This is a genomic window from Curtobacterium sp. Csp2 (assembly GCF_013347165.1).
The window spans coordinates 1,932,922-1,979,612 of record NZ_CP054593.1; the positions used below are offsets into that span (position 1 = coordinate 1,932,922).

General features: G+C 72.4%; 38 protein-coding genes and 3 pseudogenes. 33 read left to right on the plus strand and 8 right to left on the minus strand.

The window, feature by feature from the left end; all coding sequences use genetic code 11:
* A partial coding sequence (locus tag HUN59_RS09440) for a hypothetical protein (protein WP_174779446.1) occupies positions 1 to 329 on the plus strand: 329 nt, incomplete at its 5' end.
* A 323-nt stretch (positions 330 to 652) separates the two neighbouring features.
* On the opposite strand, the pseudogene carB (HUN59_RS09445) reads toward HUN59_RS09440, so the two are convergent.
* Both carB (HUN59_RS09445) and HUN59_RS09450 read right to left on the minus strand, forming a co-directional pair.
* Positions 653 to 3,919 (minus strand): annotated as a pseudogene (gene carB, locus HUN59_RS09445) (carbamoyl-phosphate synthase large subunit); the annotation flags it as partial.
* Positions 3,919 to 4,188, minus strand: coding sequence for a glutamine amidotransferase-related protein (locus HUN59_RS09450; RefSeq protein WP_254630051.1), 270 nt, complete (start codon positions 4,186 to 4,188; stop codon positions 3,919 to 3,921). The pseudogene carB (HUN59_RS09445) and the gene HUN59_RS09450, both read right to left, overlap by 1 nt.
* On the opposite strand from HUN59_RS09450, the pseudogene HUN59_RS09455 reads away from it, so the two are divergent.
* A pseudogene (locus HUN59_RS09455) lies at positions 4,141 to 4,617 on the plus strand (carbamoyl-phosphate synthase domain-containing protein); the annotation flags it as partial. The gene HUN59_RS09450 and the pseudogene HUN59_RS09455 overlap by 48 nt on opposite strands.
* Positions 4,618 to 4,983: 366 nt before the next feature.
* On the opposite strand, the pseudogene HUN59_RS19660 reads toward HUN59_RS09455, so the two are convergent.
* From HUN59_RS19660 to pyrR (HUN59_RS09480), 5 genes and pseudogenes are all read right to left on the minus strand, one after another.
* Positions 4,984 to 5,319, minus strand: a pseudogene (locus tag HUN59_RS19660) (carbamoyl-phosphate synthase domain-containing protein); the annotation flags it as partial.
* Positions 5,319 to 5,861 (minus strand): PH-like domain-containing protein, encoded by a 543-nt coding sequence (locus HUN59_RS09465; RefSeq protein ID WP_174778188.1) that lies wholly within the window; start codon positions 5,859 to 5,861, stop codon positions 5,319 to 5,321. The pseudogene HUN59_RS19660 and the gene HUN59_RS09465, both read right to left, overlap by 1 nt.
* On the minus strand, positions 5,858 to 7,216 hold the full coding sequence (locus HUN59_RS09470) for a dihydroorotase (protein ID WP_174778187.1): 1,359 nt from the start codon (positions 7,214 to 7,216) through the stop codon (positions 5,858 to 5,860). The genes HUN59_RS09465 and HUN59_RS09470 overlap by 4 nt, the downstream gene beginning before the upstream one ends.
* Positions 7,213 to 8,175, minus strand: coding sequence for an aspartate carbamoyltransferase catalytic subunit (locus HUN59_RS09475; RefSeq protein WP_058742128.1), 963 nt, complete (start codon positions 8,173 to 8,175; stop codon positions 7,213 to 7,215). The genes HUN59_RS09470 and HUN59_RS09475 overlap by 4 nt, the downstream gene beginning before the upstream one ends.
* The gene (gene pyrR, locus HUN59_RS09480; RefSeq protein ID WP_254630050.1) at positions 8,175 to 8,699 is read right to left on the minus strand and encodes a bifunctional pyr operon transcriptional regulator/uracil phosphoribosyltransferase PyrR; all 525 of its coding nucleotides are present in this window, start codon (positions 8,697 to 8,699) and stop codon (positions 8,175 to 8,177) included. The genes HUN59_RS09475 and pyrR (HUN59_RS09480) overlap by 1 nt, the downstream gene beginning before the upstream one ends.
* Positions 8,700 to 8,953: 254 nt before the next feature.
* Between pyrR (HUN59_RS09480) and pyrR (HUN59_RS09485) the strand changes: the two genes are divergently transcribed.
* From pyrR (HUN59_RS09485) to HUN59_RS09545, 13 genes are all read left to right on the plus strand, one after another.
* Positions 8,954 to 9,478 carry a bifunctional pyr operon transcriptional regulator/uracil phosphoribosyltransferase PyrR gene (gene pyrR / locus HUN59_RS09485; protein WP_254630050.1) on the plus strand — a complete coding sequence of 175 codons (525 nt, stop codon included), beginning with the start codon at positions 8,954 to 8,956 and terminating at the stop codon, positions 9,476 to 9,478.
* The gene (locus HUN59_RS09490) at positions 9,478 to 10,440 is read left to right on the plus strand and encodes an aspartate carbamoyltransferase catalytic subunit (protein ID WP_058742128.1); all 963 of its coding nucleotides are present in this window, start codon (positions 9,478 to 9,480) and stop codon (positions 10,438 to 10,440) included. The genes pyrR (HUN59_RS09485) and HUN59_RS09490 overlap by 1 nt, the downstream gene beginning before the upstream one ends.
* Positions 10,437 to 11,795: a dihydroorotase gene (locus HUN59_RS09495; RefSeq protein WP_174778187.1), complete on the plus strand. Its 1,359-nt coding sequence runs from the start codon at positions 10,437 to 10,439 to the stop codon at positions 11,793 to 11,795. Before HUN59_RS09490 ends, HUN59_RS09495 begins: the two co-directional genes overlap by 4 nt.
* The gene (locus HUN59_RS09500; RefSeq protein WP_174778188.1) at positions 11,792 to 12,334 is read left to right on the plus strand and encodes a PH-like domain-containing protein; all 543 of its coding nucleotides are present in this window, start codon (positions 11,792 to 11,794) and stop codon (positions 12,332 to 12,334) included. Before HUN59_RS09495 ends, HUN59_RS09500 begins: the two co-directional genes overlap by 4 nt.
* A complete protein-coding gene (gene carA / locus HUN59_RS09505; protein WP_174778196.1) occupies positions 12,334 to 13,533 on the plus strand; it encodes a glutamine-hydrolyzing carbamoyl-phosphate synthase small subunit in 1,200 nt (399 codons plus the stop codon). Before HUN59_RS09500 ends, carA begins: the two co-directional genes overlap by 1 nt.
* Positions 13,533 to 16,811: a carbamoyl-phosphate synthase large subunit gene (gene carB, locus HUN59_RS09510; protein ID WP_174778189.1), complete on the plus strand. Its 3,279-nt coding sequence runs from the start codon at positions 13,533 to 13,535 to the stop codon at positions 16,809 to 16,811. Before carA ends, carB (HUN59_RS09510) begins: the two co-directional genes overlap by 1 nt.
* An 80-nt stretch (positions 16,812 to 16,891) precedes the next feature.
* Positions 16,892 to 17,770: an orotidine-5'-phosphate decarboxylase gene (gene pyrF / locus HUN59_RS09515; protein WP_174778190.1), complete on the plus strand. Its 879-nt coding sequence runs from the start codon at positions 16,892 to 16,894 to the stop codon at positions 17,768 to 17,770.
* Positions 17,767 to 18,702 (plus strand): guanylate kinase, encoded by a 936-nt coding sequence (gene gmk, locus HUN59_RS09520; RefSeq protein ID WP_058742133.1) that lies wholly within the window; start codon positions 17,767 to 17,769, stop codon positions 18,700 to 18,702. Before pyrF ends, gmk begins: the two co-directional genes overlap by 4 nt.
* A gap of 56 nt (positions 18,703 to 18,758) precedes the next feature.
* Positions 18,759 to 19,019 carry a DNA-directed RNA polymerase subunit omega gene (gene rpoZ, locus HUN59_RS09525; RefSeq protein ID WP_058742134.1) on the plus strand — a complete coding sequence of 87 codons (261 nt, stop codon included), beginning with the start codon at positions 18,759 to 18,761 and terminating at the stop codon, positions 19,017 to 19,019.
* A gap of 5 nt (positions 19,020 to 19,024) precedes the next feature.
* A complete protein-coding gene (metK, locus tag HUN59_RS09530) occupies positions 19,025 to 20,239 on the plus strand; it encodes a methionine adenosyltransferase (RefSeq protein ID WP_058742135.1) in 1,215 nt (404 codons plus the stop codon).
* 8 nt (positions 20,240 to 20,247) lie between these two features.
* Positions 20,248 to 22,311 (plus strand): primosomal protein N', encoded by a 2,064-nt coding sequence (locus HUN59_RS09535; RefSeq protein WP_174778191.1) that lies wholly within the window; start codon positions 20,248 to 20,250, stop codon positions 22,309 to 22,311.
* Between the two features lie 102 nt (positions 22,312 to 22,413).
* Entirely contained in the window at positions 22,414 to 23,505 is a 1,092-nt protein-coding gene (gene tdh / locus HUN59_RS09540) for an L-threonine 3-dehydrogenase (RefSeq protein WP_174779444.1), read from the plus strand.
* Positions 23,505 to 24,686, plus strand: a complete 1,182-nt coding sequence (locus HUN59_RS09545; RefSeq protein ID WP_174778192.1) for a glycine C-acetyltransferase — start codon at positions 23,505 to 23,507, stop codon at positions 24,684 to 24,686. The genes tdh and HUN59_RS09545 overlap by 1 nt, the downstream gene beginning before the upstream one ends.
* A 123-nt stretch (positions 24,687 to 24,809) precedes the next feature.
* Here the strand turns inward: HUN59_RS09545 and HUN59_RS09550 are convergent, their stop codons facing one another.
* Positions 24,810 to 25,265 (minus strand): DUF4383 domain-containing protein, encoded by a 456-nt coding sequence (locus HUN59_RS09550; RefSeq protein ID WP_174778193.1) that lies wholly within the window; start codon positions 25,263 to 25,265, stop codon positions 24,810 to 24,812.
* 93 nt (positions 25,266 to 25,358) lie between these two features.
* Here HUN59_RS09550 and HUN59_RS09555 point away from each other — a divergent pair, with 93 nt between their 5' ends.
* The 18 genes from HUN59_RS09555 to HUN59_RS09640 all read left to right on the plus strand — a co-directional run.
* On the plus strand, positions 25,359 to 26,291 hold the full coding sequence (locus HUN59_RS09555) for a methionyl-tRNA formyltransferase (protein ID WP_174778194.1): 933 nt from the start codon (positions 25,359 to 25,361) through the stop codon (positions 26,289 to 26,291).
* On the plus strand, positions 26,288 to 27,790 hold the full coding sequence (locus HUN59_RS09560) for an RsmB/NOP family class I SAM-dependent RNA methyltransferase (RefSeq protein WP_254630033.1): 1,503 nt from the start codon (positions 26,288 to 26,290) through the stop codon (positions 27,788 to 27,790). Before HUN59_RS09555 ends, HUN59_RS09560 begins: the two co-directional genes overlap by 4 nt.
* A gap of 59 nt (positions 27,791 to 27,849) precedes the next feature.
* Positions 27,850 to 28,509 (plus strand): ribulose-phosphate 3-epimerase, encoded by a 660-nt coding sequence (gene rpe, locus HUN59_RS09565; protein WP_174778197.1) that lies wholly within the window; start codon positions 27,850 to 27,852, stop codon positions 28,507 to 28,509.
* Positions 28,510 to 28,616: 107 nt separating this feature from the next.
* Positions 28,617 to 28,880 (plus strand): phosphoribosyl-ATP diphosphatase, encoded by a 264-nt coding sequence (locus tag HUN59_RS09570; RefSeq protein WP_058742152.1) that lies wholly within the window; start codon positions 28,617 to 28,619, stop codon positions 28,878 to 28,880.
* A gap of 72 nt (positions 28,881 to 28,952) precedes the next feature.
* Complete coding sequence (gene hisG, locus HUN59_RS09575) at positions 28,953 to 29,792, plus strand: ATP phosphoribosyltransferase (protein ID WP_174778195.1); 840 nt, start codon at positions 28,953 to 28,955, stop codon at positions 29,790 to 29,792.
* Positions 29,789 to 30,637, plus strand: coding sequence for an imidazole glycerol phosphate synthase subunit HisF (gene hisF / locus HUN59_RS09580; RefSeq protein WP_302691046.1), 849 nt, complete (start codon positions 29,789 to 29,791; stop codon positions 30,635 to 30,637). Before hisG ends, hisF begins: the two co-directional genes overlap by 4 nt.
* Positions 30,638 to 30,788: 151 nt before the next feature.
* Positions 30,789 to 31,172, plus strand: a complete 384-nt coding sequence (hisI, locus tag HUN59_RS09585) for a phosphoribosyl-AMP cyclohydrolase (RefSeq protein WP_174778198.1) — start codon at positions 30,789 to 30,791, stop codon at positions 31,170 to 31,172.
* Positions 31,169 to 32,695 (plus strand): anthranilate synthase component I, encoded by a 1,527-nt coding sequence (locus HUN59_RS09590; protein ID WP_174778199.1) that lies wholly within the window; start codon positions 31,169 to 31,171, stop codon positions 32,693 to 32,695. Before hisI ends, HUN59_RS09590 begins: the two co-directional genes overlap by 4 nt.
* Positions 32,692 to 33,378, plus strand: coding sequence for a Trp biosynthesis-associated membrane protein (locus HUN59_RS09595; protein ID WP_114849963.1), 687 nt, complete (start codon positions 32,692 to 32,694; stop codon positions 33,376 to 33,378). The genes HUN59_RS09590 and HUN59_RS09595 overlap by 4 nt, the downstream gene beginning before the upstream one ends.
* Positions 33,375 to 33,614, plus strand: a complete 240-nt coding sequence (locus HUN59_RS09600; RefSeq protein ID WP_058741461.1) for a DUF6704 family protein — start codon at positions 33,375 to 33,377, stop codon at positions 33,612 to 33,614. Before HUN59_RS09595 ends, HUN59_RS09600 begins: the two co-directional genes overlap by 4 nt.
* Positions 33,615 to 33,625: 11 nt before the next feature.
* Positions 33,626 to 34,426 carry an indole-3-glycerol phosphate synthase TrpC gene (gene trpC, locus HUN59_RS09605; RefSeq protein WP_058741464.1) on the plus strand — a complete coding sequence of 267 codons (801 nt, stop codon included), beginning with the start codon at positions 33,626 to 33,628 and terminating at the stop codon, positions 34,424 to 34,426.
* A 67-nt stretch (positions 34,427 to 34,493) separates the two neighbouring features.
* Complete coding sequence (gene trpB / locus HUN59_RS09610; RefSeq protein WP_058741462.1) at positions 34,494 to 35,708, plus strand: tryptophan synthase subunit beta; 1,215 nt, start codon at positions 34,494 to 34,496, stop codon at positions 35,706 to 35,708.
* Complete coding sequence (trpA, locus tag HUN59_RS09615) at positions 35,705 to 36,508, plus strand: tryptophan synthase subunit alpha (RefSeq protein WP_114849960.1); 804 nt, start codon at positions 35,705 to 35,707, stop codon at positions 36,506 to 36,508. The genes trpB and trpA overlap by 4 nt, the downstream gene beginning before the upstream one ends.
* Positions 36,509 to 36,725: 217 nt before the next feature.
* Entirely contained in the window at positions 36,726 to 37,721 is a 996-nt protein-coding gene (gene lgt / locus HUN59_RS09620; protein ID WP_174778200.1) for a prolipoprotein diacylglyceryl transferase, read from the plus strand.
* A 240-nt stretch (positions 37,722 to 37,961) separates the two neighbouring features.
* The gene (gltB, locus tag HUN59_RS09625) at positions 37,962 to 42,599 is read left to right on the plus strand and encodes a glutamate synthase large subunit (RefSeq protein ID WP_302690925.1); all 4,638 of its coding nucleotides are present in this window, start codon (positions 37,962 to 37,964) and stop codon (positions 42,597 to 42,599) included.
* On the plus strand, positions 42,592 to 44,049 hold the full coding sequence (locus HUN59_RS09630) for a glutamate synthase subunit beta (RefSeq protein WP_141861799.1): 1,458 nt from the start codon (positions 42,592 to 42,594) through the stop codon (positions 44,047 to 44,049). Before gltB ends, HUN59_RS09630 begins: the two co-directional genes overlap by 8 nt.
* A 150-nt stretch (positions 44,050 to 44,199) precedes the next feature.
* Positions 44,200 to 45,645 carry a pyruvate kinase gene (gene pyk / locus HUN59_RS09635; protein WP_058742554.1) on the plus strand — a complete coding sequence of 482 codons (1,446 nt, stop codon included), beginning with the start codon at positions 44,200 to 44,202 and terminating at the stop codon, positions 45,643 to 45,645.
* Between the two features lie 190 nt (positions 45,646 to 45,835).
* On the plus strand, positions 45,836 to 46,691 hold an 856-nt coding region (locus HUN59_RS09640), incomplete at its 3' end, for a VIT1/CCC1 transporter family protein (RefSeq protein ID WP_174779448.1).

Consider the following 46,691-nt stretch of genomic DNA (forward strand, 5'->3'; position numbering starts at 1 on the left):
GCTTCACGATCACCGCGACCGAGGGCACCGCCGAGGTGCTCCGCCGCAACGGCATCGAGGTCACGCTGGTCGGCAAGTACAGCGAGGGCGGTGAGAGCGTCGTCGACCTGCTCGCCCGCGACGAGGTCGACATCGTCATCAACACGCCGTCCGGTGCCGCCGGTCGCGCGGACGGGTACGAGATCCGCGCGGCGACGGTCGCGGCGGACAAGCCGCTCTTCACGACCATCGCGCAGCTGGGTGCAGCGGTCGCGGCGATCGAGACGATCGGCACGCCGCACAGCGTCCGCAGCCTGCAGGACTACGCGCTCGAGCGCGCGACCTGGTGACGGCCGGTCCCGTGGCAGCTGACACCCGGACAGGGCCCACGCCGCCGGTTCCGGACCGACGCGCCAGCGGCGGGCCGGCCGTGCCGGTGGGGAGAGGCACGGCCCCCTTCGGCGTGCGGCTCGCCGCCGCCATCGCGTCGCGTTCCGCACTGTGCGTCGGCATCGACCCCCACGCCGCCACCCTGGCGGCGTGGGGGCTCGGCCGCGACGAGCAGGGGCTGACGGCGTTCGGCGCCGCCCTGGTCGACGCGGCCGCCGGCCGCGCGGCGATCGTCAAGCCGCAGGTCGCCTTCTTCGAGGCGGCGGGGGTCGCCGGCTACCGCGCGCTCGAGCGCGTAGTCCTGCAGGCTGCGGACGCTGTGCGGCGTGCCGATCGTCTCGATCGCCGCGACCGCTGCACCCAGCTGCGCGATGGTCGTGAAGAGCGGCTTGTCCGCCGCGACCGTCGCCGCGCGGATCTCGTACCCGTCCGCGCGACCGGCGGCACCGGACGGCGTGTTGATGACGATGTCGACCTCGTCGCGGGCGAGCAGGTCGACGACGCTCTCACCGCCCTCGCTGTACTTGCCGACCAGCGTGACCTCGATGCCGTTGCGGCGGAGCACCTCGGCGGTGCCCTCGGTCGCGGTGATCGTGAAGCCGAGCTGCTGCAGGCGGTGCACCGGCAGGACCACCTGGCGCTTGTCGGTGTCCGCGACGCTCACGAACACCGTGCCGCTCGTCGGCAGGCCGCCGTACGCGGCGTCCTGCGACTTGAGGAAGGCGCGGGGGAAGTCGCGGTCGATGCCCATGACCTCGCCCGTGGAGCGCATCTCCGGGCTGAGCACCGAGTCGACGACCTGGCCGTCGTGGGTGCGGAAGCGGCGGAAGGGCAGCACGGCCTCCTTGACGGCGACCGGTGCCTGCGCGGGCACGGACGAGCCGTCACGCTCGGGCAGCAGGCCCTCGGCGACGAGCGCGTCGATCGAGGTGCCGGTCATGATGCGGCTCGCGGCCTTCGCGAGCGGGATGCCGAGCGCCTTCGAGACGAACGGGACCGTGCGGCTCGCGCGGGGGTTCGCCTCGAGCACGTAGAGCACGCCGGCGCCGATGGCGAACTGGACGTTGAGCAGGCCCTGCACGCCGATGCCGCGTGCGATCCGCTCGGTGGCCTCGACCACGCCGCGGATCTCCGCCTTGCCGAGTCCGACCGGGGGCAGGGTGCACGCCGAGTCGCCGGAGTGGATGCCGGCCTCCTCGATGTGCTCCATGATGCCGCCGATGTACAGGCGCTCCCCGTCGAACAGCGCGTCGACGTCGATCTCCACCGCGTCGTCCAGGAACCGGTCGACGAGCAGCGGGAGCTCCGGTCCGATGATCGCCTGGTCGGCCATCCGGTCGAAGTAGTCCGCCAGGGCGGCCGGGTCGTAGACGATCTCCATGCCGCGGCCGCCGAGCACGAACGACGGGCGGACGAGGACCGGGTAGCCGATCTCCTCGGCGACCGCGGTCGCGCTCGCCAGGTCGTGCGCGGTGCCGTTGCGCGGCGCGAGCAGGCCGGCCTGCTCGAGGATCGCGGAGAACTGCCCGCGCTCCTCGGCAGAGTCGATCGCTGCGGGGCTCGTGCCGAGGATGGGGATCCCGGCCGCCTCGAGCGGCTTCGCCAGGCCCAGGGCGGTCTGGCCGCCGAGCTGCACGACGACGCCGACGAGCTCGCCGGAAGCGGCCTCGGCCTCGATGACCTCGAGGACGTCCTCTGTGGTGAGCGGCTCGAAGTAGAGCCGGTCCGAGGTGTCGTAGTCGGTCGACACCGTCTCCGGGTTGCAGTTGATCATGATCGTCTCGAACCCGGCCTCGCTGAGCGCGAAGGAGGCGTGGACGCACGAGTAGTCGAACTCGACGCCCTGGCCGATGCGGTTCGGGCCGGAGCCGAGGATGACGACCTTCTTGCGGTCGCTCGGGGCGACCTCGGTCTCGGTGTCGTACGACGAGTAGTGGTACGGCGTGAGGGCGGGGAACTCGCCGGCGCAGGTGTCGACCGTCTTGAAGACGGGGCGGATGCCAAGGGCGTGCCGCGCGGTGCGGGCCTCCTGCTCGGAGATCCCCCGCAGGCCCGCGATCTGGGCGTCGCTGAAGCCGTGCTCCTTGGCCCACCGCAGGGTGTCCGCGTCGAGCGTCTCGGCTGCTGCGATCTCGGCCGCGACCTCGTTGATGAGGACGATCTGGTCGATGAACCACGGGTCGATCTTCGTGGCCTCGAAGACCTCGTCCGCGGTGGCGCCGGCGACGAGCGCCTGCTGCACCGTGACGATGCGGCCGTCGGTCGGAGTCTGCGCCTTCTCGAGCAGCGCGTCCTTGTCGAGCTCGGCCGCCGGCGTGTCCCAGTGGAAGCTCGAGCCGCGCTTCTCGAGGCTGCGCAGCGACTTCTGCAGCGCGGTGGCGTAGTTCCGGCCGATGGCCATCGCCTCGCCGACGCTCTTCATCGTGGTGGTGAGCGTGGCGTCGGCCGCCGGGAACTTCTCGAACGCGAACCGCGGGGTCTTCACGACGACGTAGTCGAGCGTCGGCTCGAAGCTCGCCGGCGTGACGCGCGTGATGTCGTTCTCGATCTCGTCCAGCCGGTAGCCGATCGCGAGCTTCGCGGCGATCTTGGCGATCGGGAAGCCCGTGGCCTTCGACGCGAGCGCCGACGAGCGGGAGACGCGCGGGTTCATCTCGATGACGATGAGCCGGCCGTTCGACGGGTCGACGGCGAACTGGATGTTGCAGCCACCGGTGTCGACACCGACGCGACGGATGATGTCGATGCCGATGTTCCGCATGTTCTGGTACTCGCGGTCGGTCAGCGTCAGCGCGGGGGCGACCGTGATCGAGTCGCCCGTGTGGACGCCCACCGGGTCGACGTTCTCGATCGAGCAGATCACGACCGTGTTGTCGAAGTTGTCCCGCATGAGCTCGAGCTCGTACTCCTTCCATCCGAGGATCGACTCCTCGAGGAGCACCTCGGTGGTCGGGCTGGACTGCAGGCCGTCGCCGACGAAGCGGACGAGCTCCTCCTCGTTGTAGGCGAAGCCCGAACCGAGGCCACCCATCGTGAAGGACGGCCGGACGACGAGCGGGTATCCGAGGTCGGCCGCGAACGCCTTCGCTTCCTCGAGGGTGTGCGCGATGTGGCTGCGGGCCACGTCGGCGCCGGACTCGAGGACGAGCTCCTTGAAGAGCTGGCGGTCCTCGCCGCGCTGGATCGCGTCGACCTTGGCGCCGATGAGCTCGACGCCGTACTTCTCGAGGATGCCCTCGGCGTCGAGCTTGATCGCCGCGTTGAGGGCCGTCTGACCGCCGAGGGTCGGCAGGACCGCGTCGGGCTGCTCGATCTTGATGATCTCCTCGAGCGACGCGCTCGTGATCGGCTCGATGTAGGTCGCGTCGGCGAAGTCCGGGTCGGTCATGATCGTCGCCGGGTTCGGGTTGACGAGGATGACGCGGACGCCCTCGGCGCGGAGGACGCGGCACGCCTGGGTGCCGGAGTAGTCGAACTCGGCGGCCTGCCCGATGACGATCGGGCCGGAGCCGATGACGAGGACGGAGTTGATGTCTGCGCGCTTCGGCATCAGTTGACTTCCTTCGTGACGTCGGCTGCGGGGGTCGTGGCGGTGGCGGTGGCCGCGTCGAGCGGCTCCCCCGCACGGCGCGCGCGGACCAGGTCGGCGAACCGGTCGAACAGGTACATGGAGTCGTGCGGGCCGGCCGCCGCCTCCGGGTGGTACTGCACGCTGAAGGCGGGCACGTCGAGGGCGCGGAGCCCCTCGACCACCTGGTCGTTCAGGGAGTAGTGCGAGACCTCGACCCGACCGAACCCGGCGGGCGACTCGACGACCACCTGGAGCGCGACGGCATCGTCGGCATCTCCGGGATCGACACCCGCGCGCTGACGCGTCGGATCCGCGATGCGGGCGCCATGAAGGGCGGCGTCTTCAGCGGTGCGGACGCGGACCTGTCCGCCGACGAGCAGCTGGCCGCCGTCCGCGACCAGGCCGCGATGCAGGGTGCGAGCTTCTCGTCGATCGTCTCCACGCCGGAGACCTACGTGGTCCCGGCCGTCGGGGAGCAGATCGGCCGGCTCGCCGTGCTCGACCTGGGCGTGAAGGCGTCGACCACCCGCTACCTCGCCGAGCGCGGGTTCGAGGTGCACGTCGTGCCGCAGGACATCACCGCGGCCGAGCTGTCGGCGCTGGATCCCGATGCCCTCTTCTACTCGAACGGCCCCGGCGACCCCGCCGCGAGCGACGCGCAGGTCGAACTCCTGCAGCAGTCGCTGCGGACCGGCCGCCCGTTCTTCGGCATCTGCTTCGGCAACCAGCTCCTCGGCCGCGGTGATGTCCTGCGGCACGACGTGCACCTCGAACCCGCGCTCGGCGAGGTAGCGGGTGGTCGACGCCTTCACGCCCAGGTCGAGCACGGCGAGCCGGCCGATCTGCTCCCCGACGGCCGGGACCACGTAGGTCTCCGGCGTGGAGACGATCGACGAGAAGCTCGCACCCTGCATCGCGGCCTGGTCGCGGACGGCGGCCAGCTGCTCGTCGGCGGACAGGTCCGCGTCCGCACCGCTGAAGACGCCGCCCTTCATGGCGCCCGCATCGCGGATCCGACGCGTCAGCGCGCGGGTGTCGATCCCGGAGATGCCGACGATGCCGTCGCGCTCCAGGTGGTCGTCGAGCGTGGCGTTCGCGCGGTGGTTCGACACGACGCGGCTGGGGTCGCGGACGACGTAGCCCGCCACCCAGATGCGACGGGACTCGGGGTCCTCGTCGTTGACGCCGGTGTTGCCGATGTGCGGTGCCGTCTGCACCACGATCTGTCCGGCGTAGGACGGGTCGGTCAGCGTCTCCTGGTAGCCGGTCATGCCCGTGGCGAAGACCACCTCACCGAGGGATCGGCCTCGGGCGCCGTACGCCCATCCGTCGTACCGGGTGCCGTCCTCGAGGACCAGCACGGCCCGTTCGCGTGTCATCAGTTCGTCCCTTCGCCCGCGGGGTGCGGGTGTTCGTGCGTCGTCGTCAGTCCCTGCAGGGCGGCGAGTGCTGCTGCGCCGCCCTCCGGGAACCGGAAGTAGGTGTCGAGGTCCGTCGCACCTGCGGCGCCGGTCGCCGTCCATCGCAGACGGACCAGTCCCCCGGGCTCGACCACACGGTCGATGGCCCACGTGGCGCGGTCGGCGCCGCGCACGGCGTCCACCGCGATCCAGCGGTCCACGGCGCCGGCGTGGTGCAGGACCACCCCGGTGTCGTGGACGGTCACCCCGCCGCGGCCCCGGAACCCGAGACCGCCGGCGGTGATGCGTTCGAGTGGCTCGTCGGCGCGGGTCGTCGCGACGGTGAACCCGTCCCAGGACCCGGCTGCCGGTCCGACGTCGGTCGGGACCGGGACGGGAGGCACGGCTGCCGTCTGGTGCCTGGCCCGCGTCCGCCAGGTGCGCGCCATGGCGACGAACAGCAGGGCGACGAGGGCCAGGACGATCCCGCCGACGAGCCAGCGCAGCGCGTCACCACTCATGCCGTCGCCTCCGCCCGCACGCTGCGCGCGTGCGCCGCGACGGTCTCGGCGTCGACGAGCCGGCCGTCGAGCACCGTCGGGGCGCCGTGGTGGAAGGTCGCGACGACCCGTCCGGGCAGGCGCATCCCGAGGTACGGGGAGTTCTGCGACTGGCCGGCAAGATCCGCCACGGAGAACTCGCGGACGGCCGCCGGGTCGTAGAGGGCGAGCTCGGCTGGAGCGCCCTCGACGATGCGCTGTCCGTGGCCCTCGACCTGCCCGATGCGCGCCGGCGCCTCGGACAGGACGCGCGCGACGTCCGCCCAGTCGAGCTGTCCGGACTCGACCACGGCCGCGTGCACGACGCTGAGCGCCGACTCGAGTCCGACCATGCCGTTCGCGGCGGCCGGCCACTCGCAGCACTTCGCCTCGGCGGTGTGCGGCGCGTGGTCGGTGGCGACGATGTCGATGGTGCCGTCGGCGAGTGCGGCGCGGAGCGCGTCCACGTCCTCGCGCGAGCGGAGCGGCGGGTTCACCTTGTACTTGGCGTCGTACCCGGGCGCGCCGTCGACCCCGGCGATGAGGTCCTCGGTGAGCACGAGGTGGTGCGGCGTGACCTCGGCGGTGACGTCGATGCCGCGGGACTTGGCCCAGCGGATGACCTCGACGCTGCCCGCGGTCGAGACGTGGCACACGTGCAGGCGCGCTCCGACGTGGTCGGCGAGCAGCACGTCGCGGGCGATGATCGCCTCCTCCGCCACCGCGGGCCAGCCGGCGAGCCCGAGCTCCGACGACAGCCGGCCCTCGTTCATCTGCGCGCCGATGGTGAGCCGCGGTTCCTGCGCGTGCTGCGCGAGGACCCCGCCGAAGCCCTTGATGTACTCGAGCGCCCGGCGCATGAGCAGCGGGTCGGCGACGCAGGACCCGTCGTCCGAGAACACCCGGACCTTCGCCCTGCTCGTCGCCATGGCCCCGATCTCGGACAGGTGGGTTCCCTGCAGCCCCTGCGACACCGCACCGATCGGGCGGACCGTGACGTACCCGGCGTCGTCGCCGAGCGCCTGCACCTGCTCGACGACCCCCGCCGTGTCGGCGACCGGCGAGGAGTTCGCCATCGCGTTCACCGCGGTGAAGCCGCCGGCGGCCGCCGCTCGCGACCCGGTGAGCACCGTCTCGGACTCCTCGAAACCGGGCTCGCGGAGGTGCGTGTGGAGGTCCACGAGGCCGGGCAGCGCGATCAGCCCGTCAGCGTCGACGACCGTGGCCCCGGCCGCGTCGAGACCGGACCCGACCGCGGTGATGCGCCGCGCCTCCAGGCGGATGTCGGCACGCGTGCCGTCGACCAGCTGCGCGCCACGGATGAGGTGAGCGGTCATGCGACGGACTCCTTCGGTTCGTGCTCGCCCGTCAGGGCGAGGTAGAGGACGGCCATCCGGACCGACACGCCGTTCGCGACCTGCTCGACGACGGTCGAGCGGGGGTCGTCGGCGGCGACGCCGGCGATCTCGAGTCCGCGGTTCATCGGCCCCGGGTGCATGATCAGCGTGCGCTCGGACAGGGCCGCCGCGCGGGCCGCCGTCAGGCCGAAGTGCCGCGTGTACTCGCGGGGGTTCGGGAAGAACGCGTCGTTCATGCGCTCCTGTTGGATGCGGAGGAGCATCACGACGTCCGGGTCCTCGGCGAGGGCCGCGTCGAGGTCGTGGTGCACTGCTCCGCCGAACGGGCGGTCGACCGCCGGCAGGAGCGTCGGCGGAGCGGCGAACGTGACCTGGGCGCCGAGCGTGCGGAGGAGCCAGGCGTTCGACCGGGCGACGCGGCTGTGCAGGACGTCGCCGACGATCGTCACGCGGACACCGTCCAGGGCCGCGCCCCGGCTGGCGTCACCGTGCAGCCGACGGCGCATCGTGAAGGCGTCGAGGAGCGCCTGGGTCGGGTGCTCGTGCGTCCCGTCGCCGGCGTTCACCACCGGGACGTCGATCCAGTCGGCCTCGGCGAGGACCCGCGGAGCGCCGGACGCGGGGTGCCGCATCACGATGCCGTCGATGCCCATCGCGCCGAGGGTCTGCACGGTGTCCTTGAGCGACTCGCCCTTCGAGACGCTCGAGCCCTTCGCAGCGAAGTTGATGACGTCGGCGGAGAGCCGCTTCGCCGCCGCCTCGAAGGAGATGCGGGTGCGGGTGGAGTCCTCGAAGAACAGGTTGACGACGGTCTTGCCGCGGAGGGCCGGGAGCTTCCGGACCTCGCGCGTGTTGACCTCGGCCATCTCCTCGGCGACGTCGAGGATCCGGACGGCCTCGTCGCGCGACAGGTCGGCGGTGGAGAGCAGGTGGCGCATCAGGCGTCGTCCCCCCGCTGCTCGATCACGACTTCGTCGGTGCCGTCGGTCTCGGTGAGGCGCAGCGTCACCCGCTCGTCGGACGCCGTCGGCAGGTTCTTGCCGACGTGGTCCGCCCGGATGGGGAGCTGCCGGTGCCCGCGGTCGACGAGCACGGCGAGCCGCACCGCACGGGGCCGCCCGATGCCCTGCAGGGCGTCGAGGGCGGCCCGCACGGTGCGGCCGGAGTACAGCACGTCGTCGACGAGCACGACGACCTTGCCGTCGATGCCGCTCGTCGGGATCGTGGTGCGGTGCGGTGCACGACCGATGCCGTGCCCCAGGTCGTCCCGGTGCATCGTCACGTCGAGCGTGCCGAGGCGCTGGTCGCGCTCGGCGGCCCACTCGGGCTCGATGTCCGCGAGCAGCGACGCGAGCCGCTCGGCCAGGACGGCACCCCGCGTCGGGATACCCAGGAGCACGAGGTCCGAGGCACCGTGGTTGGCCTCGAGGATCTCGTGCGCGATGCGTGTCAGGGCACGCATGATGTCGGGCTGTTGCAGGACCGTTCTGGTGCCCACGCCGACCTCCTTCCCCGCCTCACCGGACGGACTTAAAGGACGCTGACGTGGTCAACCCTACCGGGACTCCTGGTCCCCTGCGACCGTCCGGCCGGACGGTCGCAGGGGACCAGGAGTCCCGGTAGGGTTGACCACGTCAGCGTCCTTTAAGTCCGTCCGGTGAGGCGGGGAAGGAGGTCGGCGTGGGCACCAGAACGGTCCTGCAACAGCCCGACATCATGCGTGCCCTGACACGCATCGCGCACGAGATCCTCGAGGCCAACCACGGTGCCTCGGACCTCGTGCTCCTGGGTATCCCGACGCGGGGTGCCGTCCTGGCCGAGCGGCTCGCGTCGCTGCTCGCGGACATCGAGCCCGAGTGGGCCGCCGAGCGCGACCAGCGCCTCGGCACGCTCGACGTGACGATGCACCGGGACGACCTGGGGCACGGCATCGGTCGTGCACCGCACCGCACCACGATCCCGACGAGCGGCATCGACGGCAAGGTCGTCGTGCTCGTCGACGACGTGCTGTACTCCGGCCGCACCGTGCGGGCCGCCCTCGACGCCCTGCAGGGCATCGGGCGGCCCCGTGCGGTGCGGCTCGCCGTGCTCGTCGACCGCGGGCACCGGCAGCTCCCCATCCGGGCGGACCACGTCGGCAAGAACCTGCCGACGGCGTCCGACGAGCGGGTGACGCTGCGCCTCACCGAGACCGACGGCACCGACGAAGTCGTGATCGAGCAGCGGGGGGACGACGCCTGATGCGCCACCTGCTCTCCACCGCCGACCTGTCGCGCGACGAGGCCGTCCGGATCCTCGACGTCGCCGAGGAGATGGCCGAGGTCAACACGCGCGAGGTCCGGAAGCTCCCGGCCCTCCGCGGCAAGACCGTCGTCAACCTGTTCTTCGAGGACTCCACCCGCACCCGCATCTCCTTCGAGGCGGCGGCGAAGCGGCTCTCCGCCGACGTCATCAACTTCGCTGCGAAGGGCTCGAGCGTCTCGAAGGGCGAGTCGCTCAAGGACACCGTGCAGACCCTCGGCGCGATGGGCATCGACGGCATCGTGATGCGGCACCCCGCGTCCGGCGCTCCGCGGGTCCTCGCCGAGGCCGACTGGATCGACGTCCCGGTGGTGAACGCCGGCGACGGGACGCACGAGCACCCGACCCAGGCGCTCCTCGACGCCTTCACGATGCGCCGTCGGCTGCACGGTGACGCCAGCCGGGGCGCGGCCCTGGACGGTGTCCGCGTGACGATCGTCGGCGACGTCCTGCACAGCCGCGTCGCCCGGTCGAACGCCTGGCTCCTCCGCACGCTCGGCGCCCAGGTCACGTTCGCCGCTCCGCCGACGCTCCTGCCGGCGGTCGACCGCCCGTTCGGCGGAGCAGTGCACCACGACCTCGACGCGGCCCTCGCCGAGGACCCGGACGTCGTGATGCTCCTCCGCATCCAACAGGAGCGCATGAACGACGCGTTCTTCCCGAACCCCCGCGAGTACACGCGGCACTTCGGCCTGACGGCGGCCCGCGCGGCGGCCCTGTCCGAGCGCACGCTGATCATGCACCCGGGGCCGATGAACCGCGGACTCGAGATCGCCGGCGTCGCCGCCGACGACCCCCGCTCGACCGTCGTCGAGCAGGTCGCGAACGGCGTGTCGGTCCGGATGGCCGTCCTCTACCTCGCCCTGACGGGCGAGCACGAACCGAAGGAGTCCGTCGCATGACCGCTCACCTCATCCGTGGCGCGCAGCTGGTCGACGGCACGCGTGCCGACATCCGCCTGGAGGCGCGGCGCATCACCGCGGTCGGGTCCGGTCTCGACGCGGCCGGGGCCACGGTCGTCGACGCTGACGGGCTGATCGCGCTGCCCGGCCTCGTGGACCTCCACACGCACCTCCGCGAGCCCGGTTTCGAGGAGTCCGAGACGGTGCTCACCGGGTCGCGAGCGGCGGCCGCCGGCGGCTTCACCGCGGTGAACGCGATGGCGAACTCCTCGCCGGTCGCCGACACGGCGGGGGTCGTCGAGCAGGTGCAGGCGCTCGGCGACGACGCCGGGTACGTCACGGTCCGCCCGATCGGTGCGGTGTCGCAGGGGCTGCAGGGAACCCACCTGTCCGAGATCGGGGCCATGGCGACGAGCAGGGCGAAGGTCCGGGTGTTCTCGGACGACGGGTCCTGCGTCGCCGACCCGCTGCTCATGCGCCGGGCGCTCGAGTACATCAAGGGCTTCGGCGGGGTCCTCGCGCAGCACGCGCAGGAACCGCGGCTCACCATCGGCGCGCAGATGAACGAGGGCCGGCTGTCGTCGGAGCTCGGGCTCGCCGGCTGGCCCGCGGTGGCGGAGGAGGCGATCATCGCCCGCGACGTGCTGCTCGCCGACCACGTCGGAGCGCGCCTGCACGTGTGCCACGTCTCGACCGCGGGCAGCGTCGAGGTCATCCGCTGGGCCAAGTCCCGCGGCATCGACGTCACCGCCGAGGTCACGCCGCACCACCTCGTGCTCACCGAGGACCTCATCGCCGGGGTCGACGGCGCGCCCGGGTACGACGCCAAGTACAAGGTGAACCCGCCGCTCCGCTCGCGCGAGGACGTGGACGCGCTCCGCGCCGCACTCGCCGACGGCACCATCGACATCGTCGCCACCGACCACGCGCCGCACACCGCCGAGGCGAAGTGCTGCGAGTGGCCGGCCGCCGCGAACGGCATGGTCGGACTCGAGTCGGCGCTCAGCGTCGTGCACGCGGCCGTGGTCGAGTCCGGACAGCTCGACTGGGCGGACGTCGCGCGCGTCCTGTCCGAGGCGCCGGCGCGCATCGGGCAGGTCGAGGGCCACGGACAGCGCATCGTCGAGGGCGCTCCAGCCGAGCTCGCCCTCTACGACCCGGCGGCCGTCCGCGAGTTCTCCGTGGCGGATCTTGCCGGCCAGTCGCAGAACTCCCCGTACCTCGGGATGCGCCTGCCCGGACGGGTCGTCGCGACCTTCCACCACGGCGCCCCGACGGTGCTCGACGGCCGGCTCGTCGACGCCGAGACCGTCGCGGCGCACGCGCGCAGCGTGCGGGCGGAGGCGACGGCATGAGTGGTGACGCGCTGCGCTGGCTCGTCGGCGGGATCGTCCTGGCCCTCGTCGCCCTGCTGTTCGTCGCCATGGCGCGCACCTGGCGGACGCGGGCCAGGCACCAGACGGCAGCCGTGCCTCCCGTCCCGGTCCCGACCGACGTCGGACCGGCAGCCGGGTCCTGGGACGGGTTCACCGTCGCGACGACCCGCGCCGACGAGCCACTCGAACGCATCACCGCCGGCGGTCTCGGGTTCCGGGGCCGCGGCGGGGTGACCGTCCACGACACCGGGGTGGTCCTGCACCACGCCGGCGCCGTGGACCGCTGGATCGCGGTGGACGCCGTGCGCGGCGCCGACCGCGCCACGTGGGCCATCGACCGTGTGGTCGAGCCCGGGGGACTGGTCCGTCTGCGATGGACGGCGACCGGCGCCGCAGGTGCGACGGACCTCGACACCTACTTCCGGTTCCCGGAGGGCGGCGCAGCAGCACTCGCCGCCCTGCAGGGACTGACGACGACGCACGAACACCCGCACCCCGCGGGCGAAGGGACGAACTGATGACACGCGAACGGGCCGTGCTGGTCCTCGAGGACGGCACCCGGTACGACGGATGGGCGTACGGCGCCCGAGGCCGATCCCTCGGTGAGGTGGTCTTCGCCACGGGCATGACCGGCTACCAGGAGACGCTGACCGACCCGTCCTACGCCGGACAGATCGTGGTGCAGACGGCACCGCACATCGGCAACACCGGCGTCAACGACGAGGACCCCGAGTCCCGTCGCATCTGGGTGGCGGGCTACGTCGTCCGCGACCCCAGCCGCGTCGTGTCGAACCACCGCGCGAACGCCACGCTCGACGACCACCTGGAGCGCGACGGCATCGTCGGCATCTCCGGGATCGACACCCGCGCGCTGACGCGTCGGATCCGCGATGCGGGCGCCATGAAGGGCGGCGTCTTCAGCGGTGCGGACGCGGACCTGTCCGCCGACGAGCAGCTGGCCGCCGTCCGCGACCAGGCCGCGATGCAGGGTGCGAGCTTCTCGTCGATCGTCTCCACGCCGGAGACCTACGTGGTCCCGGCCGTCGGGGAGCAGATCGGCCGGCTCGCCGTGCTCGACCTGGGCGTGAAGGCGTCGACCACCCGCTACCTCGCCGAGCGCGGGTTCGAGGTGCACGTCGTGCCGCAGGACATCACCGCGGCCGAGCTGTCGGCGCTGGATCCCGATGCCCTCTTCTACTCGAACGGCCCCGGCGACCCCGCCGCGAGCGACGCGCAGGTCGAACTCCTGCAGCAGTCGCTGCGGACCGGCCGCCCGTTCTTCGGCATCTGCTTCGGCAACCAGCTCCTCGGCCGCGCGCTGGGCTTCGGTACCTACAAGCTCCCGTTCGGCCACCGCGGGATCAACCAGCCGGTGCTCGACACCGCCACGGGCAAGGTCGAGATCACGAGCCAGAACCACGGCTTCGCGGTCGACGCGCCCCTGGACCAGGTCGTCGAGTCGCCCGCCGGGTTCGGTCGGGTCGAGGTCTCGCACTACTCCCTGAACGACCAGGTGGTCGAGGGGCTCCGCGCCCTCGACGTGCCCGCCTTCAGCGTGCAGTACCACCCGGAGGCGGCGGCCGGCCCGCACGACTCCATGTACCTGTTCGACCGGTTCGCCGACCTGGTCCGCGCGCGCCGTGCGGGGGAGCCGCTCGACGCGGCCACCGCCACCGCCACGACCCCCGCAGCCGACGTCACGAAGGAAGTCAACTGATGCCGAAGCGCGCAGACATCAACTCCGTCCTCGTCATCGGCTCCGGCCCGATCGTCATCGGGCAGGCCGCCGAGTTCGACTACTCCGGCACCCAGGCGTGCCGCGTCCTCCGCGCCGAGGGCGTCCGCGTCATCCTCGTCAACCCGAACCCGGCGACGATCATGACCGACCCGGACTTCGCCGACGCGACCTACATCGAGCCGATCACGAGCGCGTCGCTCGAGGAGATCATCAAGATCGAGCAGCCCGACGCGGTCCTGCCGACCCTCGGCGGTCAGACGGCCCTCAACGCGGCGATCAAGCTCGACGCCGAGGGCATCCTCGAGAAGTACGGCGTCGAGCTCATCGGCGCCAAGGTCGACGCGATCCAGCGCGGCGAGGACCGCCAGCTCTTCAAGGAGCTCGTCCTCGAGTCCGGCGCCGACGTGGCCCGCAGCCACATCGCGCACACCCTCGAGGAAGCGAAGGCGTTCGCGGCCGACCTCGGATACCCGCTCGTCGTCCGGCCGTCCTTCACGATGGGTGGCCTCGGTTCGGGCTTCGCCTACAACGAGGAGGAGCTCGTCCGCTTCGTCGGCGACGGCCTGCAGTCCAGCCCGACCACCGAGGTGCTCCTCGAGGAGTCGATCCTCGGATGGAAGGAGTACGAGCTCGAGCTCATGCGGGACAACTTCGACAACACGGTCGTGATCTGCTCGATCGAGAACGTCGACCCGGTGGGCGTCCACACGGGCGACTCGATCACGGTCGCCCCCGCGCTGACGCTGACCGACCGCGAGTACCAGAACATGCGGAACATCGGCATCGACATCATCCGTCGCGTCGGTGTCGACACCGGTGGCTGCAACATCCAGTTCGCCGTCGACCCGTCGAACGGCCGGCTCATCGTCATCGAGATGAACCCGCGCGTCTCCCGCTCGTCGGCGCTCGCGTCGAAGGCCACGGGCTTCCCGATCGCCAAGATCGCCGCGAAGCTCGCGATCGGCTACCGGCTGGACGAGATCGAGAACGACATCACGCGCGTCACGCCGGCGAGCTTCGAGCCGACGCTCGACTACGTCGTCGTGAAGACCCCGCGGTTCGCGTTCGAGAAGTTCCCGGCGGCCGACGCCACGCTCACCACCACGATGAAGAGCGTCGGCGAGGCGATGGCCATCGGCCGGAACTACGCCACCGCGCTGCAGAAGTCGCTGCGCAGCCTCGAGAAGCGCGGCTCGAGCTTCCACTGGGACACGCCGGCGGCCGAGCTCGACAAGGACGCGCTGCTCGAGAAGGCGCAGACTCCGACCGACGGCCGCATCGTCACGGTGCAGCAGGCGCTCGTCGCCGGCGCCACCGCGGACGAGGTCTTCGAGGCCACGAAGATCGACCCGTGGTTCATCGACCAGATCGTCCTCATCAACGAGGTCGCGGCCGAGATCGCAGCAGCCGAGACGCTCGACGCGGACACCCTGCGGTGGGCCAAGGAGCACGGCTTCAGCGACGCCCAGATCGCGGGCCTGCGGGGGATCTCCGAGCAGGAGGCCCGCACCGCGCGGCACGCCCTTGGCATCCGCCCCGTCTTCAAGACGGTCGACACCTGCGCCGGCGAGTTCCCCGCCCTCACGCCGTACCACTACTCGTCGTACGACACCGAGACCGAGGTCGCCCCGAGCGACCGCAAGAAGGTCGTCATCCTCGGCTCCGGCCCGAACCGCATCGGCCAGGGCGTCGAGTTCGACTACTCGTGCGTCCACGCCTCCTTCGCGCTCAGCGAGGCCGGGTTCGAGACGATCATGATCAACTGCAACCCGGAGACGGTGTCGACCGACTACGACACCTCGGACCGGCTCTACTTCGAGCCGCTCACCACAGAGGACGTCCTCGAGGTCATCGAGGCCGAGGCCGCTTCCGGCGAGCTCGTCGGCGTCGTCGTGCAGCTCGGCGGCCAGACCGCCCTGGGCCTGGCGAAGCCGCTCGAGGCGGCCGGGATCCCCATCCTCGGCACGAGCCCCGCAGCGATCGACTCTGCCGAGGAGCGCGGGCAGTTCTCCGCGATCCTCGAGCAGGCCGGCCTGCTCGCGCCGCGCAACGGCACCGCGCACGACCTGGCGAGCGCGACCGCGGTCGCCGAGGAGATCGGCTACCCGGTCCTCGTCCGCCCGTCGTTCGTGCTCGGCGGCCGCGGCATGGAGATCGTCTACGACCCGGCCGCCCTGGCGGACTACTTCGACCGGATGGCCGACCAGGCGATCATCGGACCGGAGCTCCCGCTGCTCGTCGACCGGTTCCTGGACGACGCGGTGGAGATCGACGTCGACGCGCTGTTCGACGGGGAGCGCCTGTACATCGGCGGCATCATGGAGCACATCGAGGAGGCCGGCATCCACTCCGGCGACTCGGCGTGCACCCTGCCCCCGGTCGGACTCGGCAAGGCGGAGATCCGCGGCGTGGTCGAGGCCACCGAGCGGATCGCACGCGGCATCGGCGTGCAGGGCCTGCTCAACGTCCAGTTCGCCATCGGCGCCGGCGTGCTCTACGTGCTCGAGGCGAACCCCCGCGCGAGCCGCACGGTCCCGTTCGTCTCGAAGGCGCTCGGCATCCCGCTCGCGAAGGCCGCGAGCCGCATCATGACCGGCACCTCGATCGACGCGCTCGTCGCCGAGGGCCTGCTGCCCGAGCGTGACGGCTCGTCCGTGCCCGCGCAGGCACCGGTCGCCGTCAAGGAGGCCGTGCTGCCCTTCCGCCGCTTCCGCACCCACGACGGCCAGGTCGTCGACTCGGTGCTCAGCCCGGAGATGCGCTCCACGGGCGAGGTCATGGGCATCGACCGCGACTTCCCCCGCGCCTTCCTCAAGTCGCAGGACGCCGCGTACGGCGGCCTGCCGACGAGCGGCACGGTGTTCGTGAGCGTCGCGGACACCGACAAGCGCCAGGTGGTCCTGCCGGTGCACCGCCTGCAGCAGCTCGGCTTCACGATCACCGCGACCGAGGGCACCGCCGAGGTGCTCCGCCGCAACGGCATCGAGGTCACGCTGGTCGGCAAGTACAGCGAGGGCGGTGAGAGCGTCGTCGACCTGCTCGCCCGCGACGAGGTCGACATCGTCATCAACACGCCGTCCGGTGCCGCCGGTCGCGCGGACGGGTACGAGATCCGCGCGGCGACGGTCGCGGCGGACAAGCCGCTCTTCACGACCATCGCGCAGCTGGGTGCAGCGGTCGCGGCGATCGAGACGATCGGCACGCCGCACAGCGTCCGCAGCCTGCAGGACTACGCGCTCGAGCGCGCGACCTGGTGACGGCCGGTCCCGTGGCAGCTGACACCCGGACAGGGCCCACGCCGCCGGTTCCGGACCGACGCGCCAGCGGCGGGCCGGCCGTGCCGGTGGGGAGAGGCACGGCCCCCTTCGGCGTGCGGCTCGCCGCCGCCATCGCGTCGCGTTCCGCACTGTGCGTCGGCATCGACCCCCACGCCGCCACCCTGGCGGCGTGGGGGCTCGGCCGCGACGAGCAGGGGCTGACGGCGTTCGGCGCCGCCCTGGTCGACGCGGCCGCCGGCCGCGCGGCGATCGTCAAGCCGCAGGTCGCCTTCTTCGAGGCGGCGGGGGTCGCCGGCTACCGCGCGCTCGACGCGACCGTCCGTCGGGCACGTGATGCGGGCCTCCTGGTCGTCGCCGACGTCAAGCGGGGCGACATCGGCTCGACCGGAGACGACTACGCGCTGGCCTGGCTGGACCGGGACGGGCCGTTCCGGGCCGACGCGATGACGGTCTCGCCGTACCTCGGCTACGGGTCGCTCGTCGGCACCGTCGACGTGGCGCGCCGGAACGGTGCGGGGGTCTTCGTGCTCGCCGCGACGAGCAACCCCGAGGCACGACTGCTGCAGACGGCGGTCGTCGCCGAGGGCCCGCGTGCCGGCCGGACGGTCGCGGCCGGTATCGTGCTCGATGTGGCAGACGACAACCGGACCGGCGGCGACCAGCCGCTCGGGGACGTCGGGCTCGTGCTCGGCGCCACCCTCGACCTCGACGACTTCGGCATCGACGCGGCGGCCATCGGCTCCGCGCCGGTGCTCGCCCCGGGCTTCGGTGCGCAGGGCGCCCGGATCGAGGACCTCCGGTCGCTGTACGGCTCGCGTGCCGAGCAGGTGCTCGTGAGCGAGTCCCGCGGGCTGCTCTCCGCCGGCCCCGACGGGGTCGCCGGGCTCGTGCAGGAGCGGGCGGACCGCATCCGTGCGGCGCTGGAGGTGGCCGCGTGACGGACGGCACGGACGGCGCACCCGTCGACCGCAGCGGTCTCCCCGCGCACCGGAACCCGCCGGAGGTCGACCGGGTCGCCGCCGCCCGCGCCGCCGTGGCCGCGCGACGCGCCCGGGCAGCGGTCAAGGCGCAGGTCGCGTCGGGGGAGCGCAGCCCCCTCGAGGTAGCCCGCGCGGCCTGGTCCGACGCCGACCTGCCCGCCGAGAAGTCGCTGCGCGTCCGCGACCTCCTGACGAGCATCTCGGGCATCGGTCCCGCCCGGGCCGAGGCCGTCATGAGCGAGCTGCGGATCGCGCCGTCGAAGCGCCTCGGTGGACTCGGCTCGCGGCAGCGTTCGGCCCTGGCCGACTGGCTCGCCGCGCGCGGCCGGAAGCGTGGCACGTCGAAGCTCGTCGTGCTCGCCGGACCCACGGCCGTGGGCAAGGGCACGGTGAGCGCGTACATCCGTGAGCAGTACCCGGACGTGAACCTCAGCGTCTCCGCGACCACCCGGAAACCACGCCCGGGCGAGGTCGACGGCGTGCACTACTACTTCGTCGACGACGCCGAGTTCGACCGGATGATCCGCGACCGCGAGCTCCTGGAGTGGGCGGTCGTGCACAACTCCTACCGCTACGGGACCCCGCGGCCGCCCATCGACCGCGCGCTCGACGCCGGCGACAAGGTGATGCTCGAGATCGACCTGCAGGGCGCGCGGCAGGTGCGCGACGCCATGCCCGAGGCGGTCCTGGTGTTCCTGCTCCCGCCGACCTGGGAGGAACTCGTCCGCCGCCTGATCGGCCGCGGCACCGAGTCCGCCGAGGAACAGGCCCGCCGGCTCGAGACCGCCAAGGTCGAGCTCGCCGCCCAGGACGAGTTCGACGTGCGGATCGTGAACTCCGATGTCGGCACCGCGGCACGAGAAGTCGTAGACTTGTTCACTGCGCCCTAGCCGGGAGCGCCCGTGCCCTCCGGGGCACACACCATCTTCTGCCGACTGGAGACACCATGGCCAACCCCCAGGGCATCATCGACCCGCCCATCGACGACCTGCTGTCCAAGGTGGAGTCGAAGTACGCGCTCGTCATCTTCGCGTCGAAGCGCGCTCGTCAGATCAACGACTACTACGCGGACCTGCACGAGGGGTCGCTCTTCGACAACGTCGGGCCGCTCGTCGACTCGACCATCGACGACAAGCCGCTGTCCGTCGCTCTCCACGAGATCAACGAGGACAAGCTGACCGTCACCAAGCAGCAGCCCACCGACTGACCGCGGTGACGAGCACCAACCTGCGCCTCTTCACGTCCGAGTCGGTGACGGAGGGGCACCCCGACAAGATCTGCGACCAGATCTCGGACACGATCCTCGACGCGCTGCTCACGGTCGACCCGCACGCCCGCGTCGCCGTCGAGACGATGGTGACGACGGGGCTGGTGCACGTCGCCGGCGAGGTCACGACCTCGGGCTACGTCGAGATCCCCAAGCTCGTCCGCGACGTCATCACGGGCATCGGGTACAACTCGTCCGAGGTCTCGTTCGACGGTCGCACCTGCGGTGTCGAGGTCTCGATCGGTGCGCAGTCGCCGGACATCGCGCAGGGCGTCGACGAGTCCCTGGACAGCCGCTCCGGCGCAGGCGTCGACCCGCTCGACCGGCAGGGTGCCGGCGACCAGGGCATCATGTTCGGCTTCGCGACGAACGAGACGCCCGAGTACATGCCCGTCGCGATCTGGCTCGCGCACCGCCTGGCGGAGCGTCTGGCCGAGGTCCGCAAGACCGGTGTGCTCGACTTCCTCCGCCCCGACGGCAAGACGCAGGTCACGGTCGGGTACGACGGCGTCGTCCCGAAGACCGTCGAGACCGTCGTGCTCTCGACGCAGCACTCGCCGGCGGTGACGCTCGCCGAGCTCACGGCGCAGATCACCGAGCACGTGATCCGTCCGGTGCTCGACCTGGTGGACCTGGACTCGTCGCACGTCGACGTGATCGTGAACCCGACCGGTCGGTTCGAGATCGGTGGTCCCCAGGGCGACGCCGGGCTGACCGGCCGCAAGGTGATCGTCGACACGTACGGCGGTGCGTCCCGGCACGGTGGTGGCGCGTTCAGCGGCAAGGACCCGTCGAAGGTCGACCGCTCGGCCGCGTACGCGCTGCGCTGGGTCGCGAAGAACGCCGTCGCGGCGGGGCTCGCGGACCGGCTCGAGGTGCAGGTGGCGTACGCCATCGGCCGCGCGAAGCCCGTCGGGCTGTACGTGGAGTCGTTCGGCACAGGGCACGTCGACGACGCCACGATCGAGGCCGCGATCACGCAGGTGTTCGACCTGCGTCCGGCCGCGATCATCCGCGACCTCGACCTGCTCAAGCCCCGGTACGCACAGACCGCGGCGTACGGCCACTTCGGCCGCGAGCTGCCCGGCTTCACCTGGGAGCAGCTCGACCGCGTCGAGGAACTCCGCGCCGCCGCAGGACTCGTCGCCGCCACCGTCTAGGGCACCGCGTGCCCGTCGTCGCGCGTGTCGTCCTCGACTCGCCGCTCCCGCAGTTGGACCGTCTGTTCGACTACCGGGTGCCGGCCGAGCTCGAGGACGACTGCGTGCCGGGCGTCCGCGTCAAGGTGCCGCTGCGCACCGGGGCGCGGATGTCCGACGCCTGGGTGGTCGAGGTCGTCGCGGCGGACGCCGCCGACGCCGACACGACGTTCGCGGGGGAGCTGAGCCCGGTCGAGCAGGTCGTCTCGCCGGTGCCGGTCCTGGCACCGGAGATCTGGTCGCTCGCCCGGGCCGTCGCCGACCGGGCCGCGGGTGTCGCCTCCGACGTGCTCCGACTCGCCGTCCCGCCCCGGCAGGTGCGCGCCGAGAAGGCCTGGCTCGCGCGGGATCCCGAGTGGTCGCCGCCGTCGGTCACGGCCGGCCCCGTCGCCGGGTACGCCGAGGGCGTCCTGGAGGCGCTGGTCTCTGACCACGGACGCGCTGCGGTGGCCGCCCTGCCGCACCCGGTCGCGCTGCACCCCGTCGCGGTCGCGCCGAGCCCCGTCGCGCTGCGCCCGGACCCGGCTCCCGCTGCTCCCGAGCCGGGACCGGATCCGGTCTGGGTCCCCGGCTGGGCCGCCACGATCGCCCAGGCCGCGGCGCACGCCGTCGCCGCGGAGCAGTCCGTGGTCGTCGCGGTCCCCGACTTCCGTGACGTCACCGACCTCGAGCGGGCACTCCTCGCCGTGCTGCCGGTCGAGCGCGTCGTGCGCTTCGACGCCAAGCAGACGAACGGCGCGCGGGCGAAGGCACTGCTGCAGGCCCGGTCGCACGCCGTCGTGGCGATCGGCAACCGCACCGCGATGTACGCGCCGGCGACCGACCTCGGTCTGATCGTCGTGTGGGACGACGGGGACGCCTCGTTCGTCGAGCCCCGGGCACCGTACGTGCACACCCGTGACGTCGCGCTCGTCCGGGCGGCCCAGTCCGGCGCCGGGCTGCTGTTCGTCTCGCACGCGCGGAGCACCGACGTGCAACGGCTCGTCGAACTGCACTGGCTCGACGAGGTCGCTCCGTACCGGCAGCCAACCCCGAAGGTCATCCCGACGGTGCAGCAGGGCGGTGCCGAGGGGTTCGCGGCCCAGGCACGCATCCCGAGCACCGCCTGGCGTGCTGCGCGCGAGGCGAGTCAGCACGGGCCGGTGCTCGTGCAGGTCGCGAGTCCCGGGTTCGGCACCGGCCTGGTCTGCGCCGAGTGCGGCGAACGGGCGCACTGCCGGGTGTGCGGGGGACCGCTCGGCCAACCCCACCGCGGCGCGACTCCGCAGTGCCGGTTCTGCGGCGCCCTCGCCGTGGGCTTCCGGTGTCCGACGTGCGGCAACGGCACCGTGAAGCCCGTCGGGCAGGGCGCACAGCGCACCGCCGACGAGCTCGGCCGGGCGTTCCCGGGCACCCGCATCGTCGTCGCCGACGGTTCCCGACCGCTCGACGAGGTCCCCGCCCGCCCCTCGGTCGTCGTCGCCACCCGCGGCGCGGAGCCGAACGTGCCGGGCGGCTACGCCTGCGTGCTCCTGCTCGACGGGGAGCGCATGCTCGCCCGCGAGGGCCTCCGCGTGCAGGAAGACGTGCTGCGGTTCTGGACGGGCGCCGCGGCGAAGGGCGCCCCCGGGTCCGAGGTCTACCTGGTGGGCATCGGCGGCCGGCTCGCGACCGCGATGGCCACCTGGCGGCTCGACGGCCCCGCTCACGAGGAGCTCGTCGACCGTCGCGCGCTGCACTTCCCACCGGCGGTGCGGGTCGCGACCCTGACCGGCACGGACGACGCCGTGACGGCCGCGGTCGAGGCCCTCGGGGACACCCTGGTCGGCGACGTGCTCGGTCCGGTGCCGGTCGAGGACGACCCGGCGTCCGGCACCGTCCGGGCCATCGTGCGGTTCCCGTACGCGCACGGCGCCGAGGTCGCGGCGACGCTCAAGGCCGAGGTCATCCGGCGCTCCTCCACCCGGCGGGTGCTCCCCGGCGGCAACCGCCGTCGTGCGGCACCCACGCTCCGCGTCCGGCTCGACGACGCCGAGCCCTTCGCCGAGGTCTGACCGCCCCCGCGCGTCGAGGCCACCTGTGCCAGGCTGAGGGACGGTGGCCACGAGCCACCGCCGAACACACCACACGCACAACGAGGTGACGAGGTGACGCCGATGCGCGCGCTCTGGAAGCCGGACGCCGGTCCGGGACTGATCATGACCGAACGACCGGTGCCGGTCCCCGCCACGGACGAGGTGCTCGTCCGGGTGCTCCGCACCGGGATCTGCGGGACCGACCTGCACATCGAGCGGTGGGACGACTGGGCCGCGTCGGCCGTCTCCGCACCGCTCGTCCCCGGGCACGAGTTCTCCGGCGAGGTGGTCGAGGTCGGGTCCGCCGTCCGCGACGTCGCCGTGGGGGACCGGGTCTCCGGTGAGGGCCACATCGTGTGCGGCACCTGCCGGAACTGCCGGGCCGGCCGCCGCCAGATGTGCATCCGCACGAAGGGCGTCGGCGTGCAGCGGGACGGCGCCTTCGCGGAGTACCTGACGCTTCCCGCCGCGAACGTCTGGGTGCACCACACCGACGTCGACCCCGAGGTCGCCGCGCTCTTCGACCCGCTCGGCAACGCGGTGCACACGGCGCTCGCGTTCCCCCTCGTCGGCGAGGACGTGCTCGTCACCGGCTGCGGTCCGATCGGGCTCATGGCGATCGCCGTCGCACGGCACGCCGGCGCCCGGTTCGTCGTCGGCACCGACGTCAGTGCGAACCGGCTCGCCCTCGCCAGGACGATGGGCGCGGACCTCGCCGTCGACGTGTCGGACGCCGGCGCCGGACGTGGGGCGGCGACCGCCGGCTCGCAGGACGCGGTCGGGGCCCTCCGCGACGCCCAGCAGCGGCTCGGCATGCGCGAGGGCTTCGACGTCGGCTTCGAGATGTCCGGCGCGCCCACGGCCCTGCCGGCGATGGTCGAGACGATGAACCACGGCGGCCGGATCGCGATGCTCGGACTCCCGTCCGGGCCGATCGCGGTCGACTGGGGGAAGGTCGTCACGCACATGCTCACCGTGAAGGGGATCTACGGCCGCGAGATGTTCGAGACGTGGCAGACCATGAGCAGCATGCTGCAGACGAGCGCGGCGCTCCGCGGTCGGATCGGCTCGCTCGTGTCCGGGCGCTTCCCGGCACGGGACTGGCAGCAGGCGTTCGCCGCGGCGGCGAGCGCGGACGGCGGCAAGGTCGTCATCGACTGGACGGAGGCGTGATGTACGGCGCGATCAAGGACCATCTGCAGGCAGAGCTCGCGGGCATCGAGGCGGCGGGGCTGACGAAGCGGGAGCGCGGCATCGCCGGCCCCCAGCGCGCGGCGATCAAGGCCGGCGGAACGGAGCTGCTGAACTTCTGCGCGAACAACTACCTCGGGCTCGCGGACGCCCCGGAGCTCGTGGACGCCGCGAAGGACGCCCTCGATCGCTGGGGGTACGGGATGGCCAGCGTGCGGTTCATCTGCGGCACGCAGGACCTGCACCTCGAGCTCGAGGAACGGGTCTCCGGCTTCCTCGGCACCGAGGCGACGATCCTGTACTCGTCGTGCTTCGACGCGAACGGCGGGCTGTTCGAGGTCCTGCTCGGTCCGGAGGACGCAGTGATCTCCGACGAGCTGAACCACGCGTCGGTCATCGACGGCATCCGGCTCAGCAAGGCGCGCCGGTTCCGGTACCGGAACCGGGACACCGCCGACCTGGAGGCGCAGCTCGCCGCCGCCGCGGACGCCCGGTTCCGCCTCGTGGTCACGGACGGCGTGTTCTCGATGGACGGGTCGATCGCGCCGCTGGCCGAGATCTGCGATCTCGCGGAGCGGTACGACGCCCTCGTGGTCGTGGACGACTCGCACGCCGTCGGGTTCGTCGGCGCGCACGGACGGGGCACGCCCGAGCTGTGCGGGGTCGCGGACCGGGTGGACGTCCTGACCGGGACGTTCGGCAAGGCACTCGGCGGGGCCTCGGGCGGGTACGTCTCCGGCCGCCGGGAGATCGTCGACCTGCTGCGCCAGCGTTCCCGGCCGTACCTGTTCTCGAACTCGCTCGCCCCGGTGATCGCCGCGGGCACGGTGGCGGCGCTCGACCTGATCGAGCGATCGGACGACGCCCGCGCCCGGCTGGCCGCGAACGCCGCGCGCTTCCGGTCGTCGATGACCGACGCCGGGTTCGAGCTGCTGCCCGGGGAACACCCGATCGTCCCGGTGATGTTCCACGACGCGGCGCGCACGGCCCGGATCGCCGACGAGATGCAGGCCCGCGGGGTCTACGTCACGGCGTTCAGCTACCCGGTGGTCCCGGAGGGGCGGGCACGCATCCGGGTGCAGCTCTCCGCCGCGCACACCCCCGAGCAGGTCGACCGCTGCGTCGAGGCCTTCGTGGCCGCGCGCGCCGCCGTCCCCGCCTGACGATCCCCTCGCAACACGCAACGTCGGCGGTTCCTCGCAGCGACATACCGCTGCGAGCAACCGCCGACGTTGCGTTTCGCGGGCCGGCTCCCGGGGGCAGGCCCAGGGGGCAGGCCCCGGGGGTCAGGCGCCGACGGGCGTCCGGCGACCGCGCGGGAACACGACGCCGAGGGCGACCATGCCGATCGCGAGCACGAGGTGCAACCAGTTGTCGGCCCAGTTGAGCGGCACGAAGTTCGCGCCGGACATCGTGCCGGCGGTGAACAGCCCGTACACCCAGAGCACGAAGTAGACGACCCCGCCGATCACGAGGTACATGCGGGAGCCGGTCGCCCGGTTCGCCGCGAGCAGGCCGACGACGCCGAACAGCAGGTGCACGATGTTGTGCAGCACCGAGACCTGGAAGATCCCGAGCAGCATCGCCATCGAGCCGTGTCCGGCACCGCCGAGGTCGCCGGACGTCAGCCCGGGCACGAACCCGGCGATCCCGACGAGCAGGAAGACGATGCCGACGACCAGCGCGACCTTCTGGATCGACGAGCCGGCGTAGCGGTTGGTGGAGGTGGTCACGTCACTCATGACCCGGACGCTACTCAGCGGGCTCGCAGCGTGTTCGGGGATCCGCGATGCCCGCGCGCGTCGGACACCTCGGCCCGTGGGACGATGGAACCCATGCGCCTCGTCGTCGCCGGCAGCCCCGCTGCGGCCGTCCCCTCCCTCCGTCGCCTCGCGGCGTCCGACCACGAGATCGCCGCCGTGCTCACCCGGCCGCCGACACCGCAGGGCCGGAAGCGCGTCCTCACGCCGACCCCGGTCGCGCAGGTCGCGGCGGAACTCGGCCTGCCGGTGATCGAGGCGACGCGGGTGGACGACGACGTCACTGCGCGCCTGGTGGACCTGCGGGCCGACCTCGGGGTCATCGTCGCCTACGGTGCACTGCTCCGCCGCCCGGCCCTCGACGCGCCCCGGCTCGGCTGGGTGAACCTGCACTTCTCCGACCTGCCGGCGTACCGCGGTGCCGCCCCGGTCCAGCGCGCGGTGATGGCCGGCGACACCCGCACCGCCGCGACGGTCTTCCAGCTCGTCGAGGCGCTCGACGCCGGGCCCGTGTACGCGAGCGACCCGTTCGACATCGACCCCGAGGCGACCGCGGGCGAGGTCCTCGCCGCGATGGCCGAGCGCGGTGCCGAGACCGTCCTGCGCGTCGTCGACGCCCTCGCAGCGGGCACCGCCGTCGCCCGCGAGCAGGTCGGCGAGCCGACCCTCGCCCCGAAGACGACGATCGCGGACGGGCGGATCGACTTCACCGCGCCTGCTGCCGTCGTGCACGCCCGCCTCCGCGGCGTGACGCCCGAGCCCGGCGCGTTCGCCCACCTCGGCGAGACCCGCGTGAAGCTGCTGCGCAGCACTCGGGAGGGAGGCGCGACCTCCGCCGTCCCGCGGCTCGCGCCCGGCGCGCTCGGGCTGGTCGACGGTCGCCTGCTCGTCGGCACCGCGGACGAGCCCCTCGCACTGCTCCAGGTGCAGCCGGCCGGCAAGCAGGCGATGGACGGTGCCGCCTGGGCACGCGGCCTCGGCGCGCTGGACGGGAAGGTCCTGTCGTGAGCCCCGCGCAGCAGCGCCGCGGCCCGCGCACGGTCAGCGCCCGTCGGGTGGCGTTCGACGTGCTCCGCGCCGTGCAGGTCGACGACGCCTACGCGAACCTGCTCCTGCCGACCCGGATCCGCCGTGCCGGCCTGTCCGCCCGCGACGCCGCGTTCGCCACCGAGCTGACCTACGGGTCGATCCGGATGCTCGGCCGGTACGACGCGATCATCGGCGTCGCCTCCGGCCGTCGTGTCGACAACGTCGAGTCCGACGTGCTCGACGTGATGCGGCTCGGGGTGCACCAGCTGCTCGGGATGCGCACCCCGACGCACGCCGCCGTCTCCGCGACGGTGGAGCTCACCCGCGAGATCGGTGCCCGCCGTGCCACGGGCTTCGTCAACGCCGTGCTCCGCAAGGTCGCGGCCCGCACCGACGACGAGTGGGACGCGCTGATCACCGAGGGCCGGGGTGGCGACGCCCTGCTCGCGACGCGCTGGTCGCACCCGGCCTGGGTGGTCGCAGCGCTCCGGGACGCCCTCGCCGCCGAACGCTCCCGGGACGAGCTCGCCGCGCTCCTGGCCGCCGACAACGTCGCACCGCGCGTGCAGCTCGTGGCGCTGCCGGGCCTCGCGACGGCCGAGGACGTGCAGGTGGCCGAGGACGTGCAGGCGGCCGAGGCCGTGCCGGACCCGGCCACGTCGGCGACCGAGGACGACCAGGCGACGCAGGACGAGCCTCCCGTCAGTCCGCAGCGGGACGAGACGGACGCGCGACCGGTGTCCCCGGTGGGCATCCGCGGGACGACCGGCGACCCCGCGCGCGTGCCGGGCGTCGCGGCCGGTCGGCTCCGTGTGCAGGACGAGGGCTCGCAGCTCGCCGCACTCGCGCTCAGCCGGTCCTCCGCCGTCCGGGCGGGGGAGCGGTGGCTCGACATGTGCGCCGGGCCGGGCGGCAAGGCCGCGCTCCTCGCCGCCGAGGCAGCGCAGGGCGGTGCGACCCTGGTCGCGAACGAACTCGTGCCGGCGCGTGCCGGACTGGTGCGGAAGGCCCTCGCGACCGTCGCCGGCGACGACGTCGTGACCGTCGTCGAGGGTGACGGGCGTCGCTTCGGCAAGCCGGGCGACGAGCGGTTCGACCGCGTCCTGCTCGACGCGCCGTGCACCGGACTCGGCGCCCTCCGTCGTCGGCCCGAGGCACGGTGGCGGAAGCAACCGGAGGACGTCCCCGAGCTCGCGGCGCTCCAGGCCGAGCTGCTCGACGCGGCCGTCCGGGCCCTGGCCCCCGGCGGAACGCTCGCGTACGTCACGTGCTCGCCGCACCTCGCCGAGACGCGCGGGCAGGTCGACGCGCTCATGGCAAGGCACGGCGACGTGCTCGAACAGCTCGACACCGCCGGGGTCGTGCGCGGCGTCGCCTCCAGGGACCCGCAGGTCGCGGACGGCCGCACCGTGCAGCTCTGGCCGCACCGGATCGGCACCGACGCCATGTTCGTCGCGCTGTTCCGCCGCACCGCCTGACGACGGGCGGCGGCGGGGCAGCGCGGCGGCGGCCGGGCGGGCGTCGGTAGGGTTGTGCGGTGACCATCCGCATCGCGCCGAGCATCCTGTCCGCTGACTTCGCGAACCTCGAGCGGGAGCTGCACCGCATCGAGAGCGCCGACCTCGTGCACGTCGACGTGATGGACAACCACTTCGTGCCGACCCTGACCCTCGGCCTGCCGATCGTGCAGCGCCTGCAGGAGGTCTCGCCGGTCCCGCTCGACGTCCACCTGATGATCACCGACGCCGACACGCAGGCGCCGAAGTACGCCGAGACGGGTGCCTCGAGCGTCACGTTCCACTTCGAGGCCGCCGCTGACCCGGTCGCCACCGCGGCCGCGATCCGCTCGAACGGTGCCCGTGCCGCGGTGGCGATCAAGCCCGGGACGCCCGTCACGCAGGTCCTGCGCCACCTCGACGCCTACGACATGGTGCTGCTCATGACCGTCGAGCCGGGCTTCGGCGGCCAGTCGTTCATGCCGTCCGTGATGCCGAAGCTCGCCGACGCCCGCGCTGCGGTGGACGCGTCCGGGCTCGACGTCTGGCTCGAGGTGGACGGCGGCATCGCCGTCGACACCGTCCCCGAGGCGGTCCGGAGCGGCGCGGACACGCTCGTCGCCGGATCGGCGGTCTACGGCGGCGAGCCGGCGCAGCGCATCGCGGACCTGCGCGAGGCAGCAGCGGCGGCACGCGCGTGACGCGGACCGACCACGTCGACGACGTGACCGGCGAGCCGGCGGCGATCCGTGCCTCCCGTCCGGACGGTGCGTCGGCGGGACCCGCGCAGGACGGTAGCCTGGTCCCCGTGAAGACGTTCGACGACCTGTTCGCGGAGCTGACCGAGAAGGCGCGCACGCGCCCCGAGGGCTCCGGCACCGTCGCCGAACTGGACGCCGGCGTGCACCAGATCGGCAAGAAGATCGTGGAAGAGGCCGCCGAGGTCTGGATGGCGGCCGAGTACGAGGGTGACGAGCGCACCTCGGAGGAGATCTCGCAGCTGGTCTACCACCTGCAGGTCCTCATGGTCGCGAAGGGGCTCACCCCGGCGGACGTCTGGCGACATCTGTAGGCAGGCGCGTCGCGCACGGAGCGCCACCGCCCCCGCAGCCGTCCCGACCTCCAGCAGAAAGCAGACCACCTGATGCTCCGCATCGCCGTGCCCAACAAGGGCTCCCTGTCCGAGACCGCGTCCGAGATGCTCAAGGAGGCCGGGTACGCCGGTCGCCGCGACCCGAAGGCGCTGCACCTGCTCGACGAGCGCAACGGCGTCGAGTTCTTCTTCCTCCGTCCCCGGGACATCGCTACGTACGTCGGTTCCGGCGCACTCGACGTCGGCATCACCGGCCGCGACCTGCTCCTCGACTCCGGGTCGGCGGCGCACGAGGTCGACGCGCTCGGGTTCGCCGACTCGACCTTCCGCTTCGCGGGCACGCCCGGCCGGTTCACCGAGCTGCAGGACCTCGAGGGCGTCCGGGTGGCGACGAGCTACCCGGGCCTGGTCGGCGAGTTCCTCGCCCAGCACGGCGTCACGGCGACCCTGGTGAAGCTCGACGGCGCGGTGGAGAGCGCGGTGCGTCTCGGCGTGGCCGACGCGGTCGCCGACGTCGTCTCGACGGGCAGCACGCTCCGCGCGGCCGGCCTCGAGATCTTCGGCCCGGTCATCCTCGAGTCGACCGCGCTGCTCATCTCGACCGACGAGACCATCCCGGGCATCGACGTCCTCCGCCGCCGGCTGCAGGGCGTGCTCGTCGCCCGCGGCTACGTGATGCTCGACTACGACATCCCGACGGGCCTGCTCGGGCAGGCGACCGCGGTGGCGTCCGGCATCGAGTCGCCCACGGTGTCGCCGCTGCACGACCGTGACTGGTCCGCCGTCCGCGTGATGATCCCGCGCGAGGACGCGAACCTCATCATGGACGCGCTCTACGACCTCGGCGCCCGGGCGATCCTGGTCAGCCCGATCCACGCCGCACGCCTGTGAACGCCGCGACCGAAGGCACGGAGCCGACCGGCAGCCCGGAGCCGACGGCCGCGTCCGGCAGCCCGGAGCCGACGGCCGCGACCGGCGGGGTCGCGGTCCGGGTCATCCCGTGCCTCGACGTCTCCGGCGGCCGAGTCGTCAAGGGCGTCAACTTCCTCGACCTGCAGGACGCCGGCGACCCCGTCGAGCTCGCCGCCCGCTACTACGAGCAGGGCGCGGACGAGCTGACCTTCCTGGACGTCGGCGCCACGGTCGAGAACCGCGCGACGATGTACGAGACGGTCACCCGCACCGCCGAGCAGGTCTTCATCCCGCTCACCGTCGGCGGCGGGGTCCGGAGCGTCGACGACGTCTCCCGCCTGCAGCAGTGCGGCGCGGACAAGATCGGCGTGAACAGCGCCGCGATCGCCCGCCCGGCCCTGGTCGGCGAGATCGCGGACCGCTTCGGCGCACAGGCGGTCGTGCTGTCGCTCGACGTCAAGCGGAGCGACCGGATGCCGTCCGGGTTCGTCGTCACGACGCACGGCGGGCGGACCGAGTCCGACCTCGACGCGATCGCCTGGGCGCGCGAGGGCGTCGAGCGTGGCGCGGGCGAGCTCCTCGTGAACTCGATCGACGCCGACGGCACGAAGAACGGCTTCGACCTCGAACTCGTCGCCGCCGTCCGCGCGGTCTCCGCGGTCCCCGTCATCGCCTCGGGCGGCGCCGGTCACCTCGACCACTTCGCACCGGCGGTCGACGCCGGGGCCGACGCGGTCCTCGCGGCGAGCGTCTTCCACCGGGGTGAGATGACGATCGGCGACGTCAAGTCGGCGCTGCGCGCCGCGGGTCACCTCGTCCGCTGACGCCCCGGTCCCGCAGTCTGCCGCCCCACGGCCGGACGGGAGGCGCGTGGCGGGCCCGCCACGATCCTCCCGTCCGTCCGTCCGTCCCCACCACCGACCGGCGCGGTCCCACCACCGACCGGCCCGGACCACGCCGTAGGCTAGGAGCCTCATGACCGACAGCACCGACACCAGCACGGAAGCGGTCCTCGACCGCGCGCGGTTCGGTGCGGACGGGTTGCTCCCCGCCGTCGTGCAGGAGGAGTCCACGAAGGACGTCCTCATGCTCGGCTGGATGGACCGCGAAGCCCTGCGCCGCACCCTGACCGAGGGGCGGGTGACCTTCTGGTCCCGCTCGCGCCGCGAGTACTGGCGGAAGGGCGACACCTCCGGGCACGCCCAGTACGTGCGCGCCGCGGCCCTGGACTGCGACGACGACACGCTGCTCGTGACCGTGCACCAGGTCGGCGCCGCGTGCCACACCGGCGCGCACCGGTGCTTCGACGTGGACCCCCTCGACCCCGTGACCGCGACCGCACCGGAGGGCATGCGATGAGCACCTCGACCAGCACCACGCGCCCGGACTTCGACGCCCTGCTCGACGGCCACCGGGTCGTGCCCGTCGTCCGCGCGCTGTACGCCGACAGCGAGACCCCGGTCGGGGTCTACCGCAAGCTCGCGGACGGCCGCCCCGGCTCGTTCCTGCTCGAGTCGGCGGGGCAGGGCGGCCTCTGGTCGCGCTGGTCGTTCGTCGGCGTGCGGAGCTTCGGCGTGCTCACGCAGGAGGGTGACCGGGCCGCGTGGATCGACACCGGCATCCCGGCGTCGCGCGCCGTCGGGTCGCTCGACGGCGCCCCGCTCGAGGTGCTCGCGCGGCTGCACGAGCGCTGGGCGACCCCGCGTGTCCCCGGGACGCCGCCGCTCGTCGGCGGGACCGTCGGGTTCATCGGGTGGGAGGCCGTCCGGCAGCTCGAGCACCTGCCGAACGTGCCGGACGCCGACTTCGACGTGCCCGGTCAGGCGCTCGCCTTCGTGTCCGAGCTGGCCGCGCTCGACCACCGCACCGGCCTCGTGCTGCTCGTCGCCAGCGTGCTGAACGACGGCACCGACGACGCCGACACGATGTGGCAGGACGCGCAGTCCCGGCTCGACCGGATGCAGGCCGACCTGGTCACGCCGAGCGTCGCCACCGTGGCCGAGGCGTTCGAGATCGCCGAGCCGACGCCGCGGCACCGCTCGACCCCGGACGAGTACATGGCCGCGGTGGTGCGGTCGAAGGACTTCATCCGCGACGGCGACGTGTTCCAGGTGGTGATCTCGCAGCGGTTCGACCACGACGTGACGGCCGACCCGCTCGACGTCTACCGGGTGCTCCGGACGCTCAACCCGAGCCCGTACATGTACTTCCTGTCCCTCGCGGACACGGCCGACGAGCGGTTCTGGATCGTGGGTGCCTCGCCCGAGGCCCTCGTCAAGGTCCAGGACGGTCGGGCGATCACCCACCCGATCGCCGGGTCGCGGCCCCGAGGCGCGACCCCGGTCGAGGACGTCCGGCTCGGCGACGAACTGCTCGCCGACCCGAAGGAGCGCGCCGAGCACCTGATGCTCGTCGACCTCGCCCGGAACGACCTGCAGAAGGTGTGCGAGCCGGGGTCCGTCGCGGTCACGGAGTTCATGACCGTCGAGCGCTTCAGCCACATCATGCACCTGGTGTCGAGCGTCGAGGGGGCCGTGCGTCCCGGAGCGTCCGCGATCGACGTCTTCCGTGCGACCTTCCCGGCCGGCACGCTCTCCGGGGCACCGAAGCCGCGCGCCCTCGAGATCATCGACGAGCTCGAACCGGCGAAGCGCGGCGCCTACGCGGGCGTCGTCGGGTACTTCGACTTCGCCGGTGACGCCGACCTGGCCATCGCGATCCGAACGGCGCTCATCAAGGACGGGGTCGCCCGGGTGCAGGCCGGCGCCGGGCTCGTGGCGGACTCCGACCCGCACACCGAGCACGTCGAGGCGGTCAACAAGGCCGCGGCCCCGCTGCGCGCCGTCGCGACCGCCAACCGCATGCGCGAGGTCCGGTCGTGAAGCGCTCCCGACCGATCACCGTCGTCGCCGGGCTCGCCGTCGCGGGCATCGTGATGCTCTCGTGGACGCAGACCTGGTTCACGGTGCACCTGCACGCCGGGACGGCCGTCGTGTCCCGGGTCGTCGCCGACGGGGCCGCCGCGGTCCCGCAGTACACCGCGCTGGCCATCGCGAGCCTGGCGCTCTTCCTCGCGCTGACGATCGCGGGGCGGGTGCTCCGCGTCGTGCTCGGCGTGGTCGAGGTCCTGCTCGGCGCGGGTGTCGTCGCGGTCGGCGTGAGCGCCTTGGCCGACCCGGTCGCCGCGGCGAAGGGCGCCGTGGGCGAGGTCGCCGGCGTGAGCGACATCGACGCGGTCCGCCGGGCGGTGTCGAGCGTCGACGTGACGCCGTGGCCGCTCGTCGGGATCGCCGGGGGCGTCCTCGCCGTGCTCCTCGGCGTTGCCGTCCTGGTCCTGCAGCGGTCGTGGCCCGGGCCGAGCCGGAAGTACGGCGCGGCGACCGCGGGTGCGGCGGCCGACGCCCGTGCGGCGGCCCCGACCGTGCGCGACGCCGTCACCGACTGGGACGACCTCAGCGCGGGCGACGACCCGACCGTCCTGGACGAGGCGTCCACGACCGACACGGTAGGATCGGAGCGGCGCCGATCGGATGACGGCGCCGGAGCAGAACGAGGAGCACCGTGAGCAACACTGAGCCCGCAGAACTCGGCGAAGGCCACTCGCCCGCCGCCTGGACCGCCGTCGTGATCATGCTGATCGGGTTCGCGGCCGGGACGCTGTTCTTCTGGTTCGACCTGGCGTGGGGCGTCTGGGCCTCCGCCGCGGTCGTGGTCGTCGGGCTCATCGTCGGTGCCGTCATGAAGCGCGCCGGCTACGGCGTCGACGGCCCGAAGTTCGTCCCCAAGCACCACGCGGAGTAGTCGTGCCGAACGTGCTCGAGACCCTCGTCGCGGGTGCCCTCGAGGACGCCGCCGCCCGTCGCCTCGACCGTCCGTACGCGGACGTCGAACGCGACCTCGACCGGGTGGCATCGCCCCTCGACGCGCTCGACTTCCTCGCCCCGGGTGACCGCGTCAAGATCCTCGCCGAGGTCAAGCGCGCGAGCCCGTCCCGCGGCTCGATGGCCACCATCGAGGACCCGGCCGCCCTGGCCGCCGACTACGAGCGCGGTGGCGCCTCGACGATCAGCGTCCTGACCGAGGGACGGAAGTTCCTCGGCAGCCTCGCCGACCTCGAGGCCGTCAAGGCGCGCGTCGGCGTCCCGGTGCTCCGCAAGGACTTCATCGCGGACCCGTACCAGGTGGTCGAGGCCCGCGCCGCCGGCGCCGATCTCGTGCTGCTCATCGTCGCCGCCCTCGACCAGGCCCGGCTCGTCGAGCTGCACGACCTGGCCGAGCAGCTCGGCATGCGCGTCCTGGTCGAGGCGCACTCCGCGGACGAGGTCTCGCGTGGCCTCGACGCCGGTGCGCGCATCCTCGGCGTGAACGCCCGCGACCTGACCGACTTCTCGCTGGACCGCGACCTGTTCGGGTCGCTCGCCGACCGGATCCCCGACGGGGTCGTCCGCGTCGCCGAGTCCGCCGTCGCCGGTCCTGCCGACGTCGCGCACTACCGCGCCGCAGGTGCCGACGTCGTCCTGGTGGGGGAGGCGCTCGTCACGGGCGCGGACCCCGCCGCCACCCTCGCGTCGTTCATCGACGCCGCGGACGGCCTCGGCCGCCCGCGGGTCTGACCGACACCGTCCCCATCGGCAGCCGTCCACCCGATGGCACACGCCGACCCCATCCGGGAGACCCATCGTGACCTCACTGCGTGACCTGCACGGACCGTACTTCGGCGACTTCGGCGGACGCTTCGTCCCCGAGTCGCTGGTCCTCGCCCTCGACGAGCTCGAGACGGCCTTCCGCGAGGCCTGGGCCGACCCGGCCTTCCGCGAGGAGCTCGACACGCTCCAGCGCGAGTACACCGGGCGTCCGTCGATCATCACCGAGGCGCCCCGGTTCGCGAAGCACGCCGGCGGTGCCCGGATCCTGCTCAAGCGCGAGGACCTCAATCACACCGGCTCGCACAAGATCAACAACGTGCTCGGTCAGGCCCTCGTCGCGAAGCGCCTCGGCAAGACGCGCCTCATCGCCGAGACCGGCGCCGGCCAGCACGGTGTCGCGACGGCCACCGCTGCGGCGCTCTTCGGCATGGACTGCGTCGTCTACATGGGCGCGGTGGACACCGAGCGTCAGGCGCTGAACGTCGCCCGGATGCGACTGCTCGGCGCCGAGGTGATCCCGGTCGAGACCGGATCGCGCACGCTCAAGGACGCGATCAACGACGCCCTGCGGGACTGGGTCGCCAACGTCGAGTCGACGCACTACCTGCTCGGCACGGTCGCGGGCCCGCACCCGTTCCCGGAGATGGTCCGCGAGTTCCACAAGGTGATCGGCGAAGAGGCCCGTCAGCAGGTCCTCGACCGTGTCGGTCGCCTGCCGGACGCCGTCGCCGCGTGCGTGGGCGGCGGGTCGAACGCGATGGGCATCTTCGAGGCGTTCCTCGACGACGAGTCCGTCAAGCTCTACGGCTACGAGGCCGGCGGCGAGGGCATCGAGACGGGGCGGCACGCCGCGAGCATCTCGCTCGGCCGCACCGGCGTGCTGCAGGGCACGATGTCCTACCTGATGCAGGACGAGGACGGCCAGACCATCGAGAGCCACAGCATCTCGGCCGGTCTCGACTACCCGAGCGTCGGGCCCGAGCACGCCTACCTCGCGTCGATCGGTCGCGCCACGTACGAGCCGATCACCGACACCGAGGCGATGGAGGCCTTCCGGCTCCTCAGCCGCACCGAGGGCATCCTGCCGGCGATCGAGTCGTCGCACGCCCTGGCCGGTGCGATCAAGCTCGGCAAGCAGCTGGGTCCGGACGGCGTCATCCTGATCAACCTGTCCGGACGTGGCGACAAGGACGTGGCGTCCGCCAGCCGCTACTTCGGGATCCTCGACGAGAACGCGGTGCAGCTGTGACGAACCCTGAGACCACCCGATCGGTCGCCGCGACGATCGACGCCGCCAACACCGAGCGCGCCGGCGCCGTCGTCGGGTACCTGCCCGCCGGGTTCCCGGACCTGCAGACGAGCGTCGACGCGGCGGTCGCCCTCGCCGAGAACGGCGTCGACGTCATCGAGCTCGGCCTGCCGTACTCCGACCCCGTGATGGACGGCCCCGTCATCCAGCGCGCGGCTGAGGAGAGCCTGGCGAACGGCTTCCGCGTCGCGCAGGTGTTCGACGCCGTCGCGCAGATCACGAGCCGCGCGGACGTGCCGGTGCTCGTCATGACGTACTGGAACCCGGTGCTGCGCTACGGCGTCGACCGGTTCGCTGACGACCTCGTGGCCTCCGGAGCGTCCGGTCTCATCACGCCCGACCTCATCCCCGACGAGGGACGCGCCTGGATCGACGCCTCCGAGCGCACCGGGCTCGACCGTGTGTTCCTCGCGGCGCCGTCCTCCACCGACACCCGGATGCAGCAGGCGGTGCAGGCGAGCCGCGGCTTCGTGTACGCGGTCTCCACGATGGGCGTCACCGGTGCCCGCGTCGGCGTCGACACGGCGGCGCGGACGGTCGTGTCGCGGCTCCGCGACGCGGGCGTCGCCCGGACCTGTGTCGGTCTCGGCATCTCGACGGCCGACCAGGTCACCGAGGTGCTCGAGTACGCCGACGGTGCGATCGTCGGTTCGGCGTTCGTGCGTGCGCTCGCGGACCTCGGCGTCCAGGGCGTCGCGGACCGTGCGGCCGACCTGACGTCGGGTGCCGTGCGCCGCTGAGCGCGCAGGCGCGCAGCGCCGCGGCTCCGCCGCCCCGGACGGGAGGCACGGTGCGGGTGACCGACGTCGGTCACCCGCACCGTGCCTCCCGTCCGTCACAGTTCCCACAGGACGGGCCGCAGCGTTCCTGACGGGCGCGGTTCCCGCGCTACAGTGATCGGGGCCGACCCGGCGTCGGTCCCGCGGACGCAGAGCACCGAAAGGCGACAGCACCTCCATGCCCCTCCTGAGCATCCCGAGCCCGAGCACGGCCTGGCAGTACTTCGACCTGACGGCCTGGCTCCGTGACGTGTTCGGGTTCTCGCTGCCCCTCGACTTCCGCATCCACGCCTACGCGATCTGCATCCTGCTCGGGATCGTCGCCGCCGTGGTGCTCGCGAACCGCCGACTCAACGCCCGCGGCGTCGAGCGCTGGATCATCATCGACATCGCGATCTGGGCGGTGCCGTTCGGCATCATCGGCGGGCGCCTGTTCCACGTATTCACCCACGTCAGCGACTACTTCGGCCCGGGCCGCGACCCGCTGTCCTTCCTCTACATCTGGGAGGGCGGTCTGGCCATCTTCGGCGCGATCGTCCTCGGCTCGGTCGGGGCGTGGATCGGCTGCCGCCAGGTGGGCCTGCGCTTCACGACCCTGATCGACGCGATCGCGCCCGGCGTGCTGCTCGCCCAGGCGTTCGGGCGGCTCGGCAACTACTTCAACCACGAGCTCTTCGGCATGCCGACGAACCTGCCGTGGGGCCTGCAGATCGAGTCGTCGAACCCGGCGTTCCCGAAGGGCCTGCCCGAGGGCACGCTGTTCCACCCGACGTTCCTCTACGAGATCATCTGGAACGTCTGCGGCGTCGTCGTGATCCTGCTGCTCGACAAGCGCTTCCGCCTGCAGTGGGGCAAGGTCATGGCGCTCTACCTGATCTGGTACGGCACCGGCCGTTCCGTGCTCGAGTCCATCCGCGTCGACACGAGCGAGACGTTCTTCGGAATCCGGACGAACGTGTGGGCGTCCTTCGCCGCGATCCTGATCGGCATCATCGTCTTCATCGTCCAGACGCGGCGACACACCGGCAAGGAACCGAGCCCGTACGCCCCGGGACGCCAGCCGCGTCGGACCTCCGATGTAGACTCGGACGACACCTGGTCGGAACACGACGACGACGCTCCGGCGGCCGTCACGGGCTCCGATCCGGTGCCGGCAGGCGGGTCCGCGAAGTAACGCGGCGCCCACCAGCCGACACGAGCAACAGCACCACCCCAACCCGCCGCACGGTCGACACCCGCCGACCACGCGGACCCGCTGCACCGGCCGGCGTCGTCACCATCGACGCCGCGACCACGCACGTCGTGAGCGCACACCCTCGACGACGTGCACGGGCACCAGTCCCGCCCGCTCGGGCGGAACGCACCACCGGGCCACCGACGTCCCTGTTCCACTTCCTCGTGAGGACGGTTCCCCATGGCGCTCCAGCCACACCCGACCCCCGCCCAGGCCGCGCAGCGTGCACCCGGTCAGCGTGCACCCGGCGCACTCCTGCCCGCGCACCGGCGCTTCTCCGCCGTGCCGGACGCGACCGGCGCGTACGACCCGGCGAACGAGAAGGACGCCTGCGGTCTCGCGATGGTGGCGACCCTGCGCGGGACGGCCGGCCACGACATCGTCGACGCCGCCCTCGGAGCACTGCGCAACCTCGAGCACCGCGGTGCCGTGGGTTCGGACGCGGGCACCGGCGACGGCGCGGGCATCCTGTGCCAGGTGCCGGACGCGTTCCTGCGCGACGAGGTCGACTTCGAGCTGCCGGTAGCGGGGGAGTACGCGGTCGGGACGGCCTACCTGCCGACCGACGACGACGAGCGGCACGCGGTGCAGGGTGCCGTCGAGCGGATCGCGCGCGAAGAGGGGCTCCGGGTGCTCGGCTGGCGTCCGGTGCCGGTCCGCCCCGAGGTCCTCGGCACGCTCGCCCGCGCGGCGATGCCGGCGTTCGAGCAGCTCTTCGTGGCGTCCACCCGGCACGACGTGCACGGTGCCGCGTGGAGCGGGATCGCCCTCGACCGTCAGGCCTTCCGCCTCCGCAAGCGCGCGGAGCACGGGCTCGAGGTCTACTTCATGTCGCTGTCGAGCCGGACCATGGTCTACAAGGGCATGGTCACGACGCTCCAGCTCGAGCCGTTCTACCCGGACCTCAGCGACGAGCGGTTCGCCTCGAAGCTCGCGATCGTGCACTCGCGCTACTCCACGAACACCTTCCCGTCGTGGCCGCTCGCCCAGCCCTTCCGCACGCTCGCCCACAACGGCGAGATCAACACCGTCCGCGGCAACCGCAACTGGATGCGCGCCCGCCAGTCCCAGCTCGAGAGCGAGCTGCTCGGCGACCTCGCACCGCTGCTGCCGATCGTCAGCCCCGGCGCGAGCGACTCGGCGTCCTTCGACGAGACCCTCGAGCTGCTCGCCCTGACCGGGCGGAGCCTTCCGCACGCGGTCTCGATGATGGTGCCGGAGGCCTGGGAGAACCAGGTCGGCATGGACCCCGACCTGCGGGCGTTCTACGAGTACCACTCGATGCTCATGGAGCCGTGGGACGGCCCCGCCGCGATCACGTTCACCGACGGTGCGATCGTCGGCGCCACGCTCGACCGCAACGGCCTGCGCCCCGGCCGGTTCCTCGTCACCGACGACGGCCTGATCGTGATGGGGTCGGAGACCGGCGTGCTCGACGTGCCGCCGGGCAAGGTCGTCCGCAAGGGCCGCCTGCGCCCCGGTCGGATGTTCGTCGTGGACACCGAGGCCGGTCGGATCATCGAGGACGACGAGGTCAAGCGCGACCTCGCGGCGTCCGGACCCTGGGCCCAGTGGCTCGACGAAGGCCGGATCAACCTGTCCGACCTGCCCGACCGCGAGCACATCGTGCACACGCCCGCGTCGGTCACCCGCCGCCAGCGCGCCTTCGGCTACACCGAGGAAGAAGTCCGCATCCTGCTGCGGCCGATGGCGCAGACCGGCGCCGAGCCGCTCGGTGCGATGGGCTCGGACACGCCGATCGCGGTGCTGTCCGAGCGCCCCCGTCTGCTGTTCGACTACTTCACGCAGCAGTTCGCGCAGGTGACGAACCCGCCGCTCGACTCGATCCGCGAGCAGGTCATCACCTCGATGGGCATGGGCCTCGGCCCGGAGCGCAACCTGCTCGACGCCGGCCCCGAGCACGCGAAGCAGATCACGCTCGACTTCCCGGTCATCGACAACGACGAGCTCGCGAAGATCCAGCACTTCGAGACGGCGTCCGGTCGGCACCTCACCGTGACGATCAAGGGCCTGTACCGCGTCGACGCCGGCAAGAAGGCGATGCAGAAGCGCATCGCCGCGGTGTGCGACGAGGTCGACGCGGCGATCGAGTCCGGCAAGCAGTTCATCGTGCTGTCCGACCGCGACGGCAACGCGGAGCAGGCCCCCGTGCCGAGCCTCCTGCTGCTCGCCGCCGTGCACCACCACCTGATCCGGACCGAGCAGCGCATGAAGGTCGGGCTGATCGTCGAGGCCGGCGACGTGCGCGAGGTCCACCACGTCGCGACCCTGATCGGCTACGGCGCGTCCGCGATCAACCCGTACCTGGCGATGGAGACGTGCGAGAACCTCGTGCGCTCCGGGATGATCACCGGGCTCACCCCTGAGCAAGCCGTCAAGAACGTCATCAAGGCGCTCGGCAAGGGCGTCCTGAAGATCATGTCGAAGATGGGCATCTCGACGGTGTCCAGCTACGCGGGCGCCCAGGCGTTCGAGGCCGTCGGGCTCAGCCAGGAGTTCGTCGACAAGTACTTCACCGGGACCTCGTCGATCCTCGGCGGTGTCGGGATCGAGGTCATCGCGAAGGAGAACGCCGAGCGCCACGCCCAGGCGTACCCGCAGGACGGCGCGGTGCTCTCGCACGAGCGCCTACAGACCGGCGGCGAGTACCAGTGGCGCCGCGAGGGACCGCCGCACCTGTTCAACCCGGACACGGTGTTCCGCCTGCAGCACGCGACGCGCGCCCGCCGGTACGACATCTTCCGCGAGTACTCCCGGGCGGTCGACGACCAGTCCGAGGACCTCATGACGCTCCGCGGGCTCTTCCGGTTCCGCCACGGCGTCCGGCAGCCGATCCCGCTGGACGAGGTCGAGCCGATCGAGTCGATCGTCAAGCGGTTCAACACCGGTGCGATGTCCTACGGCTCGATCTCGCAAGAGGCGCACGAGACCCTCGCGATCGCGATGAACCGCCTCGGTGCCCGCTCGAACACGGGCGAGGGCGGCGAGGACGTCGAGCGCCTGCTCGACCCGGAGCGTCGCAGTGCGATCAAGCAGGTCGCCTCCGGCCGCTTCGGCGTCACGAGCATGTACCTGACGCACGCCACCGACATCCAGCTGAAGATGGCGCAGGGTGCGAAGCCGGGTGAGGGCGGCCAGCTCCCGCCGACGAAGGTGTACCCCTGGGTCGCGCGGACCCGGCACGCCACCGCGGGCGTCGGGCTCATCTCGCCGCCGCCGCACCACGACATCTACTCGATCGAGGACCTCAAGCAGCTGATCTTCGACGTGAAGCGGGCGAACCCGTCGGCGCGCGTCCACGTCAAGCTCGTGAGCCAGTCCGGCATCGGCGCGGTCGCCGCCGGTGTCACGAAGGCGCTGGCCGACGTCGTGCTCGTCTCGGGGCACGACGGCGGCACGGGTGCCTCCCCGCTCAACTCGTTGAAGCACGCCGGCACCCCGTGGGAGATCGGCCTGGCCGAGACGCAGCAGACGCTCATGCTGAACGGCATGCGCGACCGTGTCGTGGTGCAGGTCGACGGGCAGATGAAGACCGGGCGCGACGTGGTCGTGGCCGCGCTGCTCGGCGCAGAGGAGTACGGCTTCGCGACCGCGCCGCTCGTGGTCGAGGGCTGCATCCTCATGCGGGTGTGCCACCTCGACACGTGCCCGGTGGGCGTCGCGACGCAGAACCCGGAGCTCCGGAAGCGCTTCTCGGGCAAGCCCGAGTTCGTCGTGAACTTCTTCGAGTTCATCGCTCAAGAAGTCCGCGAGCTCCTCGCCGAGCTCGGCTTCCGCAGCCTGGACGAGGCGATCGGCCAGGTCGACGCGCTCGACACCGACCGTGCCGTCGAGCACTGGAAGGCGTCCGGTCTCGACCTCGCGCCGGTGCTGCACGGCCCGGAGTTCGGTCGCGACGAGCCCCGTCGCCACCTGCGCGACCAGGACCACGAGCTCGACGAGCACTTCGACGTCCGGCTGATCCACGAGACCGCCGACGTGCTCGAGCACGGGGGGTCGATCGCGCTGGACCTGCCGATCCGCAACACGGAGCGCGCCGTCGGCACGATGCTCGGGCACGAGGTCACGCTCCGCCACGGCGAGCACGGCCTGCCCGCCGGGTCGATCGACATCACGCTCCGCGGGTCCGCCGGGCAGTCGCTCGGTGCGTTCCTGCCCGCCGGCATCACGCTCCGGCTCGTGGGCGACAGCAACGACTACGTCGGCAAGGGGCTGTCGGGCGGCTCGATCGTCGTGCGCCCGGACTCGGAGTCCGCGTTCGAGGCGTCCGAGAACGTCATCGCCGGCAACGTCATCGGTTACGGCGCGACCCAGGGCAGCATGTTCATCCGCGGTGTCGTGGGCGAGCGCTTCCTGGTCCGGAACTCCGGGGCGACCGCGGTCGTCGAGGGCGTGGGCGACCACGCGCTCGAGTACATGACCGGCGGTCTGGCGCTCATCCTCGGCGAGACCGGCCGGAACCTCGGCGCCGGCATGTCCGGTGGCACGGCGTACGTCCTGGGGCTCCGTCGCGAGCACGTGAACACCGACGCCCTGGCGACCGGCGAGCTCCGGCTCGAGGAGCTCGACAGCGCCGACGTCGAGATCGTCACGGACCTGCTCCGGCAGCACCACGACGAGACCGGGTCGACCGTGGCGGGCGACCTGCTCGAGTCCGGCGACCTCAGCGCCTTCGTGAAGGTGCTACCGCGGGACTACGCCGCCGTGCTCGAGACCCGCCAGCAGGCCGTCGACGAGGGGCTCGACCCCGACGGCGACATCGTTTGGAACCGCATCTTGGAGGTGACCGGTGGCTGACCCGAAGGGCTTCCTCAAGGTCCAGGAGCGCGAGCTCCCCGCACGACGACCCGTCCCCGTCCGCCTCATGGACTGGAAAGAGGTCTACGAGCAGCAGGAGTCCGGCGCGCTCAAGCGCCAGGCCGGCCGCTGCATGGACTGCGGCGTCCCGTTCTGCCACCAGGGTTGCCCGCTCGGGAACCTCATCCCCGAGTGGAACGACCTGACGTGGCGCGGCGAGGGCCGCCAGGCGATCGAGCGCCTGCACGCGACGAACAACTTCCCGGAGTTCACGGGTCGACTCTGCCCGGCGCCGTGCGAGGCGTCGTGCGTGCTCGGCATCAACCAGCCGCCGGTCACGATCAAGCAGGTCGAGGTCTCGATCATCGACGAGGCGTTCCAGAACGGCTGGGTCACACCGCACCCGCCGGAGCGCCTGACCGGCAAGACCGTGGCGGTCGTCGGGTCCGGCCCCGCCGGCCTCGCCGCCGCGCAGCAGCTCACGCGCGCCGGCCACACCGTCGCCGTCTACGAGCGCGACGACCGCATCGGCGGCCTGCTCCGCTACGGCATCCCGGACTTCAAGATGGAGAAGCGCCAGATCGACGCGCGCCTCGCCCAGATGCAGGCCGAGGGCACCCGCTTCCGCGCAGGCGTCGAGATCGGCGTCGACATCACCTGGGACGACCTGAAGTCCCGGTACGACGCGGTCGTCGTCGCGACCGGCGCGACCGTCCCGCGCGACCTGCCGATCCCCGGCCGCGACCTGGCCGGCGTGCAGTACGCGATGGACTACCTCGTCCAGCAGAACAAGACGAACGCGGGCACCACGGTCGACAACCAGGTGACCGCCGAGGGCAAGCACGTCGTCGTGATCGGCGGCGGCGACACCGGCGCGGACTGCATCGGCACGGCGCACCGGCAGGGCGCGCTGAGCGTGACGAACCTGGCCATCGGCAAGCAGCCGCCGCTCGAGCGTCCGTCCGACCAGCCGTGGCCGATGTTCCCGACCGTGTTCGAGGTCTCCAGCGCCCACGAGGAGGGCGGCGAGCGGCACTACCTGGCGTCGACCGTCGAGTTCCTCGGGAACGCCGCGGGCGAGGTCCGGGCGCTCCGGGTCGCCGAGACCGAGTACGTCGACGGCCGCCGCGTCCCGAAGAGCGGCACCGAGCGCGAGATCCCCGCCGACCTCGTCCTCATCGCGATGGGCTTCACCGGCCCGGAGACCGAGACGCTCGAGCCGCAGCTCGGGCTGCCGACCACGCCGTCCGGTGCGGTCGCACGCCAGGCCGACTACTCCACCAACGAGCCGGGCGTGTTCGTCGCCGGGGACGCCGGCCGCGGACAGTCGCTCATCGTCTGGGCGATCGCCGAGGGCCGCGCCGCCGCCGCGAAGGTCGACGAGTACCTCGAGGGCTCGACGATCCTGCCGGCACCGGTGAAGGCCACCGACCGTGCCATCTCGGTCTGACCGGGCGGGCGACGTGAACGACACGGGAACGCACGACCGCCAGTGAGCAGCAGGCCACCGGCACTCGATAGGGTGCTGGTGGCCTGCTGTCGTTCCGCGCGGCCCCACAGCGCGGAAACCCCAGCACCATCCACCACACGAAGGAATCCATTGAGACGCGCAAAGATCGTTTCGACGCTCGGACCCGCCACGTCGGAGTACGAGACCGTCAAGGAGATCATCGAAGCGGGCGTCGACGTCGCCCGCCTCAACCTCAGCCACGGTGACTACAGCGTCCACGAGGCCAACTACGAGAACGTCCGTCGCGCCGCCGAGGAGCTCGGCAAGCCGGTCGCGATCCTCGTCGACCTGCAGGGCCCGAAGATCCGCCTCGCCCGGTTCGCGGACGGCCCCCACGAGCTCGCCGTCGGTGACGTCTTCACCATCACGACCGAGGACGTGCCCGGCTCGAAGGAGATCTGCGGCACGACGTTCAAGGGCCTGCCCCAGGACGTGAAGCCCGGCGACCCGCTGCTCATCGACGACGGCCGGGTGCGGCTCCGCGTGCTCGACACCGACGGCGTGCGCGTGCGCACCGAGGTCGTCGTCGCCGGCACCGTCTCGAACAACAAGGGCATCAACCTGCCCGGCGTCGCGGTCAACGTGCCCGCGCTGAGCGAGAAGGACGAGGCCGACCTCCGCTGGGCGATCCGCCAGGGCGCCGACCTCATCGCGCTGTCGTTCGTGCGCAACGCAGCCGACGTCGACCGCGCGCACGAGATCATGGACGAGGAGGGCAAGCGCCTCCCCGTCATCGCGAAGATCGAGAAGCCGCAGGCCGTCGACGCCCTCGAGGAGATCATCGACGCGTTCGACAGCATCATGGTCGCCCGCGGTGACCTCGGCGTCGAGCTCCCGCTCGAGGCCGTCCCGATCGTGCAGAAGCGCGCCGTCGAGCTGAGCCGCCGCATGGCGAAGCCGGTCATCGTCGCGACGCAGATGCTCGAGTCGATGATCTCGTCGCCGATCCCCACCCGTGCCGAGACCTCCGACGTCGCGAACGCCGTCCTCGACGGTGCGGACGCGGTCATGCTCTCGGGCGAGACCAGCGTCGGCGAGTACCCGGTGCAGACCGTCCGTACGATGGCCCGCATCGTCGAGTCCACCGAGGACCACGGCCTCGAGCGCATCGCCCCGCTCGGCACCAAGCCGCGCACGCTCGGTGGTGCGATCACCCTCGCCGCGGTCGAGATCGCCGAGTTCACCGAGGCGTCGTACCTCTGCGTCTTCACCGAGTCCGGCGACTCGGCCCGCCGCATGTCGCGTCTGCGCCACGGTCTGCCGATCATCGCGTTCACCCCGAACGAGGCCACGCGTCGCCGCATGGCCCTCACCTGGGGCGTCCGTTCGTTCCTGGTCGACCGGAAGACCCACACCGACGAGCTCTTCTCGCAGGTGGACGACGTCCTCCTCGAGAACGGCCTGGCCGCCCCCGGCGACCGCGTCATCGTGACGGCTGGTTCGCCTCCCGGCATCGAGGGCTCGACGAACGACCTCCGCGTGCACCGCGTCGGTGACGCGCACGCCGAGGCCGCGCCGGCCTACGTGCGCGACTGACACCCGGTCACCACGCCACAGGGCGCGGACGGGAGGCACGGTGCGGGTTGCGCACACCGCCTCCGGTCCGCGCCCTGTCGCGTCCCACGCTCGCCCTCGTCCGGAGCGGAGCCGCACCCGACGACGCGGCCGCGCCCGCTCTGCGCACCCACCCGGCCGTGCGCGGGCGTGAGCGGGCAGGATCGGTGGGGTGAGCCTCCAGGACGAGAACCGTTCCGCACCCACCGCGACGGACGTGCGCCGCTGGCGCCGCTACCTGGCCGACGAGCGGGCGGAGGCCGCCGTCTACCGGAACCTCGCCGCGCGACGGACGGGTGAGGAGCGCGAGATCCTCGCGGCCCTCGCCGAGGCGGAGGGCCGGCACGAGCAGCACTGGATCGACCTGCTCGGCGAGCGGGTGGGACGGCCGCTGCGGGGGAGTTGGCGGACCCGGGTGCTCGCCGCGCTGGCGAAGCGGTTCGGCTCGGTGTTCGTGCTCGCGCTCATGCAGCGTGCCGAGGACCGCTCGCCGTACGCCGACGACGACGACGCCACGGCGCGGATGGCCGCCGACGAGCGGATCCACGGCGAGGTGGTCCGCGGGCTGGCGAACCGGGGGCGGATGCGCCTGTCCGGGACGTTCCGGGCGGCGGTGTTCGGCGCGAACGACGGTCTCGTGTCGAACCTGGCGCTCATCATCGGCATCAGTGCGTCCGGCGCTGACCGCCACTTCGTCCTGCTGAGCGGCGTCGCGGGTCTGCTCGCCGGTGCGCTGTCGATGGGCGCGGGGGAGTACGTCTCCGTGCGGTCGCAGCGGGAGCTGCTCGACGCCTCGGCACCGCACCCCGAGGCCGGGCAGGCCGTCGCCGACCTCGACGTCGACGCGAACGAGCTGGCGCTGGTCTACCGGGCACGCGGGATGACCGAGACCGAGGCGCAGGCGCACGCGGACGAGGTCCTCGGCGGGCGGACGGTGCCGTCGGCGACCGGCCCGGACGAACACGAGGCGGTCGGCAACGGCATGAGCGCGGCGGTGTCGAGCTTCCTGTTCTTCGCGTCGGGTGCGG

Excerpts from the sequence above, each read along its gene's own strand:
- carA (WP_174778196.1), top strand. The coding sequence starts at position 12,334 with ATGACACGCGAACGGGCCGTGCTGGTCCTCGAGGACGGCACCCGGTAC.
- HUN59_RS09555 (WP_174778194.1), top strand. The coding sequence starts at position 25,359 with ATGCGCCTCGTCGTCGCCGGCAGCCCCGCTGCGGCCGTCCCCTCCCTC.
- HUN59_RS09500 (WP_174778188.1), top strand. The coding sequence starts at position 11,792 with ATGAGTGGTGACGCGCTGCGCTGGCTCGTCGGCGGGATCGTCCTGGCC.
- rpoZ (WP_058742134.1), top strand. The coding sequence starts at position 18,759 with ATGGCCAACCCCCAGGGCATCATCGACCCGCCCATCGACGACCTGCTG.
- hisI (WP_174778198.1), top strand. The coding sequence starts at position 30,789 with ATGACCGACAGCACCGACACCAGCACGGAAGCGGTCCTCGACCGCGCG.
- HUN59_RS09490 (WP_058742128.1), top strand. The coding sequence starts at position 9,478 with ATGCGCCACCTGCTCTCCACCGCCGACCTGTCGCGCGACGAGGCCGTC.
- pyrR (WP_254630050.1), top strand. The coding sequence starts at position 8,954 with ATGCGTGCCCTGACACGCATCGCGCACGAGATCCTCGAGGCCAACCAC.
- carB (WP_174778189.1), top strand. The coding sequence starts at position 13,533 with ATGCCGAAGCGCGCAGACATCAACTCCGTCCTCGTCATCGGCTCCGGC.
- HUN59_RS09465 (WP_174778188.1), bottom strand. The coding sequence starts at position 5,861 with ATGAGTGGTGACGCGCTGCGCTGGCTCGTCGGCGGGATCGTCCTGGCC.
- HUN59_RS09495 (WP_174778187.1), top strand. The coding sequence starts at position 10,437 with ATGACCGCTCACCTCATCCGTGGCGCGCAGCTGGTCGACGGCACGCGT.
- tdh (WP_174779444.1), top strand. The coding sequence starts at position 22,414 with ATGCGCGCGCTCTGGAAGCCGGACGCCGGTCCGGGACTGATCATGACC.
- HUN59_RS09550 (WP_174778193.1), bottom strand. The coding sequence starts at position 25,265 with ATGAGTGACGTGACCACCTCCACCAACCGCTACGCCGGCTCGTCGATC.
- pyrR (WP_254630050.1), bottom strand. The coding sequence starts at position 8,699 with ATGCGTGCCCTGACACGCATCGCGCACGAGATCCTCGAGGCCAACCAC.
- hisG (WP_174778195.1), top strand. The coding sequence starts at position 28,953 with ATGCTCCGCATCGCCGTGCCCAACAAGGGCTCCCTGTCCGAGACCGCG.
- HUN59_RS09590 (WP_174778199.1), top strand. The coding sequence starts at position 31,169 with ATGAGCACCTCGACCAGCACCACGCGCCCGGACTTCGACGCCCTGCTC.
- HUN59_RS09475 (WP_058742128.1), bottom strand. The coding sequence starts at position 8,175 with ATGCGCCACCTGCTCTCCACCGCCGACCTGTCGCGCGACGAGGCCGTC.
- lgt (WP_174778200.1), top strand. The coding sequence starts at position 36,726 with ATGCCCCTCCTGAGCATCCCGAGCCCGAGCACGGCCTGGCAGTACTTC.
- gltB (WP_302690925.1), top strand. The coding sequence starts at position 37,962 with ATGGCGCTCCAGCCACACCCGACCCCCGCCCAGGCCGCGCAGCGTGCA.
- HUN59_RS09470 (WP_174778187.1), bottom strand. The coding sequence starts at position 7,216 with ATGACCGCTCACCTCATCCGTGGCGCGCAGCTGGTCGACGGCACGCGT.
- HUN59_RS09545 (WP_174778192.1), top strand. The coding sequence starts at position 23,505 with ATGTACGGCGCGATCAAGGACCATCTGCAGGCAGAGCTCGCGGGCATC.